51 protein-coding genes and 6 pseudogenes are annotated in these 57407 nt (G+C 55.3%); 28 read left to right on the top strand and 29 right to left on the bottom strand.

The window, feature by feature from the left end; translation table 11 throughout:
* Positions 1 to 119: 119 nt before the first annotated feature.
* The gene (locus tag HDF16_RS23840; protein ID WP_184222348.1) at positions 120 to 563 is read right to left on the bottom strand and encodes an HNH endonuclease; all 444 of its coding nucleotides are present in this window, start codon (positions 561 to 563) and stop codon (positions 120 to 122) included.
* Between the two features lie 449 nt (positions 564 to 1012).
* On the opposite strand from HDF16_RS23840, the gene HDF16_RS23835 reads away from it, so the two are divergent.
* Together HDF16_RS23835 and HDF16_RS23830 are read left to right on the top strand one after the other, a co-directional pair.
* On the top strand, positions 1013 to 1465 hold the full coding sequence (locus HDF16_RS23835) for a helix-turn-helix domain-containing protein (RefSeq protein WP_184222347.1): 453 nt from the start codon (positions 1013 to 1015) through the stop codon (positions 1463 to 1465).
* Positions 1466 to 1468: 3 nt separating this feature from the next.
* Complete coding sequence (locus HDF16_RS23830) at positions 1469 to 2038, top strand: PIN domain-containing protein (RefSeq protein ID WP_184222345.1); 570 nt, start codon at positions 1469 to 1471, stop codon at positions 2036 to 2038.
* Positions 2039 to 2362: 324 nt separating this feature from the next.
* Here the strand turns inward: HDF16_RS23830 and HDF16_RS23825 are convergent, their stop codons facing one another.
* The 8 genes from HDF16_RS23825 to HDF16_RS23790 all read right to left on the bottom strand — a co-directional run bounded on the left by HDF16_RS23825 (position 2363) and on the right by HDF16_RS23790 (position 9059).
* Positions 2363 to 3346 (bottom strand): DUF72 domain-containing protein, encoded by a 984-nt coding sequence (locus tag HDF16_RS23825; RefSeq protein WP_246409863.1) that lies wholly within the window; start codon positions 3344 to 3346, stop codon positions 2363 to 2365.
* A 316-nt stretch (positions 3347 to 3662) separates the two neighbouring features.
* The gene (locus HDF16_RS23820; protein WP_184222341.1) at positions 3663 to 5102 is read right to left on the bottom strand and encodes an MFS transporter; all 1440 of its coding nucleotides are present in this window, start codon (positions 5100 to 5102) and stop codon (positions 3663 to 3665) included.
* Entirely contained in the window at positions 5099 to 5551 is a 453-nt protein-coding gene (locus HDF16_RS23815) for a DUF421 domain-containing protein (protein ID WP_184222339.1), read from the bottom strand. The genes HDF16_RS23820 and HDF16_RS23815 overlap by 4 nt, the downstream gene beginning before the upstream one ends.
* A gap of 34 nt (positions 5552 to 5585) precedes the next feature.
* Entirely contained in the window at positions 5586 to 6119 is a 534-nt protein-coding gene (locus HDF16_RS23810) for a hypothetical protein (RefSeq protein WP_184222337.1), read from the bottom strand.
* Positions 6116 to 6559: a YetF domain-containing protein gene (locus HDF16_RS23805; RefSeq protein ID WP_184222335.1), complete on the bottom strand. Its 444-nt coding sequence runs from the start codon at positions 6557 to 6559 to the stop codon at positions 6116 to 6118. Before HDF16_RS23805 ends, HDF16_RS23810 begins: the two co-directional genes overlap by 4 nt.
* 415 nt (positions 6560 to 6974) lie before the next feature.
* Positions 6975 to 7937, bottom strand: coding sequence for a zinc-binding dehydrogenase (locus HDF16_RS32040; protein ID WP_432432274.1), 963 nt, complete (start codon positions 7935 to 7937; stop codon positions 6975 to 6977).
* A 200-nt stretch (positions 7938 to 8137) separates the two neighbouring features.
* Entirely contained in the window at positions 8138 to 8791 is a 654-nt protein-coding gene (locus HDF16_RS23795; protein ID WP_184222333.1) for an SRPBCC family protein, read from the bottom strand.
* Between the two features lie 49 nt (positions 8792 to 8840).
* Positions 8841 to 9059, bottom strand: a complete 219-nt coding sequence (locus HDF16_RS23790) for a hypothetical protein (RefSeq protein ID WP_184222331.1) — start codon at positions 9057 to 9059, stop codon at positions 8841 to 8843.
* Between the two features lie 169 nt (positions 9060 to 9228).
* Between HDF16_RS23790 and HDF16_RS23785 the strand changes: the two genes are divergently transcribed.
* On the top strand, positions 9229 to 9756 hold the full coding sequence (locus HDF16_RS23785; RefSeq protein ID WP_348641412.1) for a ferritin-like domain-containing protein: 528 nt from the start codon (positions 9229 to 9231) through the stop codon (positions 9754 to 9756).
* A gap of 101 nt (positions 9757 to 9857) precedes the next feature.
* Here HDF16_RS23785 and HDF16_RS23780 read toward each other — a convergent pair whose 3' ends face one another.
* From HDF16_RS23780 to glgX, 3 genes are all read right to left on the bottom strand, one after another.
* Positions 9858 to 10640, bottom strand: coding sequence for a BON domain-containing protein (locus tag HDF16_RS23780; RefSeq protein ID WP_184222327.1), 783 nt, complete (start codon positions 10638 to 10640; stop codon positions 9858 to 9860).
* Positions 10641 to 10765: 125 nt separating this feature from the next.
* Positions 10766 to 11281, bottom strand: coding sequence for a nucleoside deaminase (locus HDF16_RS23775; protein ID WP_184222325.1), 516 nt, complete (start codon positions 11279 to 11281; stop codon positions 10766 to 10768).
* Positions 11282 to 11298: 17 nt separating this feature from the next.
* A complete protein-coding gene (glgX, locus tag HDF16_RS23770) occupies positions 11299 to 13434 on the bottom strand; it encodes a glycogen debranching protein GlgX (RefSeq protein WP_184222323.1) in 2136 nt (711 codons plus the stop codon).
* Positions 13435 to 13655: 221 nt separating this feature from the next.
* Here glgX and treZ point away from each other — a divergent pair, with 221 nt between their 5' ends.
* The gene (gene treZ, locus HDF16_RS23765) at positions 13656 to 15503 is read left to right on the top strand and encodes a malto-oligosyltrehalose trehalohydrolase (RefSeq protein ID WP_348641415.1); all 1848 of its coding nucleotides are present in this window, start codon (positions 13656 to 13658) and stop codon (positions 15501 to 15503) included.
* A 72-nt stretch (positions 15504 to 15575) separates the two neighbouring features.
* Here the strand turns inward: treZ and HDF16_RS23760 are convergent, their stop codons facing one another.
* The 7 genes and pseudogenes from HDF16_RS23760 to HDF16_RS23730 all read right to left on the bottom strand — a co-directional run bounded on the left by HDF16_RS23760 (position 15576) and on the right by HDF16_RS23730 (position 23834).
* Positions 15576 to 16175, bottom strand: coding sequence for a ferritin-like domain-containing protein (locus HDF16_RS23760; protein WP_184222321.1), 600 nt, complete (start codon positions 16173 to 16175; stop codon positions 15576 to 15578).
* 105 nt (positions 16176 to 16280) lie between these two features.
* Positions 16281 to 16657 (bottom strand): annotated as a pseudogene (locus HDF16_RS23755) (response regulator).
* A 225-nt stretch (positions 16658 to 16882) separates the two neighbouring features.
* On the bottom strand, positions 16883 to 17122 hold the full coding sequence (locus HDF16_RS23750; protein ID WP_184222320.1) for a DUF4113 domain-containing protein: 240 nt from the start codon (positions 17120 to 17122) through the stop codon (positions 16883 to 16885).
* The gene (locus HDF16_RS23745; protein ID WP_184222318.1) at positions 17119 to 17502 is read right to left on the bottom strand and encodes a hypothetical protein; all 384 of its coding nucleotides are present in this window, start codon (positions 17500 to 17502) and stop codon (positions 17119 to 17121) included. Before HDF16_RS23745 ends, HDF16_RS23750 begins: the two co-directional genes overlap by 4 nt.
* Before the next feature lie 542 nt (positions 17503 to 18044).
* Positions 18045 to 21254 carry an error-prone DNA polymerase gene (locus HDF16_RS23740; protein WP_184222404.1) on the bottom strand — a complete coding sequence of 1070 codons (3210 nt, stop codon included), beginning with the start codon at positions 21252 to 21254 and terminating at the stop codon, positions 18045 to 18047.
* Complete coding sequence (locus HDF16_RS23735; RefSeq protein ID WP_184222316.1) at positions 21247 to 22755, bottom strand: DNA polymerase Y family protein; 1509 nt, start codon at positions 22753 to 22755, stop codon at positions 21247 to 21249. Before HDF16_RS23735 ends, HDF16_RS23740 begins: the two co-directional genes overlap by 8 nt.
* Positions 22756 to 22757: 2 nt before the next feature.
* The gene (locus HDF16_RS23730; RefSeq protein WP_221313066.1) at positions 22758 to 23834 is read right to left on the bottom strand and encodes a DNA recombination/repair protein RecA; all 1077 of its coding nucleotides are present in this window, start codon (positions 23832 to 23834) and stop codon (positions 22758 to 22760) included.
* Between the two features lie 237 nt (positions 23835 to 24071).
* On the opposite strand from HDF16_RS23730, the gene HDF16_RS23725 reads away from it, so the two are divergent.
* The 3 genes from HDF16_RS23725 to HDF16_RS23715 all read left to right on the top strand — a co-directional run bounded on the left by HDF16_RS23725 (position 24072) and on the right by HDF16_RS23715 (position 25414).
* A complete protein-coding gene (locus HDF16_RS23725; protein WP_184222312.1) occupies positions 24072 to 24353 on the top strand; it encodes a hypothetical protein in 282 nt (93 codons plus the stop codon).
* The gene (xth, locus tag HDF16_RS23720) at positions 24350 to 25162 is read left to right on the top strand and encodes an exodeoxyribonuclease III (RefSeq protein ID WP_221313063.1); all 813 of its coding nucleotides are present in this window, start codon (positions 24350 to 24352) and stop codon (positions 25160 to 25162) included. The genes HDF16_RS23725 and xth overlap by 4 nt, the downstream gene beginning before the upstream one ends.
* Positions 25163 to 25267: 105 nt before the next feature.
* On the top strand, positions 25268 to 25414 hold the full coding sequence (locus tag HDF16_RS23715; RefSeq protein ID WP_221313060.1) for a hypothetical protein: 147 nt from the start codon (positions 25268 to 25270) through the stop codon (positions 25412 to 25414).
* A 362-nt stretch (positions 25415 to 25776) separates the two neighbouring features.
* On the opposite strand, the gene HDF16_RS23710 is transcribed toward HDF16_RS23715, so the two are convergent.
* On the bottom strand, positions 25777 to 26064 hold the full coding sequence (locus tag HDF16_RS23710) for a hypothetical protein (RefSeq protein WP_184222311.1): 288 nt from the start codon (positions 26062 to 26064) through the stop codon (positions 25777 to 25779).
* Between the two features lie 57 nt (positions 26065 to 26121).
* Between HDF16_RS23710 and HDF16_RS23705 the strand changes: the two genes are divergently transcribed.
* Together HDF16_RS23705 and HDF16_RS23700 are read left to right on the top strand one after the other, a co-directional pair.
* On the top strand, positions 26122 to 26967 hold the full coding sequence (locus HDF16_RS23705; protein WP_184222310.1) for a response regulator: 846 nt from the start codon (positions 26122 to 26124) through the stop codon (positions 26965 to 26967).
* Between the two features lie 69 nt (positions 26968 to 27036).
* On the top strand, positions 27037 to 27204 hold the full coding sequence (locus HDF16_RS23700; RefSeq protein ID WP_184222308.1) for a hypothetical protein: 168 nt from the start codon (positions 27037 to 27039) through the stop codon (positions 27202 to 27204).
* A gap of 374 nt (positions 27205 to 27578) precedes the next feature.
* On the opposite strand, the pseudogene HDF16_RS23695 reads toward HDF16_RS23700, so the two are convergent.
* Positions 27579 to 28241, bottom strand: a pseudogene (locus tag HDF16_RS23695) (IS5 family transposase); the annotation flags it as partial.
* A 325-nt stretch (positions 28242 to 28566) separates the two neighbouring features.
* Positions 28567 to 29598, bottom strand: a complete 1032-nt coding sequence (locus HDF16_RS23690) for a sensor domain-containing diguanylate cyclase (RefSeq protein WP_184222306.1) — start codon at positions 29596 to 29598, stop codon at positions 28567 to 28569.
* A gap of 391 nt (positions 29599 to 29989) precedes the next feature.
* Between HDF16_RS23690 and HDF16_RS23685 the strand changes: the two genes are divergently transcribed.
* The 7 genes from HDF16_RS23685 to HDF16_RS23655 all read left to right on the top strand — a co-directional run bounded on the left by HDF16_RS23685 (position 29990) and on the right by HDF16_RS23655 (position 41196).
* The gene (locus tag HDF16_RS23685) at positions 29990 to 30502 is read left to right on the top strand and encodes an IS110 family transposase (protein ID WP_184222304.1); all 513 of its coding nucleotides are present in this window, start codon (positions 29990 to 29992) and stop codon (positions 30500 to 30502) included.
* A gap of 395 nt (positions 30503 to 30897) precedes the next feature.
* Positions 30898 to 33435, top strand: a complete 2538-nt coding sequence (locus tag HDF16_RS23680) for an alpha-galactosidase D (RefSeq protein WP_281383557.1) — start codon at positions 30898 to 30900, stop codon at positions 33433 to 33435.
* Between the two features lie 777 nt (positions 33436 to 34212).
* Positions 34213 to 34857 (top strand): outer membrane beta-barrel protein, encoded by a 645-nt coding sequence (locus HDF16_RS23675; RefSeq protein ID WP_184222300.1) that lies wholly within the window; start codon positions 34213 to 34215, stop codon positions 34855 to 34857.
* Positions 34858 to 34964: 107 nt separating this feature from the next.
* The gene (locus HDF16_RS23670; RefSeq protein ID WP_184222298.1) at positions 34965 to 35540 is read left to right on the top strand and encodes a hypothetical protein; all 576 of its coding nucleotides are present in this window, start codon (positions 34965 to 34967) and stop codon (positions 35538 to 35540) included.
* The gene (locus HDF16_RS23665) at positions 35537 to 36400 is read left to right on the top strand and encodes an HTTM domain-containing protein (protein WP_184222296.1); all 864 of its coding nucleotides are present in this window, start codon (positions 35537 to 35539) and stop codon (positions 36398 to 36400) included. Before HDF16_RS23670 ends, HDF16_RS23665 begins: the two co-directional genes overlap by 4 nt.
* Positions 36401 to 36542: 142 nt before the next feature.
* The gene (locus HDF16_RS23660) at positions 36543 to 37103 is read left to right on the top strand and encodes a hypothetical protein (RefSeq protein ID WP_184222294.1); all 561 of its coding nucleotides are present in this window, start codon (positions 36543 to 36545) and stop codon (positions 37101 to 37103) included.
* Positions 37104 to 38043: 940 nt separating this feature from the next.
* Positions 38044 to 41196, top strand: coding sequence for a TonB-dependent receptor (locus HDF16_RS23655; RefSeq protein ID WP_184222292.1), 3153 nt, complete (start codon positions 38044 to 38046; stop codon positions 41194 to 41196).
* A gap of 624 nt (positions 41197 to 41820) precedes the next feature.
* Here HDF16_RS23655 and HDF16_RS23650 read toward each other — a convergent pair.
* On the bottom strand, positions 41821 to 42342 hold the full coding sequence (locus HDF16_RS23650) for a DinB family protein (RefSeq protein WP_184222290.1): 522 nt from the start codon (positions 42340 to 42342) through the stop codon (positions 41821 to 41823).
* A 126-nt stretch (positions 42343 to 42468) separates the two neighbouring features.
* Between HDF16_RS23650 and HDF16_RS23645 the strand changes: the two genes are divergently transcribed.
* Entirely contained in the window at positions 42469 to 43377 is a 909-nt protein-coding gene (locus HDF16_RS23645; protein ID WP_184222288.1) for an RNA polymerase sigma factor, read from the top strand.
* A gap of 141 nt (positions 43378 to 43518) precedes the next feature.
* On the opposite strand, the gene HDF16_RS23640 is transcribed toward HDF16_RS23645, so the two are convergent.
* Entirely contained in the window at positions 43519 to 44460 is a 942-nt protein-coding gene (locus HDF16_RS23640; RefSeq protein ID WP_184222286.1) for a LysR family transcriptional regulator, read from the bottom strand.
* 127 nt (positions 44461 to 44587) lie between these two features.
* On the opposite strand from HDF16_RS23640, the gene HDF16_RS23635 reads away from it, so the two are divergent.
* The 6 genes and pseudogenes from HDF16_RS23635 (at position 44588) to HDF16_RS23615 (ending at position 49604) form a co-directional block, all read left to right on the top strand.
* On the top strand, positions 44588 to 45430 hold the full coding sequence (locus tag HDF16_RS23635) for an NAD(P)H-binding protein (RefSeq protein WP_184222284.1): 843 nt from the start codon (positions 44588 to 44590) through the stop codon (positions 45428 to 45430).
* A gap of 1087 nt (positions 45431 to 46517) precedes the next feature.
* Positions 46518 to 46766: pseudogene (locus HDF16_RS32035) on the top strand (winged helix-turn-helix domain-containing protein); the annotation flags it as partial.
* 168 nt (positions 46767 to 46934) lie between these two features.
* Positions 46935 to 47843, top strand: coding sequence for a hypothetical protein (locus HDF16_RS23630; protein WP_246409861.1), 909 nt, complete (start codon positions 46935 to 46937; stop codon positions 47841 to 47843).
* A 122-nt stretch (positions 47844 to 47965) separates the two neighbouring features.
* Positions 47966 to 48235: a TPR end-of-group domain-containing protein gene (locus HDF16_RS32030; protein WP_184222280.1), complete on the top strand. Its 270-nt coding sequence runs from the start codon at positions 47966 to 47968 to the stop codon at positions 48233 to 48235.
* 314 nt (positions 48236 to 48549) lie between these two features.
* Positions 48550 to 48966 carry a MarR family winged helix-turn-helix transcriptional regulator gene (locus HDF16_RS23620; RefSeq protein ID WP_184222278.1) on the top strand — a complete coding sequence of 139 codons (417 nt, stop codon included), beginning with the start codon at positions 48550 to 48552 and terminating at the stop codon, positions 48964 to 48966.
* Positions 48963 to 49604 (top strand): hypothetical protein, encoded by a 642-nt coding sequence (locus HDF16_RS23615; RefSeq protein ID WP_184222276.1) that lies wholly within the window; start codon positions 48963 to 48965, stop codon positions 49602 to 49604. Before HDF16_RS23620 ends, HDF16_RS23615 begins: the two co-directional genes overlap by 4 nt.
* Positions 49605 to 50121: 517 nt before the next feature.
* Here HDF16_RS23615 and HDF16_RS23610 read toward each other — a convergent pair.
* Positions 50122 to 50373, bottom strand: a complete 252-nt coding sequence (locus tag HDF16_RS23610) for an ArsR/SmtB family transcription factor (RefSeq protein ID WP_348641414.1) — start codon at positions 50371 to 50373, stop codon at positions 50122 to 50124.
* Positions 50374 to 50553: 180 nt separating this feature from the next.
* Between HDF16_RS23610 and HDF16_RS23605 the strand changes: the two genes are divergently transcribed.
* Positions 50554 to 51567, top strand: a complete 1014-nt coding sequence (locus tag HDF16_RS23605) for a zinc-dependent alcohol dehydrogenase family protein (RefSeq protein ID WP_184222272.1) — start codon at positions 50554 to 50556, stop codon at positions 51565 to 51567.
* A 414-nt stretch (positions 51568 to 51981) separates the two neighbouring features.
* Here HDF16_RS23605 and HDF16_RS23600 read toward each other — a convergent pair whose 3' ends face one another.
* Positions 51982 to 53199, bottom strand: a complete 1218-nt coding sequence (locus HDF16_RS23600) for an acyltransferase family protein (RefSeq protein ID WP_184222270.1) — start codon at positions 53197 to 53199, stop codon at positions 51982 to 51984.
* A gap of 375 nt (positions 53200 to 53574) precedes the next feature.
* Here HDF16_RS23600 and HDF16_RS23595 point away from each other — a divergent pair, with 375 nt between their 5' ends.
* The gene (locus HDF16_RS23595; RefSeq protein ID WP_184222268.1) at positions 53575 to 54363 is read left to right on the top strand and encodes a sensor histidine kinase; all 789 of its coding nucleotides are present in this window, start codon (positions 53575 to 53577) and stop codon (positions 54361 to 54363) included.
* Positions 54360 to 55073: a LytR/AlgR family response regulator transcription factor gene (locus HDF16_RS23590; protein ID WP_184222266.1), complete on the top strand. Its 714-nt coding sequence runs from the start codon at positions 54360 to 54362 to the stop codon at positions 55071 to 55073. Before HDF16_RS23595 ends, HDF16_RS23590 begins: the two co-directional genes overlap by 4 nt.
* A gap of 259 nt (positions 55074 to 55332) precedes the next feature.
* On the opposite strand, the gene HDF16_RS32025 is transcribed toward HDF16_RS23590, so the two are convergent.
* Both HDF16_RS32025 and HDF16_RS23580 read right to left on the bottom strand, forming a co-directional pair.
* The gene (locus HDF16_RS32025; protein ID WP_432432276.1) at positions 55333 to 55518 is read right to left on the bottom strand and encodes a DUF1272 domain-containing protein; all 186 of its coding nucleotides are present in this window, start codon (positions 55516 to 55518) and stop codon (positions 55333 to 55335) included.
* Between the two features lie 30 nt (positions 55519 to 55548).
* Positions 55549 to 56001, bottom strand: a complete 453-nt coding sequence (locus HDF16_RS23580; protein ID WP_348641411.1) for an OsmC family protein — start codon at positions 55999 to 56001, stop codon at positions 55549 to 55551.
* Positions 56002 to 56119: 118 nt separating this feature from the next.
* Here HDF16_RS23580 and HDF16_RS32020 point away from each other — a divergent pair.
* Positions 56120 to 56665 (top strand): annotated as a pseudogene (locus HDF16_RS32020) (GntR family transcriptional regulator); the annotation flags it as partial.
* Between the two features lie 275 nt (positions 56666 to 56940).
* On the opposite strand, the pseudogene HDF16_RS23570 reads toward HDF16_RS32020, so the two are convergent.
* A pseudogene (locus tag HDF16_RS23570) lies at positions 56941 to 57096 on the bottom strand (transposase); the annotation flags it as partial.
* Between the two features lie 99 nt (positions 57097 to 57195).
* Here HDF16_RS23570 and HDF16_RS23565 point away from each other — a divergent pair.
* A pseudogene (locus tag HDF16_RS23565) lies at positions 57196 to 57407 on the top strand (IS5/IS1182 family transposase); the annotation flags it as partial.

Raw genomic sequence — 57407 nt, 5'->3', positions numbered from 1 at the left:
GATCACCAACCAAATGTGGCCGCAAGAACAAGCATGCTCTTCAGGATAGCCATCGCTCAATCTATGCATATGCGTCCTCTAAGATCCTCTTTGCGATCGCCAAGGCCAATAGCGGGACTTCACTTCTGCGAAACCTTGATCTCAAACAAGGGAATGGCTGCGGCTGCGGGAGTTAGCACTTTGAAGTCGAGGGTGATCTGCTCGTGCGCTTCCGGGTGTTGCTCGCGCCAAAGGATACAGAGCAACTCCGGCCATTTGGTCTCAAGAAATTGTGTGCGGCTCACTTTAGCGTGACAAGGGAGGCAGAGCGTAATCATCAGCTTCGGATCGCTGTTGCCAGGCCTACGGTGATGGACTGCCACCGATCGCTTTCCCCGCTTTACCGTCGCGCAGTTGGGGATACGGCATCTGTAGCCATCACGGGCCAAGACTTCTTCGCGATGGCCACCGAAATACTCCTCATCTTGACGCTTCAGCGTGTAGCAAGTCGAGCAGAGGCCTAGGGCGAGGATCTTCTCATTCCCGCAGGGACAATACAACGAGCGTTGAAACGGACCCTTCATAGGACGCTCCCGAGTAAGACCGACCTCGCTGTGCCGATCTCGACTTCTTTGCAAGGGTAGCTGCTTCAGCGGCGGCCAGCATAAATAATGATAGACCGTTGCTCGATTGACACCGAACTCGCGGGCTAGACTTGCCTTCTTCTCGCCTTTGGCCAAACGGCGGCTCAGTTCCGCCGCTCCGGCGAGAACTAACGCTTGCTGCCTTTGTACGCACCGGCCCGCTTTGCAAGCTCAATTCACTCTCTCTGACGCTCACGGATCAGGTCACGTTCAAACTGAGCGACCGCACCCCATGACGCTCAGCATCAGGATTGCCATCGGAGCGCGTCTTCGCCGGTAACGTCAGCGCCTCCTTCACGAAGTGACCTATTCACTCGTCCGCATAGTTGCGTTTGTTTCGTTTGCTTTCGAATGCTTCGGATGCTAGCATGACACATGAGAGGTGAGCCATGTCTCCAATAGCTGTCTTAACGCCAGAGATTCCCACTGAAGCGGAGGCCCTCGTAGCCGGGGCGACTAAGGATATTTTTGCGCCGCGACTTGGGACCCTATCGACATTTGATCTGAAGGCAGTAAATTTCGCTTCTGAAGCCACAGTAAGGATTCCTGCATCCGCTGCTAGGCTCCTCGTCCAAATTTTGGACGAGATGAGTCGCGGTAACGCTGTCAAAATAGTCCCTGTTCATGCCGAGCTGACAACCCAGGAAGCCGCTGATCTTCTGAATGTCTCCCGGCCTACTTTGATTCAGATGTTGGAAGAAGGAAAGATTCCCTTTCGGAAAGTCGGAACACATCGGCGCATCCGCACAGAGAAGCTAATGGGGTACAAACGCCAGCTTGAAGCCGATCGCAGGGCCGCCTTGGCAGAACTCGTGGCGTATGACCAGGAACTCGGTCTCTGATTCATGCCTCCATTCATTGTCTTTCTCGATGCAAATGTTTTGTATCCCGCCGAGCTGCGAAGCTTTTTGATGTACCTAGCTGTATCGGGTGTGTACCGCGCCAGATGGTCAGCGGAGGTGCAAGACGAATGGATCTCAAATCTTCTTCTCAATCGATCGGATCTCACCCGAGAAAAACTCGAACGTACAAGGGAACTGATGGAGAGACATGCGCCCGACGCTCTTGTCACGGGATATCAGAATTTGATTCCCGGTCTGAGTCTTCCTGACCACAATGACCGGCACGTTCTCGCGGCCGCCATTCGAGGCAAGGCGACTGTCATCATCACAAACAACTTAAAAGACTTTCCGGCCGCTGAATTGCAGATATATGACATTGAAGCTCAAACGCCTGAGGACTTCATTAATCATCTGATCAATTTGTATCCCGCCGAAGTATTACAGGCTGCCGAAGAGCATCGGCACAGCCTCAGGAACCCTAAAAAGACAGTAGAGGAGTATCTAGACTCTCTGCGACGCCAAGGTCTCGTCGAAACTGTGACGACGTTGAGTCGCCTCTATAACCATGCATGATGATCGATGATTCGAGACTATTAGCTATCAGTTCGATAACGGCGTGGCGTCGGCAGAAGCGCCTAATAGCTGGCGTTCAGGGCGGGACCAAGAAGAAGGATCGCCGTCACTCCCCTCAGAACGCTGATAGAAGCCTCGCGGTTAACCGTATGAACGGTATCGACCTATTGCATTGAACGCACCAATCGCGTGTTCAGTTGCCACGAACACGGTTGGGTGAAATGCGATTATTAGCTTGTAACGTACGTTACAGCCGTACGGAGCTTTGGTGACTCGGAAAACCAGTTGCGTCACGAAGTGATTCCCCTCCGCCTCGGGCGGTTGTCAGGGCAACTGGAGCAATTCATTCACCCTACGCTGCAACGCCTGCGCGTCCACTGGCGCTCTGACCTTCGCATCGTTATCGAAGTAAACATAGACATCGCGTGGCATCCCATCCGCAACCGCCGTCCCGGCGTAGCGTCCTTCGGCGGCTTCTCCAGTAGCAAAAGCGACCACACGCCTCGCCCAAACTTCAATAGCATCTGGCTCATACCCGCTAAAGTACAGTTGCTCGGACCCATGAAGTCGTACGTAAACAAAATCCGAGGTGACGTCCATCAACAGCGGCCACTCTACAGTGTCGGCAACGACCAGCCCGACGTCATGCTTCCGTAGCAGGTCGACAAAGGCCGGCTGGACAAACGACTCATGTCGAACTTCAATCGCATGCCGCATTGGAGGATTGTCACCCTTCTTCAATACCGGCTTCATGTAGGCCCTGCTCAACATACGTTCGTCGCACTGCCTCGCCAGCCTCGCCGCCGAACGGACAGTCCGTGGCAGCTGCGTAAAGAAGCTCTCATAGCGCGCCGTTTCATAGGGCCCTTGGTTGAATTTCATCATCGGCGGGAGTTGCCAAAGAAATGGGCCTATCTTGGGTCCCAGGGCCAGCACGCCGGACGCGAAGAAGTTGGCTAGCGCAGTCTCCACTCCTGTCAGCTTTTTCATATGGGTGATGAACCGTCCACCCTTCACCGCAAAGACAAAGCCCTCCGGTGTCTCGCTCGACCACTGCTCAAATGAGCTTGGCCGCTGCAGCGAGTAGAAGGTCCCGTTGATTTCCACCGATGAGAAGGTCTTCGCGGCGAACTCCAACTCACGCCTTTGGGCCAGGCCCTCTGGATAGAACTTCCCCCGCCAAGCGGCATATCGCCATCCGGAAATGCCAATGTGAATTCGACCCCGCTGAGGTGCTTCGCTCATATCGGTTGAGATGCTATATCCGCGCTTACGCCCCGGCGGGTCCATCTCGTAACGAGACGGCATCCGAGACTAGTCGGCTCAGGCGAGATCTTCGAGGGATTCTGCTCCGCTGAAACGCTCCATATGGTTTGTGCCGGGCCAGCAACGACCATCAGAGACACACTGGGTGAAATAGGCAGTCGATCGCCGCGATTCAGCAAGGCTCCAGAGATTGCGGGCTTGAGGACACCAGTGAATAGCGTCCCAAACCCATAAAACACGGCGATCGCGGACTAAACACTAATGATCATCCACACGCCGCCAGCAATGCGGAATTCCGAGGCGAGATGCTGGTTGAATCCGATCCAGTCCTGCCACAGCTCAATCTCATTCCTCCAGCTCACCGACTCTGTAGGGGTTTCGACACTGATTCAAGTGATTGGCCAGCAGCTTCGACTCCGACCCAGCCTTCCATGGCCGCTGCGAACAGCATCAACGCGGCACCCAGCGCCCACCCTTCGGCAACGTGGACCTTTGATCCTGTTGAGATGAGTTCTCCAAACAGCAGAGGAGCGCCAACACCCCCAATGAGAGTTCCGATGGCATAGAAGACAGCGATGGCGAAGGCTCTCATCTCAAGCGGGAAGATCTCGCTGATAGTGAGATAGGCTGCGCTGGCTGCCGACGATGCGACGAAGAAGATCATTGCGAAACAGATGCCAAGTCCCCGAAGGCCAATTGTCCCGTGTGCGAAGGGATAGCAGACGCCAGCAAGCATCAGACCGGCAATTCCATATGTGGCAGTGATCATCGGCTTTCGGCCAATTGTGTCGAAGAGCCTGCCCAGGATCAGGGGCCCCAGAAAGCTGGCAATGGCGAACGGAAGGAGTTGAAGCGGCAGGCTTTGATCGCTGATGTGATAGAACTTCTTGCCGATCAGAGCATATGTAAAAAAGACCGCATTGAAGAAAAACGACTGGCCCACCATGAGCGCCAAGCCGAGAAGCGAACGGGTCCGATTCTCTCCCACCATGTTCTTGAATATGTCGCTGAACGGCGTGTGGTCCCTAGTGGTGAGCTCCAGCTTCTTGTCAGTTGGCGCGGTGATTTGCTTTCCAGTTCTTTTAACCTCCAGCTCAATCGCATCAACGACGCGATTCGCATCCTCCTCCTTCCCTCGCAACATCAGCCAGCGCGGACTCCCCGGGACCTTCAACCGGAGCAGCAGCACGCCCAGCCCCAGTGCGCCTCCGATTCCAAAGGCGTAGCGCCAGCTTTTGTCCAAGGGAAGGCCATGACCGCCCAGCAGTATAAAAGCAGCAATCGATCCGACCGTAGCCCCGATCCAAAACGTTGCATTTACGAAGAGATCGACGGTTCCACGGACCTTTCCCGGGATCAGCTCGTCGACGGCGGAGTTAATGGCGGCGTACTCACCGCCAATTCCCAGGCCCGTAAAGAAGCGGCAAAAGGCAAAGAAGAAGAAGTTCATCGATAGAGCCGTGCATATTGTCGCGACGGAATAGGTAGCCAACGTAACGAGGAAGAGCTTTTTCCGTCCCAGTCGGTCTGTCAAATGGCCGAAGAAGAGCGCACCGCAAACTGCTCCAGCTAAATAGATTGTTGCCGCCGCCGTCACTTGTGGATCGGTCAGCGATAACCCGTGTTTGCTCTCCAAAACTCCGGACAAAGAACCGACGAAGGTCACTTCAAGTCCGTCCAGAAGCCATGAAGTCCCAAGGGCTGTGATGATGCGGACATGCCACCTCGACCAGGGGAGCCGGTCCATGCGCTCGGGGATATGAGTTTCGATCTCTCGCTCTTGTTTCGACGCACTCATGCCGTTTCCTTCTTCGCTTTGATGATGCTGATCGTCCCGTTACGCTCGAGGATGGCGTATTTGATGTCGAAGATCGAATTGAGGCCATTCATCCTGGCGGCCGCCATGATGTCTTCGGGTGCCATCTTCATGCCTCGCATCACCTCATCGACCCACGCACCATCCTTCAATAAAACAAGTGGAGTTCCGTCGACGATTGCTCCAAAGCGAGGAGAGCGTGCTTTTATCCAGGCCACCATGTTGTGGAGGAGCCCCACAGTCAGAATGGCCATTCCACAATTAGTGATCGACCGGTCGCCACCCGTGACAGCCAGAATGATGACTCCGCCAACGAGGAAAACAATTACAAATTCAAACATGGTCATTTGGGCACCAGGCCGCCGTGTGAGCAGTCTGACCATCAGCATCAAGAAAAAGTATCCCGCGACTGCATAGAGGATTGTGAACATATTGCTCCTAACACTGCCTCATTCTGGAGGCCGACTACGGCATCACTACAACTCGCGCTGAGAGCGGCGGAGACCCCGGCACCTCAAGAGTGAAGTGGTAGATGCCAGGTCTCGAAGGCTGCAGTGCGAATTGCACTGAGCCAGGGGCCTCTTCTGCGGAGAAAGTATAGGTCAGTCCACCGCGTCCGACCGCTGTATCCAACGGCGATGGGATGACCCTTTGCGCCCCAAGCTCCTTGACGACGCTTTGGCTCACATGTAGCTTCACCTGTTGCTTGCCAAGAGTATTTGGTTGGAACTGAACCTCTAATATCGAAGGTGTACCAGTTCGCTCCACCCGCTCATACTTGACAAGCATGGCGTCGTTGCTGAGAGTCGCATGGGCAACTGGCCCACGTCCTAAGAAGCCCGCGAAGTTCAGTACAAGCACCAGGGCGATCACCCACCACATAAACGTTTCGAACTTCCACCACTTACGCTGGAAGCCGAGATCTTCCCCGACCGCCACTTCATCGTTAATCTTCGGGACCGAATCCTCTACCGGTTTGCTGAAAGCGACATCGCTCACTTGGTTCCTTCGATAATGCTGATCTGGCCGTTTCGTTCAAGGATTGCGATCTCAATTTTGTCTAACGTGGCGATCCCCTGGTCCCGCGCCTGCGCCATGACATCATCATCCTGGATTCGCATCTTGCTGAGGGTCTCAGACCGCCACTGTCCGTTCTCAAGGAGGATCAGCGGTGTTCCATCGAGCAGGCGGGCAAGCCATCTCGACTTGGTCCTTGCCATTGCGATGCAGAAGTGCGCCAGGGCAACGGTCAGAATTTGGATAAAAGCATTGGTAAGGGAAGCGTCATCACCTACCATCGCAGTTAGCGCGAGTCCCCCCATAAAGAAGACCAAGACAAATTCGAACGGAGTAATTTGCTTTCCGGGACGGCGGCCGACGATGCGGACGACAAATACCAGGAATACATAGAACAAAATTGCGCGGACAGAAGCTTCCACTTGTAAACCTCTCAACTTCCGTTCGACTCATTTGAATATGGAGCAGCACTCTATCTGCGACGCAGAACGAACGCGGCTATCAAAATGAGCAGCAAAAGCCCAATGCTGCCAGGCCAGATGAAGAATCCACCGCCACTTGAAACCCCAGCTATGACACACCCAGTGAGCGACAGCACACCGAAAGAGAGCAAGGTCAGCAGTACAGACGCCCGAATCGTAGATGCAGTTGAAATCATTCCAGAACGAGAATCAGATCTCATCTTTCCTCCATTGTTCAGAGACAGAAGAGCCCGCTTCACAGCGGGCCCCCTTTCAGCAGCACATGTAGTGCTATTCGACGAAGCCGGGATGAGCAACGACGATCTCGAAGCTCCGAACTGTAGCAGCTAGGCCCAAGGATCGATCACGATTTTGGTCACTTTCTCTTTTTTGTCACGCCAGATTTTGTACATCTCCGGGGCTTGTTCCAGGGTGATGTGGTGAGAAATGATGTAGCTGGGATCGATCTGACCCTTCTCAACGCGCTCCAACAGCGGCTGCATGTAGTTGTGCATGTTGGTCTGGCCATCTTCATCGTGATGCCCTTCCCGAACGCGGCTCCGAACGGTACCTTGTCTAACAAACCACCATAAACGCCAGGGATCGACAGTGTTCCGCCTTTCCGTACCGCCTGGATCGCTTGCCGCAGCACGCTGGGCCGATCGGTCTCCATGAAGAGCGCCGTCTTCACCACGTCGTAGATGCCCTGCAGCTCATTCGAATGCGCCTCAAGACCAACCGCGTCGATGCAGCTATCGGGACCAACTCCGCCTGTGAGATCCTTCAGCGCGGTGAGAACACTCACGTCTTCCTCTGAGTAGTCGACAGTAATCGCTCCGAGGGAACGCGCCAGATCGAGACGCTCCTGAAAGCGATCAATCGCGATGACGCGAGCCGCCCCGAGCATGAACGCACTCGCAATCGCGAACTGCCCAACAGGCCCGCATCCCCAGACAGCTACGGTGTCACCAGGCTGGATCTGAGCATTTTCGGCCGCCATGTAGCCGGTTGGGAAAATGTCGGACAGGAACAGGACTTTCTCGTCCGGAAGGTCGTTTTCGATCTTCAGAGGCCCAACATTCGCGAACGGGACCCGCACGTACTGCGCCTGGCCCCCGGAATAGCCACCCATCATATGCGAATATCCGAAGAGCCCTGCGCCTGAGTAGCCATAAGCCTTTTCCATCAAGTGGGCATTGGGATTTGTGTTGTCGCACGCAGCCCAATATTTCTTTTTGCAGAAGATGCAGTTCCCGCAAGCGATCGTGAACGGAACGACTACACGATCTCCGCGCTTGAGGTTGGTGACCTCAGGGCCGACCTCTTCCACGAGTCCCATGAACTCAGTCCCATAATGTCGCCAGACTCCATCGTGGGGATAAAGCCGTCATATAGGTGGAGATCTGAACCGCAAATCGCAGTCCGGGTCACCTTGATGATCGCGTCATGCGGATTGATCAGTTCAGGGTCGGGAACTGTGCGAGTTTCCATGCTGCTCTTTCCCATCCAACAAACTGCTTTCATAGTTCTCTCCTGCGGCTAGTTGCCGCCCGTTGGGGTTGGGACAGTCTCACCGTAGCTTGACCGCTTGAAATTGCCAATGACACCGCGATCGCCGTGCGGATCGAGCTGGGTCCGAGGAATTTCTCCAGTTTCGGCCAGCGCCTTGAAGTGGCGAAGGTTCTCTACTACTGCCTGCTTCGGGTGGCGTCCGACGAGGGTTTCCCAGGTGCTTGCGAGTTTGCCCATCCGGAATTCCTGGAGGACGGTGACGACCGTGCCGACGCCGTTGGGTGCCTCTTCGAAGATGACCTCACCGGCATTGTCGGATTCCCCACCGATTGAGCGCCAGGCGATCCGGACGCCGGGTTCGTCAGCAAGAACTTCCGATTCCCAACTGATCACTTTCGCGTCGTCTTCATTCGAAGTCTTCATCGACCAACGGGAAGTTGTCGCGCCGGTCTCGACAACGTTGACGATGTGCTCCTGCCATCGAGGTGCAGCCTCTACATTTCTCCACATTTCGTAGAGAGTCTGCGCATCTTTCAGAACGAGCGCTGAGGTCCGCACCCAAAGTTTCCCATCTTCGTCCTCAGGAGGAGGAAGGTAACGACCATTCACAACCACGGACGCGCCTATGGATGGTGGAAGGTCTTCTGCGCAGTGCTTTTCAGTCAATGGTGAAGTCGACATAATGTTTTCTACTCCTTAGTGATATTTGGGAAGGACGGTCTGCGGGCCCTCAGGCCGATCGCCAGTGATCAGGCTTCTTTTTGTCGTTTAGATGACGGACACGAGCCACGACGGGGGAGTGATTGTTCCCTTTAGCCCAGGCAATAGCTTTCTCTTGCGTACTGAAAGAGCCGAGCACATTGTCGGCGTGGTCCTCAACGACGTACCCTTCGATAGCCGATCCCTCCGGACGCCCTTTGGGACGCGCTTCCACGAACACATTGGCCATATCAATTCTCCATGTTGTGAATTCCTCGGAGTTCGATGCAACGGACGTTCCCTGAGGTGTCCTCGACCCCGGCGGCTCACCGGTCCGCGACGCCATTGGCACTTTTCATATACAACCTAGCCCTGTTTTGTCACTTCTCATGAGCAGGCACAAGATTGCCAAAACTTGAATGAGGAGAAAGCAAATGGGACTCATTACACCGAACGATTTTCAAAGCCTTCGCGAGCTATACACGGCCCAGCTCCGCTACCTTCTGTCGACTGAAAAGCAGATCGTTGAAGGCCTGCCCGACATGATCGAGCACGCTGACGATCTGCAGCTCAAGCAAGCATTTAAGTCTCATCTTCAGGAATCAGAAATTCACGTTTCACGACTCGAAGACCTCATCGGGGATGTGAACGAGGGCGATGTGGATGACAAAAAAGACCCCATCCTGACCGCAATCGTCGGTTCCGGCGAGAACATCACGAAGGAAAGCGATCCGGGTGCTGTTCGCGACGCTGGTTTGATCGCCACCGCTCAGAAAATCGAACACTATGAGATCGCCTCTTACGGCAGTGCCCGCGACTGGGCTATCCAGCTTGGTCTTTCCGACCACGCGGCGACCCTGCAGAAGACTCTGGCAGAGGAAAAGCACGCGGACCATCTCCTTTCAGAGATTTCCCAACGGGCCAACGCGGTCGCGGCTACCGTTTAGGCGGGCCATCCGCCAGAAAAGAAGAGGCAGCTTGTCTGACTCAAACAAAATGCCTCCCCACCCTGTTCGGGCCGGGAGGCATTCTACGTATAAGAAAAACTTCAGTCCTGCTGGACTCGTTCGTTAGCGACCTGCAGATCGTTTGTGACCTTGAACACGCCGGGAACGCTGTTCGCACGAAGACCGGCAATCTCCTTGTCAGCCTTATTAATGACAACGCCGACCAGGGTCACGTTCCCATTTTGAACGACGATGCGAATCGGCTTTGCCGGATCGATCGCGTACTTGTTGAGCATGGGATAACCATAGATTGAACGGGCCGTCGCTATTCGAATCCTGTCATCAAACATGGAGACCGGATCAACCTGAATGTTGTCTACGACTCCCTTCACTCCCGCCGTGTAACTGGCATCTCCAAGGGCGAAGTTCTTGTCCACAGGACCATAGGCAGTTCCGCCCAGCGTCACAATTCCGTGATCCACATTCAGCGAAATGGCGTTGAAGGCAGTCGTCCCGTAGCCAATTCTGTCCGACTGAATCTTCCCAAGGAGCTTTTGCTGCAAAATTTCGTCGGGAATCACAGGTCCGCCGACCTGAAGGCCGTCCTTTACTGCGGTGACCGCTTTGATCTTATGAGCCCGCATTATTGCATCTTCCTTGACACCGTAGACGTCGACGGTTCCGGCCAAGGACACCACCCCGTTTTGAACGCTCGCTTGAACGTCTTTGAACCTGGCGTTGCTCAGAGATTTCGTTAGTTCAGCTTGTATGCGGCTGTCGCTCTGCGTGCCTTCGGCCCACGCGCGCGGAGTAATCTGTGTAGCAGATATTGCGAAAGCAATCGCCGCTATTGATACCTTCCAACCCGTTGTCTTCGTCAGCATTTTGCCCTCCTGGGCTCTTTTACCTCTATCCAGTCAGACCCAGAACTGGGAGTTTAGTTGTGTTTCGCGCGGAGGACAAATGGGTCATGCACCCTGATATTTGCCTAAGAACTATCCCTCGGCTGTCAGCTGAGGGACGGCGAAGAAGTGACATCATGGGCGGGATCATTAGGGGCCGTGTCCTCTGGTTTCAAGTAGAAGCTCGTACATTCCTTTGACAAAACCCCTCCTTTTACATCCAGATCGTCCCGGAACGCTTGATGGATAAAATCAGCCGTGTCGAAATGCCTCGACTCAAAGTAGACAGAATTGACATCGTTCCTCGCCGCTCCGTAAACGATTCGGCTTACTCCCGCCCAAAGACACGCCATCGTGCACATGCCGCAGGGCTGCAGCGTGCAGTAGACGGTGATCCCTTTTAAGCTGGTCGATTTCCTTTCCTTACAAAGCCGCCGTATGCCCACCATTTCTGCATGAGCAGTAGGATCGCATTGGAGATCGCCTTCGTTGAAGCTGGAGCAGACAACTGCTCCGTTCTCGACCAAGACACAGCCGACCTGAGCTCCGCCGGGTGTCTCCTGCCCTGCCCTCGCCTGCTCTAAAGCCGCAGCCATGAATTCCAGATCTTTAGCGTCCTTCAAGCATTCCCCCCACATGGCTAGTAGCGCCCCGTCTGAGCGTTTTGTGACTTGAGAGCGAAGAGAAGCAGCGAGCGGCTAGTCACTCCATAGGTGTCGCCAGTCTTGTGGCTACCCTCCGCTTTGTTGTCTTCGATGTTCGTGTCTATAAGAAGTGCCCATTCATCTCCTCCGAAAGACTCAGGGAGGGTGAACTTTACGAGATCATGATGGGCGTTGATGACGATCAGAAGTGTGGCGTCATCTCCGGGCTTCTGGATTCCGGTACGTTGGGCCCGTCCATCCATCAACATCCCGAAGCACTTCATGGAGTTGTCGCCCCAGTGCTCAGCGGACATCTCTTGTCCATTCGCATTGATCCACGTCAGATCCTTGACGCCCAACACTTCGTTGTAAGCTCCTGTGTAGAAGCGCGCACGTCGAAGAATCGGAAACTTGTGGCGAAGTTCGTTGAGCTTACGCACGAACTCAAGCAGATGCTTTCCCTTCTCCTGCAGCTCCCAGTTCAACCAAGAGATTTCGTTGTCCTGGCAGTAGGCGTTGTTATTGCCCTGCTGAGTGCGACCGAATTCGTCACCGGCCACGAGCATCGGGGTGCCTTGAGAGAGCAATAGGGTAGAGAGAAGATTCTTGATCTGCCGGGAGCGGAGAGCGTTGACCTCGGGATCGTCCGTCGGACCCTCAGCCCCGCAGTTCCAGGAACGATTGTCCGAAGCGCCATCCTTGTTGTCCTCGCCGTTCGCCTCATTGTGTTTGTCGTTGTAGGTCACTAGATCGTTGGTGGTGAACCCGTCATGAGCCGCGATGAAATTGACCGACGCCCAAGGCTTTCTGCCTGAACGATTGAAGACGGAACCTGAAGCGGTGAGTCGCTCCGTGAGTGCTGATACCGGTGCCTCGTCTCGCCAAAAGTCCCTTACAGTGTCCCGAAACGTGTCATTCCACTCTGCCCAGCCGGGAGGAAATCCGCCCACTTGATAGCCACCGGGACCGCAGTCCCAAGGTTCGGCGATGAGTTTGACCGTAGAGAGGAGAGGGTCCTGGGAACATGCCTTCATGAATCCGCTTCCAGTATTGAACCCGTCAGATTCGCGAGCGAGAATGGTTCCCAGATCGAAACGAAACCCATCCACACTTGTGGACTCCACCCAGTACCTTAGCGAATCCATGACCATCTGGAGGACCCGCGGATGGCTGACGTTCACCGTATTTCCCGTGCCAGTTTCGTTGACGTAGTAGCGAGGTTGGTCAGGCAGGAGACGGTAATAGCTGGCGTTGTCGATCCCCTTGAACGAAATCGTTGGCCCCTTCTCGTTTCCTTCAGCCGTATGGTTGTAGACCACATCCAGAATGATCTCGAGCCCGGCTTCGTGATAGCGAGCGACCATCTCCTTGAATTCTTTGAGAGTTTCAGGCCGGTTAGAAGCATATCGAGGATCGGGCGCAAAGAATCCGATCGTGTTGTAGCCCCAGTAGTTGACGAGCCCCTTCTCAAGAAGATTGCTGTCGTTGACGAAGGTGTGTATGGGCAGCAGTTCAACCGAAGTCACACCCAAGGTTTTGATGTAGTCAATGACTGGTCTTTCAGCGAGGCCGGCGTAGGTTCCGCGCAAATGCTCGGGAATGTCCTGTCTCAACTTCGTGAAGCCTTTGACGTGCGTCTCGTAAAAGATCGTCTCGTCCCAGTGGACATTGCGCCGTCCCCGCTCCCCGCTGAAGTCAAAGTTCGGGTCAACGACGATACATTTGGGAACAAACGGAGCCGAATCACGCTCATCGAACGTGAGATCGTCCATGCTTTCCATGATGTAACCGAAGATGGCCGGGTCCCATATTACCTCGCCAATGTGGGCGTGGGCGTAGGGATCGAGCAGCAGCTTGTTCGGATTGAAACGATGGCCCTTTTCCGGCTCGTAGGGTCCGTGAACGCGATATCCGTAGCGTTGGCCTGGACCGATTCCCTTCAGGTAGCCATGCCAAATCTCATTGGTGTGCTCCGGCAAGACGACCCGTTCCAGTTCTGTCTCACCGTCTTCGGAGAACAGGCAAAGTTCCACCTTCGTTGCGTTCGCTGAGAACAACGCGAAGTTGACGCCCTGCCCATCCCAATTCGCACCACGATGGGCAGAATTACCTTCAAATAGCTCGAATTGCATACTTCCCCCTATGACCGGAGATCATTGACCAGCAGCTTTGGACATCTCTATTGCGGGCAACCATTGGATGCAAAAACGCGACTATTGACTAGGGATCTGCAGGGGCCAAATGAACGTTTTCGTTAAGCCCTCCGCTCCCGCTAGAGAAATATTCTCCCGCAGCAGTAACGGGACTGCCACATTTGAGCGACAAAAGAATCTTGAGGAGATCTGTGAGATCAATGACAATGGAACGCCATTCGACACTTGAGGGCTCGGCGCAATTCGGTCCTCACCTGCCCGAAGGCGGCGGTGTAGCGTTCAGCCTCTGGGCTCCCTCGGCAGAGACAGTCGCTTTGAAACTGGTGGGTGAGGATTCTATACGCCCTATGGAACGTACAGAAGACGGCTGGCACTGTTTGACGGTCCCTGAGGCAGCCGTCGGCAGTCGATACCAGTTTGTACTTCCCGACGGAACGCAGGTTCCTGACCCGGTGTCCCGCTACCAGCCCTTTGACGTCAAGGGGCCGAGCGAAGTCGTCGATCCACATTCATTCCAGTGGGACGATACCGAGTGGACTGGGAGGCCGTGGCACGAGGCCATCTTGTACGAACTTCATCTCGGAACCTTCACGGACGAAGGCACCTTCTTGGCCGCAATCAACAAGCTGGATCACCTGGTGGAACTCGGCGTGACCGGTATCGAAATCATGCCGATCGCTGATTTTCCCGGCAAGCGCAATTGGGGATATGACGGCGTGCTGCTCTATGCAACGGAGTCCAGCTACGGACGCCCTGAGGACTTCAAGCTTCTGGTCTGTGAGGCTCATAAACGGGGACTCATGGTCATTCTGGATGTGGTCTACAACCACTTTGGCCCAGATGGGAATTACCTTCCGCTGTATGCGCCACAGATCTTCACGAAGCACCATAAGACCCCATGGGGCGATGCCGTCAATTATGACGACCAGGACAGCGAGACAGTTCGCGAGTTCGTCATTCAGAACGCCTTATATTGGCTACAGGATTTTAGGCTTGATGGCTTACGGCTCGATGCCGTGCACGAGATCAAGGACGATGGCCCCAAGCACCTCTTGGAGGAGCTCTCCGAACGCGTCAAGGCATCCATCGAGGGCCGTCCAATTCACCTGATCCTCGAGAATGAAAAGAACCAGGCTCGCCGACTTACGCGAGACTCCTCAAGCCAGCCCGTCGCGTTTACTGCGCAATGGAACGACGACATGCACCACGTCCTGCACACGGCGGCGACCCTCGAGGCGCAGGGCTACTACGGAGACTACAAAGACGACGATGACAAACTCGGAAAGGCGCTAGCGGAGGGTTTTGCGTTTCAGGGCGAGACGATGCCATCAATCGGCGAACCGAGAGGCGAGCCATCTGCTCATCTACCACCCACAGCCTTCGTCGCCTTTATGCAGAACCACGATCAGATCGGCAACCGGGCTTTCGGAGAGCGGATCAGTGACATTGCGTCATCGGGTGCCGTCCGTGCGATTGCGGCAACGTACCTTTTGCTGCCTCAAATCCCCATGCTGTTCATGGGTGAGGAGTGGTGCACATCCAAGCCATTCCCCTTCTTTTGTGACTTTGAGGGAGAACTTGGGGATCTTGTTCGTAAGGGCCGCCGGGATGAGTTCAAGAACTTCGCAGCCTTTCAGGACCCTTCGCAACGTGATCGTATTCCCGATCCGCAAGCCCTCGATACCTTTCTTCTCGGAAAGCTCGATTGGGAACAAAAAGATTATGGAATCCATAACGACTGGCTGAATTGGTACAAGCGGATCATCACGGTTAGAAAGAAATTTGTTATTCCGGTGCTGCCGCTTATTGGCGGAAATGCAGCGCATTACGATGTCAAAGGTAGGGGTGCGGTCTTCGTCACTTGGAGCTTTAAAGGCGGTCAACTTCAACTCGCGGCAAACCTCTCTGGCGATCACGCCGAAGGCTTCCCGGAACCGGTGGGAGAAACATTATGGCAGGAAGGGCCGGATCATCTAGGGGCCAAGAATCGACCTTGGTCAGTCCGGTGGTCCATTGTTCTCGAACCAGAGAAGCGCCATGCCCTGTAGCAAAACGGCTGAAGAGGACACCTAAACAGCGAAAGGCCCCGCCGAAGCGGGGCCTCTCTACGATCTGAGGGCCTATACCGCAACGGGTTCAGGTTCAGCGGCGAGATCGGGTGCAGCTTTCGCCTCGTCTCCTTTGCTCTTCTTGGCGGAATACTTTTCTTTGCCAGACTTCGGCTCCTTCGGAGTCTCAGGCTCTTTCGCGCTCAGCTTCATGATCGGAGCGCCAGCGGCAGTGATCTTCTTGGCTGCGGCCAGTTCTTCTTTCAGGTTCGAGTTCAAGAGTTTGACGATCTTCGGCAATCCCAGAGCGGTCGCCATCGAGATGCAGGCCTCATAACCAGCGATCTCGTAGTGCTCGGTGCGGAGCGCGGCTCCGATGAGCCCAGCTTCGAAAGAGGAGCCCTCTTCGTCACTCTCCAGGGCGTCCTTGCCCTCTTCGATCACGCCTTCCATGCCGTTGCAGTGTTGGCCGGTCGGCTTCTCACCCAGTTCAGCGAACACCTTTTTCAAACGCTCGACCTGGCCCTTGGTCTCGGCGAGGTGGGCGGTGAAGATGGACTTGAGCTTCGGGTTCTTCGAGCCCTTCGCAAGCTTTGGGAGAGCCTTCACCAGTTGGTTTTCAGCGCTGTACATATCGCGCAATTCGTCGATCAAAACTGTCTTCAATGCCATTGGTCTATCTCCATGATGTTGTAAAGCCTTCTCATCATATGCTGACCACAAACGACGGGTTGTCTCTCGCAAGAACCGCCCGGGAAAGCGGTCAATCGGACCGAGCTAGCTTTTCAGCGGTCGAATGGCATTTAGGAGGTCAGTGGGGTGGACGGGCTTGGAGAGGAGTGCGAAATCAAGTCCTCCTTTGCGGGCGGAGGCAAGCAGGTCGGCAGTTGATGCTTGCCCGGAAAAGAGAAGAACCTTGCAGGCGGGAGCTTTCTTTTTGAGCTGAATTGCAAGATCGATGCCGGAAAGTTGAGGCATACGACATCCGAAATGAGGAGATCTGGACTCTTCTCATCGGCGGCGGCCAGCGCTTTGAGAGGGTTCGTAAAGCCAACCGCGTCAAACCCGCTCTGTTTAAGAATCGCGGTGAGTGTCGTTGCAATCACCGTCTCATCGTCGACCACGAAAACCCTCACCTCTTTCTGGTCGTTCATCGTTCTCCTCGGATCAATCGTAAGTATATTGGTGGATTCTAAGGCTGTTTGGGGCCAGTTTTCGAGCCTCTACTCATGCACCCGGCCTTGATCTTTTCGTATTTTGCCTGAAGTTCATCGAGTTCGAGGTCGCTCAGATTCTAGTCTCAATGAACGAACGCTACACCGCCGCCTGTTGGGACGGACAACCTCATCCGCATAAACGGATATCAGGATATCGTTTTATCAGTTTGAACGAACCCTCGGCAGTTCATCCCATCGCGTTGTCCATCGTGGCGACCGATCCTCCGCCCTGAGCTTCCAGGCGGCATTCTTAGGACCGGCACCGAGAGTACGGACGGTGTCGCGCCCGAGGGTCGCGTTGAGCTTGTCCATCGCCTTCCAGGCCCGTTCCCTTCTCTCTCGGTCGAGATCGCCGCAGAGGGCCGGTTGCCGGATGGTTTCGGGCAGCAACTCGGTAATCATGATCCCTGTCTTTGAGTAGCGGAAGCCGTCTCGCCACAGCCTTCGCCCAGGCGCACGGCCAGGGCGACCACTTCCCCGGTGTCGATGTTCGTCCCTGCGAACCGGGCTGAGGCTCCATTGGAGTAGAACGGGGCATTGTTGAAGTTGTTCGTGTGCATGAAGACGAAGATGATTTCGGCGGCGACCCTGTAGCGCCGCATCTTATCTGCTGCTCGTGTGGCGTAGCTTGCGATGGCCTCGCGCATCTCCCGCCAGGTTGTGACCAGGCCCCGAAGCTGCGGGTGACGGCAATTCCCTTCCTTGTCGGCTCCATCAACTGCCAGAGGCAGACAAGAGATAGCGCGAAGCTCATAGACGGTACGGCGACCCGTCACGGTCATCAGCGCCCGCGCATTGTCTGGATCGAGTGCGGCGAGATCGGCGGCCGTTGTCTCCGCGATTTTTTATAAGTTTAAACGGATAAGCTGATAACCGTTTACACGGATGATCAGCTTTCGGGGCTCATCGCAACACAGTGTAGGATGCCTTCTCCGGCCAGAGTCGTCCACGATTTTGCCGATTCCATGGGAACGGCTTCGAGCATTCAGTCCGCGGACAGACGATGCATCCAGGACAATCAGCCGATAAGCGGAAGCGATTGACCAGGATCTCTTCGTTGCAGTGGGGGCAGATCCAACTCGCCTTGAGACGGTTGTTTCGGCTCGACTTGATCATGGGTCTTCCTCCCGTAACGATTGCTCGATCGCTTCCCACACTAAGCGCACAAATTCAACGCTGTCTTTTAGCTGAGCTCGGATCGGTATGGTGTTGGCGCTCAAATAGGGCGAGTTCCGGAGCCGGTGCGCAGCGATCCGGCAGGCGTTCTCCAGCCACCAATCCTTCGGGGGCTCGCGTTCGGGCGGCGATGTCATGTGCTCGCTCATCAGTGCCAGTCGTGCGACTGCATGGGAGCCGCAGTCACATCCAGTTGCTCGATGTGTTTTGCACGGATATGGATTACCTTGTCGACGTTCTGGAGCGCACCTTCAATCAACAAGAACTTGGCATAGGTCACGAGGGAACGGTTTTTCTCGTATAAATCCGGGTCGATGATCGCATTCGAGATACCTGTCTCGTCTTCGATCGAAAGGAATATGAAGCCGTGAGCGGTGCCTGGCCGCTGGCGGGCAATGACACACCCTGCAATCCGCGCCTTAACACCGTGACGGAGTAAACGGAGGTCCTTTGCCGGAATGATCTCCATCTCCCGAAGCTTAGGCCTGCAATGGGCCATCGGATGACGTCCGACGGTAACGCCCGTCGAAGTGTAGTCGGCAACCATCCTCTCGTGCGGCTCCATGGCTCGGAGGGGCGACTCCGCATCTTCGTCACGGTCCAACGCTTCAAGGAGTGGCCCAGGCTTGCGGCCGGCTCGTTCGACCTGCCAGAGTGCCTCTCGACGATGAATCCCCTCTCCGATCGAATTCAAGGCACCCACTTCAGCCAGCGTCGTCAAATCCGTGCGGGTCAGGGACGGAACGCGCCGAGCGAGTTCCTCAATTGACGCGAACGGCCGCATCTCACGCGCAGCTTCAAGTTCGACAGCGCTCCCCTCCCGCATTCCGCGCACGTAGCGGAAACCAAGCCGTAGCGATAGCTTGCCGTTGTCTTCTTTCTCAAGCGTGCAGGACCAGCTGGACCGGAGGATATCGACGGGTTTGATCCGGAGCCCATGCCGCTGGGCATCCTTGACCAGCACCGCCGCTGAGTAAAAGCCCATTGGTTGGTTGTTCAGAATGGCCGCGGTGAATGCACCGAGGAAATGAAACTTGAGCCACGCGCTGGCATAGGCGATCAAGGCAAAGCTGGCTGCGTGAGATTCAGGAAAGCCATACAGAGCGAAGGAACTGATCGACTGGACGATCTCTTCCTGAGCTGCGGCTCCGACACCATTCGCGTCCATGCCGGCCCTGAGCTTCAGCTCGAGAGCTTTCATCTTGTCTGCCGAACGTCTGCTCCCCAACGCGCGGCGCAGCTCCTCAGCTTCCCCACCCGTGAAGTTCGCGATGGTCATGGCAGTGCGCAGGAGCTGCTCTTGGAAGAGCGGAACCCCAAGGGTCCGGTGAAGCACAGGCTCAAGCAGCGGATGGGGGTAGCGGACCTCCTGTCTCCCTTGACGACGTTCCATATAGGGATTCATCATCTTGCCAACGATCGGTCCCGGACGGATGATTGCTACCTGAACGACGAGGTCGTAGAACTTGTCAGGGTTGTTGCGCGGCAGAGATGCCATCTGAGCCCTGGACTCAACTTGAAAGAGGCCGACTGTATCGGCCCTCCGCAGCGACTCGTAAACCTGAGGGTCGTCGTGCGGAATCTGCGCGATGTCTACCTTCTTGCCGTAGTACCGAGGGATCAGTTCCACACAGTCCTTGAGGACTGCCATCATGCCGAGTCCGAGCAGGTCGACCTTGATCAGCCCCATGTCGCTGACATCTTCCTTGTCCCACTGGATGACGTTGCGTCCCACCATGCTGGCAGGCTCGATGGGGACAACCGATGCGAGCTGGCCCTGTGCAATGATCATGCCGCCCGAGTGCTGACCGAGGTGACGCGGCAGGTCGAGCATACGAATCGAGAGTTCGAGGTACTTGGCGATCCGAGGATGATGAAGATCGAACCCGGCATTCTTGAACTGCGCTTCCATCGTGTCGGTCGGGCCCTTCCACTCCCACGAACCGACCAACTGCGTCAGGCGCTTCGTCGTCTCAACGTCGAAGCCAAGTGCTTTGCCTGTCTCGCCGGCTGCGGACTTGCCGCGATAGGTGATGACGTTCGCGCACATGGCCGCACCAAGCTGACCGTAGCGTTGGTAGACGTACTGAATCGTCCGCTCCCGATGTTCGCCCGACGGTAGATCAAGATCGATGTCCGGCCATTCGCCACGCACCTCTGAAAGGAAGCGTTCGAATAATAGATCCATGCCCACTGGGTCGACAGCAGTGATGCCAAGCGAGTAGCAGACGGCCGAGTTCGCGGCCGAGCCTCTTCCCTGTACCAGCATCCCGTTCTTCCGGCAAAACTCCACGATGTCCCAGACGATCAGGAAATAACCAGCGAGTCCGAGCTTGGCTATGAGTGACAGTTCTCGTTCGACCTGCCTTTCAGCCTTCTTCCGCAGCTTCGCACTTCCCTTGCAGCCGTAGCGGTTGGCAACACCTTCCATCGTGCGCTTGTGAAGGAAGGTGTCCATGGTCTCGTCTTGAGGGATCGGATAGAGCGGAAACTGGTACCCCATGTCCTTCATGACGAACTGCAGCCGCGACGATAGTTCCACTGTTTCAGCGACAGCACAAGGCAGATCGCGGAACAAGCCTGTCATGCCAGTTGCGCCAAGCATCTGACGGTTGCTGTTCTGCTGGAGTAAGAGGCCAGCTTCATCAAGTGTGCAGCCGTGGCGAATTGAGCTCATGAGATCAAGCACCTCGCGCTCGAAGGCCGTCGCCATGTTCGGTCCGTTCGTCGCAAGCAGCGGAAGATGGAACTCACGGGCAAGCGCGATCGCGGCTTGATTGCGAGCCTCCTCTTCACGGATACGGTGACGCTGAAGTTCCACGTAGACGCTTGCCTGCCCAAAGGTTCGGACCAGGCACTGCAACGTTCGACGTCCCTCCTCAATGCCGCCGCGTGTAAGGGCTGCGGCAAGTGGACCCTCATCACCCCCGGTGAGACAGACCAAGCCTTCCGCTCGCTCCTCGATCATTCGATAGGACGCGATGCCTTCTCCCTTGTTCTTTTGCTGGAGCTTGTAGCCGGTAATGAGCTGCGAAAGGTTTTTGTAGCCGGTCTGCGACTCACAGAGAACGGAGATCCTCACCGGACGTTCAGGAATCGTGTGGGGCTGCCAGCTCTCGGGGAGCATTTGGTTTCCGAACTCCACAGTCGAGATCTCGGCTCCGATGTGCGATCGAAGACCAAGCTTCTTCGCGGTCATGTAAAGACGCGGAGCTCCATAGAGTCCATCCCTATCCAAGATTCCGAGAGCTGGCATGCCCAGGCTGGCTGCCTGCTCCACCATCGCCTCCGGCATGGAGGCTCCCTCAAGGAAGGAGAAGGCGGAGCGGCCGTGAAATTCGACGTAGCCATCAGTCATACTGACCTGCCACATACCAAATGCCACGTTCGGGCTCGTGCCGGAGTCGGAGTGTCTGGGGAGGCTGCGAGACCACGGCGTCCCATTCATCTGCTTCCCACCGTCGTCCATCCCACCAATAGCCGCTTGATTGCCAGGGTCCAGTCACAGGCCCAAGCTCTAGCCGTTCGCCTCTCCAGAACAGGATCGAGGGAATGGCGTCGCGATAGACCACCCTTGCCTGTTGTGCTGGGCGGAAACGGCGTAGTGCAACTCGGGATCCGATCGCTGCTGTGTGTCTCCTGCGGCCCGCAGTCGGCTGGAACGGAGCCATAACGAACTCATCATCACAGAAGCTGTTCGAAAGGACTGGCGAGCCGACGTTGTCTTCGCCTACGATTGCCTTCAGACGTGCAACGAGGAGGTCTAGCTTGTCTGGCTCCGGAAACTGGGCCTGGAAGAGGCCACGCTGCGCAACCTGTGGGATCGCCGGCTCCGCATTGAGAGTGACCCCGAGAATTCCGGCCTGAGGTGGCTCAGCCTGTAGTTTGAGGTTGAGCAACTTGAGCAGGAGATCCTTACTTTGAACCGGAACGGCCGGGCGAACCTCCAACCGATGATGAGCTGCCTTCTCCAAGTCCAGCGTGATGGTCAAGCTTCGTAGTGCGTAAGTGTGATTGATCGCCTGTCGCAGCAGTGTTTCAAGCATGGGCGACAGGATGAAGAGCAGCGGTTCGAGCGATTCAAGAGGACCATCGAGTTCTACATGCTCCGACAGTACGAAGGATGGATCTTGCGGCACGAGCAGATGATCTTCACGGCCGACTGCGAGACGTTGAAGACGCTTGCCCTGCTGACCTATACGACTGACCAAAGCGGTTTCTGGAAGAGCGGCCAACTCTCCAAGATTGCGAATACCCCATCTTCTCAGGGGAGCGAGCGTAGCAGGCTCTACGCTGAGCATAGACAAAGGCAATGAGGCGAGCTTCGCTTGTACTCCTTTCTCGTCTACTCGCGTTACACCGTTATAGCTCCGAGCCAACAGGAGGCTTGCCTCAGCGTTGGGAGCTACGGCGACATTCGCCGGGAACTCAAGCTCCTGAAGTGCTTTCCGTATTCCTTCGGCGTAGCTTCTTCCATCGCCGAACAATGTTTCGGTTCCCGACTGGTCGACCAACAGTACAGCAGCAGGCTGATTTCCGTTGGCATAGCCGTTCACGGGAGAAGCGATAATTTGCACGCGTGGAGAGAAACGCTCGACGGCTTCAAATAGGACATCCAGAGCAGCCTTTTCCTCCGAGATGGACCGTAGATGAAAGAGGACCTGCCCGGACGTGTCCGCCTGTACCTTGCTCATGCCGTGAGCCAGACCCAGCCTCTTCGCTGCCTGGTTGAACGAGATGACTCGCTCCAATGGAGCTTTTCCCTCAATGACGGCTCCGGCCTGGCCTCTTGCACTCTTCTCCAGACGCAGCCATGCCAATGTCGGAAACTCCGGGATGTAGATCGCCGCGTATTCCATGGCTATCGTCCTGCCGCCCGCATCCACGCGGGCGTCGCTTCCCAGCTTGTTGCGCGACCTGGGGCCTTCTTTGCAAACGGACTGCTCAGGCGTTGGCGAGCTACCTCAGCCGTGTGTGAAAGGCCATTGAGCAAGTTTCCCGACAGCTTGGCTGCTCCTACGGAACAGTCGAGTACGCAGAGAGCACTCGAACGTGCGCAGGCCACCTGCGTCAGAAGGAGGAAGATCGCATCACTCTCCTGAGCGGCCCGCCGGAAACGAAACCAAGTAGCCGAGGGAATGCGTAGCGCTTGCTCCGGCGGCACCGAAGCAAGGTCGAGGACGACAACGTGGAAGCCGCCAGATTGGAGGACCTGATCGGTAGCCCTAATCGCCTTATCCACCCGGCTCCAGGGCTTCTCAGACCTCTTGCCGGATAAACCCATAACGACCGGAGCCTGTGCCCGCTGACGGGCCTCACTCGCAGCGCGTCGATCTGCTTGACGAAGAGGATCCGATTCATCCGCATGGCGTGCGTTGTAGTGCTCATACGCTACGTGCTCTTCTGGCGCCGCAGCGAGACTGAGCTTTCGATTCGGGTAGCCTGGAGTACCCTCCATCTTTTCAAGCCGGGCCTCTGATTTCTGCGTCAGCATCCTGCCCAAGGCGGCATCGAGCCCTTTGGTCTCGGTTCGCGGATGATTGCTTCCGCAGTGGCCGCCGACCATCCGCCCCACTTGTAAGGGTGGCACTTGCGAGACTGGAGCCCGTGAGAAGGATTCACATGTTGTTTGTAGATGAACACTCGCTACTCGGACCCACAGAAGATTCGTATGATTGACCCCAGCAGCAGCACTGCTCTTTGGATCCATGGTGTCGTCTACGTCGATGTAGGCGCAGGCAGACTCGGAAGTGGCACCTCGTAGTAAAGCGAGCGCCAGTGAAGTCCGGCCGGAGCTTGCGAGACCGGTAAGCTCAGTGATCCCTCCGATCGGCAGTCCTCCGCCCAGCAAGTTGTCGATTTCGGGCACACCAGACGTGACTAGTCGCGGGGCTTGGATCGCTTGGGGGGACAAGGCGGCGGGAATGCGAGAAGCCAATTTGGCCTCTATCTCACGTTTCAGAACCGCGCTTTATGAGGTGTAGCCCATCTACCATTTCGCCTTTTGTTCGCTTCTCCTCGCCTAAGAATAGCGCCCTCCCCCTGTGTAAAGTCAACGTGCATCGTTTTTGGTGCATGGCCTTTCAGAGGCAAGTCGTGCATCCTAAAGGAAGTTTCGAATGCAGGATCCTCGGTGACGCAAAACGGACGGAACAGTTAAGTGAGAGGAGCGCGTATGACGGTTGCAGAATTCGAAGCAAGCGACGGTCGATTCGATCAGCCCGCGGTTCATGCCCTGTGGCTGGCTGGGCGAGGAGAGTGGGAGCACGCACATGAGATAGCCCAGTCCGAAGAGAGTCGCGAGGGAGCCTGGGTCCACGCGTATCTGCACAGGGCCGAAGGTGACACGAGCAATGCCAGCTATTGGTACAGGCGTGCCGGCCGCCCTGCAGGAACAGGAGATCTGCGCGCCGAATGGGAGGCCATCGTGACGGAACTCTTGAATCAAGATAGTTGAGATCACTTCTCGGAACATCGACCGCCACTCAGGAAAAGGGGGCCACCATCGTAATCGCCAGCTGGAACGTCAATTCGATCAGAGCGCGTTTGGAGCATGTAACGACATGGCTGAAGTCTCGAAGCCCGGATGTCCTGCTCTTACAGGAACTCAAAGGAACCGAGTTCCCTTCTGAAGTGTTCAAGAGTCTGGGATATGAAAGCGTCGCAGTGACTCAGAAGGCATATAACGGCGTTGCTATCCTTTCAAGACTGCCAATTGAGCATGTCAGCAACGTGCTCTCAGGAGACGAATCAGACACGCATGCCCGTTACCTTGAGGTGATCATTTCTGGCGCCCGCATCGTTGATATCTACCTGCCCAACGGCAATCCGATTGGCACGGAAAAGTTCGACTACAAGCTGGCGTGGATGGAACGGCTCATTACGAAGATGAGCCAATGGAAGGCTGACGGCGTTCCTACTGTCATTGGCGGCGATTTCAATGTCATTCCTGAAGACATCGACTGTCATAAGCCGGCGTCGTGGCTCCACGATGCCCTCTTCCAACCCGAGCCGCGAGCACTCTACCGGGCGATGCTCACCCTCGGATACACCGACGCTTTCCGATCGTTGCATTCAGAAGGCGGGCAGTTCACCTTTTGGGACTACTTCAGACAAGCCTTCCAGAACAATCGCGGAATCCGGATTGACCACTTCCTCGTGTCGCCATCGCTTCAATTAGGGGTTGCAGCATGTGAGATCGATAAAGGACCACGCGCGCTGTCTAAACCCTCAGACCACACACCAATTGTGCTGACCTTGCGGTGAGTGCTTGGGAGTTGACAATCCCGTTGAGCAAGGAAAAGTGGAATTAATCTCTCTCGCCGCGGAAATTGCATCTGAGTTGGACAGATGTCAATTAGGAGGTCACGGATGGCAGAACTTACCAAATCGAAAAAGAAGGCTGAGCCGAAAAGCGACTTCGGTCCTCGGGAGGAACGCAAGTATCCGATGCCAGATGCCGCGCACGCCGGAACGCCAAAGCCCGCGCATCGCAGGCCGAACACGCGGGAAAACTGAGCGCGGCTGACAAGGAGAAAGTGGACAATAAAGCGGACAAGGTTCTTAACAAAAGGTGAACCCATTTCGGCGGGTGGGATCTCCAAAAAGAAAGTGGCCCCTTCCCTAAGGAGGAGGCCCAAGTGGGGGGCTTATCCCAGCTTCACAAAGTAGGGTTACGAGCCAAAGGCATACGAGCCAAAGAGCTGCAGTCATTGTCCGTCACGCCGACTGCAAACACATGTCTATCCTCGCCTCTCCACTTGGATCCCACCATCACCCCTTTGCCTTTGAAAGAGAACGGAAGATCTCTTAGATCCCCCCTATTTGTCGAGCAGCTTCTGGGCACTATTGCATCGTTGCCTCTCAACGAACACTTGCTGTCACGCTGCACTCAAAGCCCGGGATTTCCCCCTTTTGTAATCATCATCTTCCGGTATTTGAGTGCCGCCCGACAGCCGCTGACACCCATCGATATCCGAGGAATCGTTGTCCATCCCACCTCGAACGACGCACGGGCCTTCTATCTCAAACTCGGCTTCGCCGAGAGTTCCGGAGATCCACGGCTCATAGTCGTTACGCTCAAGGACGCAAGATAGGTTTTGAACGGAATAAGTGCTTAGTTGATTAGCTCTGATCGCATCAATCTTCAAGAGTTCAAAAAGGATCATATTTCTCCGTCGTGTTCATGACATAATCATCCCGCCAGTTGAGCAAGAGGGCAGCCAATGACCGAAACCGTTGTACCGAAAGTCTTAGTCGTTGATGACGACGACAACCTCCGCGAAGTAATGACCCTGATTCTTGAAAGCGGAGGATTTGATGTCAGATCCGCGTCGAACGTCAATGATGCTCTTCAATTGATCGGCTGTCAGTCTTTCGATGTCCTCGTTAGCGATCTTCACATGCCTTCGGCTGGAGATGGCTTGACGGTCGTAAGTGCCATGCGCCATTCCAATCCCAAGGCCGTCACGATCATCTTTAGCGCTTACCCGGAGATGAAGGAAGCGGTGGCAGCGATCTTGGCCCAGACCGACGATATCATCGTGAAGCCCGGTGCAATAGGAGACTTGGTGGGGTTAATCCGTGAAAAATTAGAGAAAGAGAAAAGCCCACCAAGAGTTCTCGCCAGCGTAGCGACGATTCTCGAAGAGGGATCAAAGAGCACGATAGATGATTGGCTTTCTCGTGTGCGTCGAGATGACCAGGTGCTTACAGTGTGGTTGGACGACCCTGTGCGTACTGCACATTTGCCCCAACTCCTTCGCGATCTTGTGTTCCGGCTCAGGCATCCTCAACCTCTAGGCAGTCGTGCATTGGTTTCGGCGTCTGCTGCCGAACACGGACTGGCGCGAAGGGTACAGGGATACACCGCAGCTATGATGGTCGAGGAGTCGCGGATGTTACAGGTCAGCATCTTCCAAACCCTACAGAACAACCTTAACCGGGTGAACTTCAGCTTAGTTTTGGTGGGTGTCATGGAGATAGCCGACGAAGTCGATTCGCAACTAGCCCAAGCGATGACAAGCTATGTGGCTCAGTCAAAGATGGACGCCATACCGATCACTGCCTAACGACCCGATATTCGGCCACAAACGACTTTGACGTTCCCAAGCGGTTCATAGAGTTTAAGCGGGGCGGAAGTGACGACATTGCGGATCGTGCAGGTGGATAAACTAGCTGAAGCAAGCCTCTCCGTCTACCTTTCGGATGGCTCGACGGTGGAAGTAGCGCTCGATGATCTTCTGTGGATTCGCTCCCAGAGCCAAGACGTTGCGCAGGCTGAATTGAACTCGTCAAAGTGGGATTAGTAGAAAACGTTTGTGAGCCACTCCCTGAAAAGGAAACTGCTGGTTCTTCGTCAAAAGCGGACTAGCATGACGCCGTTCTCTGAACGGCTGTCGTTTTTCCTTTACCTGTAGAACGGTTTTGTTGACGACAGGAGACTTGCGCGATTCCTAAAGGTGTAGAAATATTCCGTAGCCTCTAGAAAAATGCCCTTACCTGTAGAACGATTGCGGGAATGTTTCCATGTGTAAATGGCAGGTCTAGCAGTCCGTATTTTGCGATTGCCGCATAGAATCAGATCCTTTACTCATCGAGACCCGTTCTATAGGTTAAGGAATTTCTACAGGTAAGCGAATAAAACTCAGCCGCAAAGCCCGTTTTCTAGAGGTAAAGGAAAAACGACAGCGGCGGCGATCAGGCCATTGCGGTTCTCCACCAGCGCATGGCCAAGATAGGCCAGATGCGACTCTTTGCCATAGCTCTTCTTGTAGAGCCTGGCATCGGGATCGGTCGTCGACTCATGCGTCTCATTCGAGCGCTTCTGTCCGTGGAACTTCGCGCCATCGTCATCCGAGCCGTCCTTCTTACAGAAGCTCTTCTGCGACGCCCACGCCTGGATCAGCGTCCCGTCGACCGTGAAGTGCTCATCGCTCATGAACCGCCTGGCCTGCTTGTTGACCTCGGCGAAGAACTGCTGCGCCACCTCGCTGGTGAGCAACCGGTCACGGTTCTTCGAGAACACAGCGTGGTTCCACATTGCGTCATCCATGCCGAGGCCGACGGACCAGCGAAACAACAGGCTATAGTCCAGTTGCTCGACGAGTTGGCGCTCCGAGCGCACTGAGTAAGACGCCTGCAGCAACAGCGCCCGCAGCACATACTCAGGAGCGATCGACGGACGGCCCGACGCCGAGTACAGCTCATCGAACGCCGCGCTCAGGGAGCCCAGAACCACGTCCGTAAGACGGCGTATCTCACGCAGCGGGTGATCTTGAGGCACACGCTGCTCTAACGTCACATAGCTGAACATCCCACCCTGTAACCGCTCGTCTCCACGCATAACTCCATAGACGAGAGCAAACGACTATCGGACGAAGAGTGGAACCTATTTCAACAAGCTCCTAGGCCTTTCCTCGCAAGTCGTTCTAATGGAAACTTATCATCGCTAGGATGAGCGATTCAGTTCTCCGGGGATCATCTTGTACTCTCTGAAACCACCGTTTCAGTGAGTACAAGGTTGGCCGATATCAAACAGTTCGCAATGGAGGAGTAGGTGCCTCAACCTTGCCTGGAACGCAGCCATAAATTCAGATGTAGAAGCACTGACCCGATTGGAAAGGCGATGGTGAATGTGTGGAAGTCTCTAATCAACGGCCCGGATAAGATCATTCGTCCGATAGAACGACCTGATTTCGACCTGCCTGCTTAGCAAGATACAGAGCTGCGTCAGCGCGGGCCATAAGTAAATTACTCGATGTGTGAGCAGCCGGCAGAGCCGTGGATGCGCCAATACTTACAGTAACCTCGATACCTGCGTGAAGGGACGACTCCAGAGCACAACGCGCACGTTCTGCGACAACCTTTGCGGCTTCCAAGTCACAATCGGTCAGAACGCAGCAGAATTCTTCCCCGCCATATCGAAAGAGGCTGTCGCTCGGCCTGAGGTTTGACGAAAGCGTCTTTGCGACTTCCTGAAGAACGGCATCGCCGCGAGGGTGTCCGTAAGAGTCATTGATACTTTTGAAATGATCTATGTCGACCATGAGAATGGCAATGCGTTGTCCAGAACGCGAATGTCGAGCCCATTCGTTGCGCAAAAGTCTAAAAAGCGCTCTCCTGTTCCAAACACCGGTCAAAGGATCGCTCATACTCTCTTTCTCTAATTCGGCGAGGCCAAGACGCAGCTCAAGCTGCGTTACAACTTGTCTTGCCAATGACTCGAGAGCGCGGCTTTGGACGCGCGTCAGCATGCGAGGTCGTCGATCGAGGACGCATATGGTCCCAAGCGCAGCTCCCTCCTTTGTGACGAGGGGGACTCCCGCATAGAAACGAACTCCCGTTTTGCCCGTCACGAGCTCGTTGTTCATAAAACGCGAGTCATCGGTCGCATCTGGAACTTCCATTATCTGGCCGGGACGAAGGATCGCGTGTGCACAAAAGGAGGCGTCACGCGGATCCTGCCGTCGTTCCCAATTGACTCGGGACTTGACCCATTGCCGATCACGGTCGATGAGGGTCACGAGGGCCGTCGGGGCATTGCACAGCACCGTTGCGAGATGTGTCAGATCGTCATAGGCTTGCTCATCATCCGTGTCGAGAATCCCATATGAATCCAGAACCTGGAGCCGCTTCTCTTCATTGTCGGGAAGCAAATCTGCCGGAAAGGCATCCAGGAGCGGGTTCATCGTCGCAGACATGTCAAACTCCGTGGGCCAAAGGAACATCCTCGTCTCAAATGGTAAAGAGCCTTTTTATTTATCGACAGAGTGGACCCATTCGTTCAATCTAAAGCAAAGAAGAGAAGCCCGTTTCTGCGACAGCCTTCGTCGGAGTTTCGCGCATGATAATCAGCGATGGCCGCGAAGCGGCCGCACCTGAGGATGAGAAGGGTTTCCGTTGACCTTAGGCGTGGGGTGGTGGAGACTTCAGGGGCGAACAGGTAAAGGGTCGCGGACTTATTGGAGGTTCGACCCCGAATGATAATCTGACCCGCCGGCGGCTCACGTACACCTGACTGGTGCCTCTTCTGAGCCCGTAGAACAATATGCCCAAGCCGCCGCCGGCTGCTTGTCCGCCCTGGAGAAGTAGATGATCGAAGCTATCCTTGAACGATGCGCCGGCATCGATGTTGGCAAGAAGTTCGTCGTGGTCTGCGTTATGACTGGTGGCGCAAGAGACGAACCCCACACGCAGATCAAGAAGTTCGGCACGATTGTGAGCGAGCTTCAACGGCTTTCCGAATGGCTGGTCGCCGAAGGCTGCACTCACGCCGTGATGGAGAGCACCGGCAGCTACTGGAAGCCGGTCTTCAACCTGCTTGAGGCGCACGTCCGTGTGATCCTGGCGAACGCTGCGGACGTGCAGAACAGGCGCGGACACAAGACCGACCCAAACGATAGCCGCTGGCTGGCTCATCTCCTTCGCCACGGCATGATCCGGCCAAGCTTCATCCCTCCGTTGGCGATTCGTGAACTACGAGACCTCACGCGTCGTCGCAGGCAGCTCATCGGGGAGAACTCGAGGGAACGGAACCGGGTTCAGAAGGTGCTTGAAGACGCGAACATTAAGCTCGTTTCCTCCGGAACACGGAAGTCTTCTTGAGGTTTGAGGGACATGGTTGAATCTTCAGCGGACAGACGCTCATCGCACGCAGAGAATCATCTCCCGCACCACGGTTGATTCCTCGTCCGCTGAATTCGCCACCAGTGTCAATGTTAGGTTCACCCCAAAATGGGCCATATCCGGATTGGGAAAGAAGAGCAAGTGGGACTTCGGACGGTCCCACTTTGGTTGTAAATATTGCGAAATCGCAGAGCCCTGTCGAAATGATCGCTTACGCTCAACAGAGGAGCACGTCTAAACTTCGCCCTTACTCTTAAAGCGAATCCCAACCTTTGTATACATAAACTTCAGCATGGCTATGTCGGCGTATTGGTAAATTCCTACAAGTAGCAAGTTGCTCAAAACACCACTCAGAGAAGCATTTAGAGGCAACGATGCGTCAAGATATTTTGCATTTCCTAAGACCATACCGCGTTAGGCCAGTAGTCACAGAGACATCTAAAAGAATCGGCACACTCGGATCTCTTTCCGCGTTGGCGGTTTTGCAGCTCGCCGTATCCATTTCATTTGCTCGCGCTCAATCGGTTGGCGTCGCGGAGAAACCGTACTTAGGGTGGAGCAGTTTCAGCCAGCAGACGGTGTCGAGCGGCTTCTTGACTCAAGCGAACATAGCGGCCCAATCCGATTTGCTTGAGTCTTCCGGCTTGCAGTCGCATGGATACAACTATGTCAACATCGATGCCGGATGGCAGGCAAGTTTCGATGGGTACGGTCGCCCGACCGCGAACACAGGGTTGTTTCCCGACATTGCTTCACTGATCTCTCACATACATCAGAACGGACAAAAGGCCGGTATCTATTGGACACCGGGAGTACCGAAGGAAGCTGCAAAGACCAACTATCAAATTCTTGATACGGCTTATCACATCAAAGACATACTGGCTGTTCCGTACACTTCAGGAGACAGCGCGGCTTCTTCAAGCTCTGACGGCTCCCTGAGCAACTACAAAATCGACTTCACGAAAGCGGGTTCTCAAGAGTACGTTGATTCGATCGTCGCTTTGTTTGCATCCTGGGGCGTGGACTTCATCCGGCTCGATGCAGTGGGCCCCTCGGTCTCAAATGTCTCTCTCGATAACCGGCTTGAGGTTGCGGCCTGGGGTAAAGCCGCGGCGAAGAACGGTCACCCTATGTGGCTGACGTTGTCATCGTCGCTGGATCAGGATTACGTGGGCACCTGGGAGCAATATTCGAACGCTCGCCGAATTGGTGCCGATATCGAATGCAAGGGAACCTGCTCTTCGATCACCAATTGGGCGTTGACATCTCAGCGATTCTACGACCTCCTCCCTTGGCAAAACCATGCAAATTATCTGGCTGGTTGGAATGACCTTGGGCCGCTGGTCGTAGGGAACTCAGTCGTAAGTGGATTGACGTCAACCGAGCAACAATCGGCAATCACATTGTGGGCAATGGCAAACGCCCCGATGTATCTGGGTGGCGATCTCACAACCATTGATAGCATCGGAATGGATCTCGTCACGAACGACGAAGTTATCGCCGTCGATCAAGCAGGACACCCGGCAAATCAAGTGGCCGGTGGGATGACCCCGGTGTGGGTTAGCGATGCGGGGGACGGAGGTTTCTATGTTGCCCTCTTCAACCTGAACGCCTCTCCTGCTCCCGTCACCATAAAGTGGAGCAATCTAGGATTTGAGCAGGCACCGAGTGTGCGGGACGTGTGGGCCCATAAGGATCTAGGCCCGCTGGTTGAGAAGTTCACCGCTGACGTCCTGGGTCATGGGGTTCGGCTTTTGAAGGTCACAACGAAGGGCCAAGTCGAGCGCGAGTTGGCCCAAAGCTACGAGGCGGAAGCAGCTGTCTCTAATGGCCGTACAGTCTTCTCGACCTGTCAATCGTGCTCAGGTGCTAACAAGGCAATGAGGCTTGGACTGGATGCTAACAATACGCTGACTTTCAACAACGTCTACGTCGATCAGCCCGGCACCTATCGCATGGAGATCGCTCCCGCTACAAGCGGTCCAAGGGACCTTTTCTTCCAAGTGAACGGTGAGCCCCTAACGCCTTTGAAATTTGGGGGCTCAAGTTTCAACCAACCATCCAGCACAACGGTACCGGTCAAACTCCAGGCCGGTTACAACCGGATTCAGTTTGGCAATCCTTTCAACGCTGCACCGGATCTCGATCGAATTTCCGTCATCGGGCAGGGTTTCGCTCTCCCGCCAAGTATTAAAGCGTATGAAGCTGAGACCGCTGAACTGGGCGGTACAGAATACACAACCCTTTGCCAATACTGCTCAGGTGGCTCGAAGGTCGCTAGCCTCGATCAGAGCGCAGACAATACCGTGACTTTTACGGATGTCTCCGCAGCCGGCGCAGGATCGTACGAGCTGGAAGTGGATTACATCACCACCGGCCAACACTCTTTGTTCATGCAGATCAATGACGGAAAAGAGATAGTGTTGAACCTCACCGGGTCTACTTCGAGTCTGCCTACCAGCACCGTGATTCCGGTTGTCCTCAAGGGCGGCAAGAACAAAATCCAATTTGGGAGCCGTGACGCAGAGGCTCCGGCACTTGACCGCATAGCTCTAGAGTCGCCACTGGGGCCAACTTCGCTCACAACTTCGCTCGTATCGACCTATGGAGAGGGTAGTAAGCGAGTTTGGAAGCTGGATATCGTGAATACCGGGGAAGAGATAGCGCACGGGGCTCAAATCAACCTTCTGTCACTCACCCAGGCGAGCGGCCAGGAGGCTTGCCAGCCGAAAGTCATTGAAAACTTGCCGCTAAACGTCGGAGATATACCTCGGCACGAGCATCGTTCTGTGTCCGTTCCGCTCGACTTCTCGGACTGCTCTTCAGATGCTCGTTTCAACGCAATGATCGTGTTCTCGTCCGATAAGGGCGCGGTCGTGGGAAACGCTATCGGGCCTGTTTCGGCAAAATGAATATGGGCCAACTCAACCGTCAAAGAGGCAGACCAACAACGCTGTCACGAGGACAACCTGTGAGGAGTTGCGTGTTGTTGTGAAAGCTATTTGTCGTAGATTTCAGGCGATATCTGTCGTAGCGAGGGGGTTTCTGGTTACGCTTGTCCGATGACGAGACTCTCGTGAGCAGCGTCCGCGATGCCGGTGAGATGGTCTGAGCGTCATTGAGCCTCAGCACACTTACATCTGAGTGAGCAGCCTGTTAGGTGGCCGGAAGTTTCCGCCGGTCGGGCGAATGATCGCCGCACGACGTCGGCTTTGAGAGGCTTTCCGGAAGATTGACTCCCGATGGGGTCCATCCTGCTTCGAGCAAATATTGCATTTCGCTCCTGGCAAGGGGTCGAAATTCGTGCCCAACCGATCCGTCTGGCGGATGTTTGGGGTGCGCTAGCCACTGAGGTAGGTTTTGCTCTGATGGCGGAACGGCCGTGGCTGGCGGAGTCTTTGACCATGCACGAGATGCGGCTCTACCAGGTGGAACTTCGCCATGGCCTGCTGGCGCGCGGTTCCTCCGAAGCTCGGTTAGTTCCAACATGAAGTGAGCTCACGGCAAATAGCTCTGAAAGCCTACGACAGGTAACTTTGAAAACTACACCCTAGGACCCAAACCATTCGACCGTCACGATTTAGAGTGTTCAAAAAGGTTCACGGTGGATAACGGATGTGGCTGATCGCCGTCCGACAAGTACAACGCTATATGGGCTGCGAGCGCAGCGACTTTTGGAGAGCGGTGACATGCGCAAAGGGTTGATGTTGTTAGTTCTTGGTGCCGTAGTATCTACGGCGGGTGTAGCGCGGGCGCAGACAGATGTGACCGCCAGTGTCTATGGAGCATTCACCGCAAAGAGCGACGGCAATGGAGTAACTCAGAGCCCTTCGAACGCTGCGGGCGCATTGTTTGAGGTGCGGCATATCAAAAACCCATTGGTGGGGTTTGAAGCAACGTATGCCTTCAACCGGGCGAACCAAAGTTACACCTCCGACTCGCTTGTAACGTGCGGAGCGCCTTGTGGGAACATTGGTTACAGGTTCTCCACTCACGTACCCGGGAATGCGCATGAGATTACGGCAGACTGGCTGGCGTCATTCAAACTGCTGAATCTTCGCCCGTTTGTGCTGGCGGGTGGCGGGGTACTTCTGAACGTGCCGAGCGCCTCTGTATCAACGGGTGGCAATGAAACGACATCAACTCAAACGCAAGCCAAGGGCGTGTTGGTGTACGGAGGCGGCTTGGATTATGGGGTACTACCGCATCTTGGATTGAGATTCCAGTATCGCGGGAATGTGTATAAAGCTGCCCAGTTGGCGAAAGGATTTTCCTCTTCAGGGCAGTTTGTACATACAGCCGAGCCCGTGATTGGCGCCTATTTCAGGTTCTGACAGGCCTTTCCGAGTCACTAATAAAGTTCTAAATCCGCCGTTGGGCAATCGCGGCGGCAACCCTAATCGCCTTGTTCCTGGTGCATTACAGGGTTGCGCGAGACAGAATGTTCATCAAGCAGATATGCGGAAAACAGGGCCGCGATGAGAGATCCGGAAACAGCTCTCTCCGCACGAAGATCATCGCTGCATTTATCACTTTTCACATCACTGTCCTTCTTCTCTTCGCCATACCTATCGACATCGCGCCTTTACGTGCGGCGCGTTCTCTGGTCGCACCTTACATGCGGTGTATCGGTATGACTGAGACGTGGGATATGTTTGCCCCAGACCCGAAGTCAGCTGAACAATTCTTCCAAGCTATCGTCGTCACTAAAAGTGGCCAGTACAAGCTCTATTCCTTTCCTCGCATGGAGCAGCTGCCACTTACGGAGCGTTACCGCAAAGAGCGCTATCGGAAGTTCGGCGAGAGTCTCCTCTGCAGCGATTGTTCAGGCCTCTGGCCGGACGTAGAGAGAGCTGTGGCACGCCTATATGCAGATCCAGTAGATCCGCCAGAAAGGGTCATCTTAATTAAATACGAGTCACCAATCGATCCGAAGAAAGGTGCGGTCGGAGACGATCTCGCGGCCAAGTCGACCATACTCGGCGGGGTACGCGTTCAACCCGAGGATCTGCAATGACGGCCACGACCCTAGGGACTTCATTGAGAGAGTTCTTTTTTAAGCCCGTCTCGCCTTGGCCGGCCGCTGTATTTCGAGTGCTGTTTGGCCTTTGCGTCTGTGCGACGCTTCTGCTGCTCCATGCCGATTGGTTGAATTGGTTCGGCGTTCACGGATGGATCAGCATGGCGACCATCGATCAAGCGGAGAGCGGATTCCGTCTCGACCTGTTCGCAATCTTCCCGCAGGACAATTGGGTTGCAGGTCTCTATTGGCTCTTCCTCACAGCCTCCGCGACGCTTGTGCTAGGTCTCGGCACGCGGATCAGTAGCATCATTGTGTTCCTCGGGCTCAACACTCTTAATCAACGAATACCGCTGATCCTCCATGGTGGGGATACGTTCCTGCGCAGTGCGGGCTTCTTTATGGTTTTTGCCTCGTCCGGTGCCGTTTTTTCCGTGGACAATTGGCTGCGATCAATTCGAACGCCATCGGGGCGTCAGTCGACGCGCCTTATCTCTCCTTGGCCGCTCCGCCTCATTCAGTGCCAACTCGCCATACTGTATCTGGCTTCGTTTTGGTGGAAGGCAAAGGGCAGCACGTGGTGGGATGGATCTGCCCTCTTCTACGTGCTGCACCTTAGAGAAGTCCGCCAGTTTCCAATTCCGCAGCTTTTTTATAACGTGTGGCTGTTACGGTTCGGTAGTTGGGGCGCTCTGGCCTTTGAGCTTCTCTTTCCATGTCTCGTTTGGTTTAGAAGGTTTCGAAAACCTGTTCTGGTCTGTGGCCTACTGTTCCATCTCACCCTGGAATACGCTCTCAACATTCCAATGTTTCAGTGGGATGTTCTCTCGGCCTACGTCCCCTTCCTCGAGTTTTAATGTGTATCACATGGCTTTGGGCGGTTGGGAGGCAATATGGGCAGCTCGAAAGGAGCACTTCTGGATTCATATCTCAAAGAGCCGGAGCAGCGTTCTCGTCTGAAACGGGTTTCAGTGAGTACAGGTTTGCGGCACGTTTGGGATGGCCCGTCAGAAGCAAGCAAATTTTCAGGCCATCGGTGCGAGACGTACACTGAGCGAGCGAAACAATCACCTAGGAAGGAGCGGGCTCTGCGAACGTAAACACCGGGTAGCTGTGTTGTTTTCTTGCTTCGCTTTAGCTTGTTGCTGCTGTGTTGAGCTGTCCGGCCAACCTCAAAAGAACGCGCAACGACAGTCCTCTGAAAGTAAAGCTGGTCTTCATGCAACTCTGAAGGCGGAGCATGGCTGGTACGGGGATGATCGTTTAGAGACGCTTACATTTCGGTTGATGAATGACTCTGATGAGACCCTAGACTCGGCGACCAGTTCATGGGTGCTGGTCATTGATGATAAGCAAGCGCCCGATCCCGGGGGACAGTTATGGATGGGTGGAAAACCTACAGGCGGATACGACATCGTCCGTCCGGGCACTACCTACCAATTCGGAAAAGGTCTCTCTTTGCGCCAATACTTCCCCGAGGCACGCGACTACAACGTTTATTGGAAAGCGGCCGGATTCAGAAGCAACGTCGTTGTGGTCAGGGGACAGGCAGCCCGATAATTGCAAGCCAGCATCGAGCAAGGATCACCCACGACAACTCCGGTTGTCAGGGGTGATGGGACTAATCCGGGTCGTTGAGATCAAATCAGACCAAGAATCCAGGATCGCGCCCGTCAAAAACTAAGCTTGCCGCAAACAAAGGGCGGTCTCAATGGATCGAGGCAACACAGGCGAAGAGGTCGAGAGGTCGATCGCGTGGTGCAGGCGCATAACGGTCCAAGACTGCATTTGTTGACCGAGGAGTTGTGTCATGCGGTGGACTGCTACTCGGGGGGCGAAGCAGTATGACGATTGTTGCGGTGAGGATTTTGTAGTCTCCTACAAGTTCGTAACAGGCTCTCGAAAGAGGCCTTTAAGGAGAAGTAATCCGCTTGTTACGGCTATAGTGAAATCGAAGAGCAAGCTATGGCCCGGTCCGTGGAGATTATCGTTTCCACCCATCGCAGAAGACGCGATGGGATGAGACACCCGAACGTTAAGGTAGGTTTGACTAAGTCCGGCGCCCTGGGTGCGGCGACGGACGCAATGCAAGGCGAACGGCATACCCCAGGGGCTAAAGCCCGCGTCTGTGGCCGGTTTTGTTGCCGAGGTTAAGCCTTGGCCTACCTAAAAGGACCGCCTGTGACGAGTAAAGCTGGCCATTTGCAAGACGAGTGGGACCCGATCAGAGGTTCCTTAAGGGTACAGCAAGTATGAGCCGGCCGCGTCTTGTCCTTTCCCGCCGGGGTCATGCCATCGACGGATGGCGCGCCTACAAAAAACGGCGTGCCGCAATAGGAAAATCTGTTTTCGCGATATACCGGACTATCTCAAAGTGATTGACACGGAAATTCGGTTATGACATGGTCGATGTTACACAGCCATTAACTAATCGCAAGGCGTAGCTGATCGCAACACATGTTCAGACTGCGCAAACACTGTACTTCCTTCCGGAGGCGTCATGCGCTTTAGCTCGACCTTGGCACTTATCTTCACATTTCTGACCGTGACCAGCCTGGCAATGGGGCAAGCTACATCTAGCGGTAACATCGCCGGTGTTGTAACGGATACTTCGGGGGCTGCGATCGCCAATGCCACGGTGACCGCAACAAACAAGGCCAACAACGCGCAGCGCGTCACTTCGACCGGCACCGCCGGCGAGTACCGCTTCGATCTGCTTCCCGCAGCCCAGTACACGGTCGGCGTCATGGCGACGGGTTTCAGCCCTTCGACGACACAGGTGCTGGATCTGCAGGTTGGAGCCTCGGTCCAGGCCAATATCGTGATCAAGCCGGGTTCAGTCAGTACCGTGGTTGAGGTCGCTATGACGAACCAGCTGGTCGACTCTGAAAAGACGGACAGCAGCACGAACGTTACGCCGCAAGAGATCCAGGACTTGCCACTGAACGGGCGCGACTTCGCAAACCTCGCGATCCTGGCACCGGGCGTAAAGCTGGTCGACAGCTACGACCCCACCAAGAATCGGTATGCAGTCTACGCGGTGAATGGATCAAGCGGCCGCAACACAAACACGACCGTCAATGGCGTCGACAACAAGGACAACACGGTGGGTGGCGCCGTGATGCAGTTGCCGCTTGAGGCCGTGGAGGAGTTCAAGATCAGCGCCGCTCGCTTTTCCGCCGAGAACGGACGAAGCGAGGGCGCAGCAATCAACGTCATTACAAAGTCCGGTACGAACAAGTTTCACGGTTCGCTCTACGGATTCTTCCGCAACGATATCTTCGAGAAGAAGAACGCGCTCGACATTGCGGCAAACAATCCCAAGCCTTCGTACAGCCGGCAGCAGTACGGCGGCTCCTTCGGCGGTCCGATCCTGCGGGACAAAGCATTCGGCTTCTTCGCGTACGAAGGGCTGCGGGAGCGGTCGAGTTTGAGCGTCGACGCGGAAACCCAGGCTGAACTAGCGTTGGCGGTTCCGCTCGGTGCTGTGCCGGTTGCGAGTATTGCAACGCCGTTCGACGAGAAGCGCTACAACGGCCGCATCGACTATCAAGTGAACGAGAAGAACCATGTCTACGGAAGCTACACCGCTCAGGACAACAAGAGCCTGAACGACCAGTCGACGAACCAAGTTGACTCGACCGAAGGCAACTTCACGATCAACGACCTGATTCTGGCGAACCTTACGCTCAGCACAGTACTGAGCAACAAATCGATGAATAACTTTACGGCTGGCTTTCAGTACTGGAACAACCTGATCGACTCGAAGACGCGCACACCTTATTTCACGTTTCCCGATGGCACCAGCTTTGGAACCAATCCGAATGTGCCGCAGAAGTCCAGCCAGCACAAGTTTCAGTTCCGCGACGACTTCTCCTACTCCGTTGGCAAACACACGCTGAAGACCGGTGTGGATTATCTTTATGAACCGCAAGTCGGCGGGTTCTTCGAGAACAATCCAACACCTGAGTTCGACTTCTTCGATACCGCGGCAAATCTGCTGGACACGTCGAAGTACCCGAACGGCTTTTCGAGTCCGGGTGTCATCCAGGGTTCCACAGGTACGGCTGGCGATCCATCGTTCAACCTGTCGCCGAGCATGATCGGCGTCTACTTCCAGGATGATTGGCACGCAAGCCGGCGTCTGCTGCTGAATCTTGGCATTCGCTACGACAAGGACATCGACACCTACGGCATCGGCAAGCAGGCAAACAGCCGGACCCACCAGGAGTTGATCGCGGCGGCGGCTACCGGGATCGCGACGGTGCCGGCAGACCGGTCTAACGAGGCAGGCTTTAGCTACATTCCGAGTACCGGGTATATCGGGGGTACGTACACTGGCTTGCCCCACAACGACAACAAAGACATCAGCCCCCGCATTGGACTTTCATATGATGTCTTCGGAAACAGCCGCCTGGTGTTGCGTGGCGGCTATGGACTGTACTTCGGCCAGACGTTTGAAAATATTCCACTCTTCATGATCCAGCAGTCGAACGCTCTGGTCTTCGCAAATACCTACAGCATCTCGTGCGCTGGTCCGACGGCTACAGGATGCGACCCGGTTCCGGGTACCGGGATACCTCTCAACGAATATCGCTACGGCATCGATCCGCTGCCGGTGATTCCGCCCGCGTCCGCGCAACTCACACCGGGATCGACGGGACGTTTGATGGATCCGCACTTCAGGAACCCCTACACCCAGCAGATCAATGTAGGTCTGCAATACGCCTTGACGAAGAGCTCGGTGCTCGAGGTGGAATATGTGCAGGCGCGGGGGCTGCATGAAGACAAGACGGTCAATTCGAACCCGAAAGAGTATTTCCTTGCAGGCGCGCCACGGCCGTTCAGCGCTGCATTCGCTGCGGCAGGCGTTCCAGTATTGGGGCGTATCGGTTTGGAAGCGTCGATAGGCCGCTCCTACTACGACGGGCTGAACGTCAGCTATCGCGCCAATGTCGCCAAGCGGTTCAGCATCAACACGAATTACACCTATAGCAAGGCACTCGCTTTCGAAGGCAATCCCGCAGCGTTCCGCAATACAGCGACCAACCCATTTCTTGGGCAGCTCCGACGGCCGGACTTTGGCCGCGCTCCAAACGACGAGACGCACCACATCACGGCCGGGGGAACGGTGACGTTGCCGTTCAAGATCGATATATCTCCAATTTTTCAGGCGGGTACTGCCCGCTCGGTAGACATCGTCGAGTCCTCGAGCGACCTGTGGGGCGTAGGGAGCGGTCGCAGTAACCCCCATGCCGCCCTGTTCGCAGGCCAGACGAAGAGTGTGGCCAACTTTACGAACTTTTATCAGGCAGCAAAGGCAAGTGGCAGCGTAAGCACCTTCTACCAGACCTGCCTAGCCGCGGGCGCATGCTACGAGACCAGCTACGATACGCTGAGTGGAGATGCCTTCATTGAGTTGGACGCTCGTATCAGCAAGACTGTAACGATCAAGGACCGGTATAACGTCAACGTGTTCTTTCAGGGATTCAACCTGACGAATCGAGCCAACTACGGGGGTAATTACGATGGCAACATCTCGGACTACACCGCCGGGAGTACAAAACTGACTCCGCTCGGCTTCGTCAACCCAGGAAGCACTCTACTGCCGCGGGCGTTCACAGGCGAATTTGGCGCACGGTTCTCGTTCTAGGGGAGATTCGGGCGTCCCAGCTCGATCTCGCGGCTCAGGCCACAGCCTTTCGGCTCTTTGGACGCCGACTCGGCAGGGCAATGCCCTTCTGGTATATTGCGAGCCTCCTGTTGCTTGTCTCGGAGACAATCACCCATCGACATGAGTCCCATGTTGGGCTGCTCGGTGTCGCTACCGCTTTATGGGGAGCAGCGATCGCGCTTCTCTACTATCCTTGGTCCCAATCAACAACCGCATGGTCCAAATGGATGCCGATGGATGGACGGAAAGTACACAACGGCACATCCGCAAGTGGGACGGAATCCATCGGGTGCGAGCTGTCGTTCTCGCAGTCGCCATGATCTTTTTCCTAGCCGGATTAGGGATTTAAGAATGCGTTGCCCGGCCACACCGGACGCGGACTCGGGTCGCACATTGTGATGAGCACGGTGTGGGCCTTGGTCGCCCAGGTTTTTTCGACCGAAGACGACTTTGAAGCCGGCTTTCACGAGCTAATAAAATGGCTGGTTGTTAACCGCCCAGACAAACGATCAAAGCGAATAATTTCGAAGAAGAGAAATTAAGGCTCGGAGCGTTTGCGGATCAACAGGCGTTCGCACTGGAACCCAAAGGTCTCGGCGAATTTCAATTTGCGTTGGATGCAATTAACGCCGTAGGCATCTGAGATTGGAGTTTGTGTTGGGCGCGGACGAGGTCGGCGACTTCCGCGAGGCCGAAGAGCTTGCGGGTCACTCCTATTGCGCCAAAGTGATAGACCTCGTGCCAGCCGAGGAAGAAGTTGATGTAGCCAAAGATGTTGGGTTCGCCATGAGGGACGCCTTTTTGCGGAGACTCGAGAACTGCGGGCGTACAGGTTTCGAGGGCCTGCTGCATGTTGGCTGCGAGGATGGTCCAGTCTCCGATGAGATGCGCAAGGTCGACTGGCGTGTTGCTGTTTTCTTGCTGTGCCGGCGTGGATGGCCGAAGTACTTGCAGTACCTTGTGGCGGATCGTCATCATGTGCTCAATCTGCCAGAGGATGGATGGACCTTCGCCATTGCGAGTGGGACGGGTAACGAGATCCGGAGTGAGGTCGGAGAGCGAGAGTACGAGGAGATCGTCGATGGTCTTGAGGCTGGAGCTGACGGTGTGGAGGCGGTCGAGCATGAATGGTTCTCCTTTATGGTTCTATCCTGAGAACGATCTTGGAGGAGGAAACGATCCGCGGACGGTTTCGGCAACTTCGGCGGATCGTTTGTCTGTGCTCAATCGTTTTGTCAGTGGGAGTATCGTATGAACCAACTGCAGCAGGAAGCCGCGATGGAGAGCGACGGCACAGCAACGGAGTTCGAGGCACTGGTCCTGGCGATTCGTCCCCAGCTGCATCGTTACTGCGCTCGGATGACGGGATCGGTGATAGACGGCGAGGACGTGGTGCAAGAGACGCTGACAAAGGCGTTTGCAGCGCTCAAGCAGAACGTGCCGATCCCGAATCTGCGTGCGTGGCTGTTCCGCATCGCTCACAATGCGTCGATCGACTATACGAGGAACTATGCTCGGCGCTTTAGCGATCCGCTAGAAGACTATCCAGAACTTTCGTCGCCGACCTCAGAACTGGATGCGCGTGTCGCGGCTGAGGCGGGTTTGCGGCTGTTTGTCGGACTGCCTCCAGCGCAGAGGGCGGCAGTAATTCTGAAAGACGTTCTTGGATACACGGTCGAAGAGATTGCAGAGATCCTGGGTAAGAGCGTGGCAATGGTAAAGGGTGTGTTGCACCGGGGACGGGCTGCGCTTCGGTTGGCTATCGAAGATCCCGCACGGGAAACAGCGCGGATGGACGGATTACAGGCGGCGCGGCTTGAAGAGTATGTGCGGCACTTCAACGCGCGCGAGTTTGACAGTCTTAGGGATATGCTGGCAAGGGATGTGACTCTGGATGTGGTCGGAGTGACGAAGACGAATGGGGCGGTCGATACGGGCCAATATTTCGGACGTTACTCGAACATCTACGACTGGAGCGCCAGAACGGGTGTGGTGGATGGGCGGCCTGCAGTGATGATCTTTTCTGCGAAGGCGGGGCATCCGGAGTTGGAGCCGGTGCCAAGGTATTTCGTCGTTGTGGAATGGGAAAAATCGAAGATCGCTCGTATCAAGGACTTTCGCTATGTGCCATATATTATGGCGAGCTGCGATTGGAGGTGATAAAAGGGCCGACGAAAAATGCCTTCTGGGGTGCAGCTGACGATGGATTGCCAAAGAATCCTCTTGTGTGCGCCTCATTCGAATGAGTCACGGATTTCTTCGATCGATCCCGCTTGCTCTCAGAAGTGCGACATCAGCCGCTCACCCAAATTTCTTCCCCATCCGGATGCGCAGAAAATCCAGAAACGCTCGTACCTTCGGCGATGAACTTAGCCTTGTGGGATAGAGCGCATGCAGCGGCATGGGCTCCGGCTCCCACTCCGGCAGCAGCCTCACCAGCCTGCCTGCCTTCACATCTGCCCTAGCCATCGAGTGGCCTAGCATCCCTATCCCCACTCCTGCGACCGCCAACTGGTGCGTGATCGAAGGATCGGGCACAGCGATGCGCACCTCCACCCGCACCTCCTTCACATCGGCTCCACGCCTCAGCCTCCACACTGCATTGTCCATGGGCTCGCCATGAGTTCCGCAACCCGACGCGATGCAGCTATGCCCAAGCAGGTCTGCAGGTACTGTAATCGGTAAGACTCCAGCGGCCGCAACTCTCTCTAAATAGAGCGGACTCGCATACGCTCCCAGCCTTATCTCCGCCAGCGGTTTCATCAGCAGTCCTGAATCTTGTAGCGACCCGGGCCATATCATCACGTCGGGCGTTCCCTCGCGTGAGACCTTCTCGACAGAAAGCGCCTCCACGCTCACGCACAGATCCGGGTACTCGGCCAGAAACTCTCCCAGCAGCGGAACAAGCTCGAAGCGTATAAATGGCAACGGGGCGGCGACCCAGAGCCGCCCCCGCGGCTTCGCCAGCAGAGCGCCCATCGCCAGGTCTGCCTGTTCGGCCTCCTCCATCACCCTCTGACAGTGGTTCAGATACAGCGCTCCTGCCTCCGTGAGCGCCATACTTCGCGTCGTCCGCTCCACCAGCCGGACTCCCAGCCGCGTCTCCAATCGCCCGATCGCACGGCTCACGCTCGACTTCGGAACTCCCATCTTTCGCGCCGCGCGCGTGAAGCTCTGCGCCTTCGAGAGCTGCACAAAGACCTGAAGCTCATTGAGGTCCGTCATAGGCGGTCTGGACGTCATTGCCAACTTCATCATTGTTCCCATACAGCAACAGTGTATTGCCTTCCGGTGCATTGTTCGATGCATCTATTAGCTGCAATCAAAATTGCCGTCGCAAGAAAGCCGCAACTGGAAAAGGAGCAACACCATGAATCTCGTAACCGGAGCAACAGGCAATGTAGGCAGCAATGTCGTCGATCAACTACTCGCAGAAGGCGAACAGGTCCGTGTTTTTACCCGCGACAAAGCCAAGGTCGCACACTGGGGCGGCCGCGTTCAAGTCGCACTCGGCGACTTCACCAAGCCCGAGACCTACGCGGAAGCCGTCAGCGGAGTCGACGGCATCTTTGTTATGAATATCGTCACCCCCATCGACTCCTTCCGGCAGTTCCTTGAAACTGCCAAGGCCAACGGAACCCCGCGCATCGTCTTCCTTTCGTCTCTCTCCGCTGCCGATCCCGTCAATCTCGTGGGCAAACTCCATCTCGAAAAAGAGGAAGCCATCCGTGCTTCCGGCCTTCCTTACGCCCTTCTCCGCTGTGGTGGCTTCATGTCCAACGCCTTCGGCTGGCTGCAGACCATCAAGTCCGAGTCGACCGTCTACAACCCCATGGGCTCCGGGCAGTACGCCCCCATCGCTCCCGAGGACATCGCAGCCGTCGCCGTCCGTTCCCTGCGCTCGCCCCACCTCTCCGCTGAGACCTACAACCTCACCGGAAGCCAGCTCATCGACGCACCGCAACAGGTTGAGATACTCTCGCGGCTCATTCATCGGCCGCTGCGTGTGGTCGACATCACCACCGAGACCGCAGTCGAAAATATGGTCCGCTACGGCATCCCCGCACCCATTGCGACAGGCGTAGCCAAGTCGTTCGAGAGTATTCGTGAAGGCAAAGCCGCGATGGCCACCAATACCGTGGCCCAACTCACCGGCCGGCCACCACTGACCTTCGAAGGCTGGGCCGCAAGACACGTCGACAAGTTCGCATGACGCCGAAGCAACAAGCTGCAATGCCGTTCGAACCTTAATAGGACGAGAAGACTCGGAGCAGGGAAGGATCCGCTTCCGTGCATGGAATGAAGCCGCTATCCCTCCGACGAGAAGATGCTTTCTCGCTTCCTCGTCGAGGTAGGGTTTGAGCTTACGAAGAAGCTCAGAGAGAGACCAGAGCGCGTTAGCGCTCGAGGTCATCTGCTTCACCAAGTACCGAAGGTCCGCCCGTTTGCTGGTCGGTATCTCGATCCTTGGCATATAACCGAATCGCGGATGCCGCTTATAGCGCACCCGCTGACTCAGGAGGTGGAATTCCACAGTCAGATCGGAGACCCGTGTCTTTTCGATGAATAGCTCCAGCTTGATCGACTCCCGCAGGTAATTCGCAAGGTAAGAGCTGAAGGGTTCCGTCGGTCCCGTATCGCTTTCCGCTTGCGACGGCGCACGCGGAGACCAGGGGGGCTGCTATCCGGACCATAGAATTTGACCGAAGCCGACGGAGTCTGAAAGGTGTCGTCTCCGGTCATCTGGATTGTTGTCTGCGTAATGGTCTGAGTTTTTGCCAAGACGCCGTTTAGTGTGATGTAGGCGACTGTGGATGCTGTGTAGAGCCGATCGCCGGTCGCACTCCAGTTTCCATGACCAGGGCTCCGCACTGCGGGGAAGAAGCCCGGATTTGAAGTGGTTTCTGTCATAGTCCCTCCTTGAGCGAAGCTCAGCAAGGATTGAAAGGGTTGGCCCAGTGGCGCAGAGGCAACGCAGTCCTTGAGGCTGATTTGCACTTGCCATGTGCCGACGAGTGAGGGAGCTTCTGCTGCTTTGGCCGTCTGCATGGAGGAGCAACCAGCCAGTTGCACTACACTTCCAACAGATATAGCCGCCAGAATGAACTTGAATTTGAGCTGAGACATAGATATCCCCTTTGACGCCTTCGGGTTTAAGGTGTGCGAGGCGTTAGAAACACTTTGGCTCATGCCGCCCCTACAAGTCCTTGGAATAAACTGAAGAAATATGAAAACTTATGTTTAGAGGCTCCGGTGACAGGTGAGACACCAAGGAGCGCTTCGAGTTTGGCGACTTCTGTGTGGATGCCGGAAAACGCTGCCTGAGCCGCAGTGGACAGCCTATTCCTCTGACATCAAGGGCGTTCGACACGCTGCTACTGCTCGTCATGCATCGAGGCCAAGTTCTGGAGAAAGCGGCAATCCTAGGCGCTGTCTGGCCGGGTACCGTTGTCGAGGAGAATAACCTCACCCAACATATTTCGAAGCTGCGGCAGGTGCTGGGTGAGACGCGCGGAGAGAACCGCTATATAGCGACAGTTCCGGGAAAAGGCTACTGTTTTACGGCAGAGCTTCGAGAGCGCGACCGCGACGAGATGCCCGGGAAGACTCAGCCTTCGCAGCATATCGGCATTGGGGTACTACCTTTCGTCAACCTGAGTAGGGATGCGGAGCGGAATTACTTGACGGACGGGCTGACCGAAGAGTCGATAGCGACTTTGGGCCAGATCGATCCGGAGCACTTCAGTGTGATCGGGCGCACGACGATGATGGCCTACCGAGAGACAAAACGAACACTGACCGAGATAGGCCGAGAGCTCAAAGCTGCTTACCCGATCGAGGGTTCGTTGCGCACCGAGGGAGAACATCTGCGAATAACGACACGGCTCATCCGCGCCCGCGATCAGGCTCTGATGTGGTCCGCCACCTATGACGGCAAACCCAGAAGCATGTTGGCGCTTCAGCGAGAGCTCGCGGATGCCTTGGCCGAACAAGTTCATTTGAGTCTTTCGCCGGTGCGGCTAGGTGCGTTGGGAAATCGTCATACACAGAATGCCGAGGCGTACGATCTCTACTTGCGCGGACGTTTTTTTTGGGACCAGTTCACGCCGCTCACCACGCCCAAGGCTATTGAATACTTCACCAGTGCGACCGCACTCGATCCAGACTATGCATTGGCGTGGTCCGGCGTTGCGGATGCTCTTTGCTCAAGCCCCGTCACCGGCGACGTTCCGGCGGAGAGTCTACTTGAGAGAGCCAAGACGGCTGCGGCACATGCCATACGCTGCGATGCAAGTCTTGCGGAGTCGCAGACGTCGTTCGGTTTTTTCTCATTCTGGCTCGGCTGGGACTGGGTGGAGTCCGAGAAAGCCTACCGCAAGGCCTTGGCACAGGACGGCAGCTACGCATTTGCTCATCGCATGTTAGGGATTCTGCTCTCACATCAATGCAGGCACCAAGAGACAGCGGCAGCAATTCTTCGCGCACGTGAAGTGGACCCTTTGAACGCGATGAACCGTGCGCTTTCGGCACAGATCGCCTTTGCTGGTCGCGATCCGGAGGCGGCAATACAATTTGCACGGGAGGCGATTGTGATCGATCCTGAGTTCTGGATCGGGCATTTTTAGCTGGCTCAAGCACGGCTGGATACGGGCGCAAATGACGCTGCGATGGAGTCACTGAATCAATCGGCAAGACTGAGCAGCGGCAACTCGAAACACTTTCCCTGCGCGGGTACATTGCTGCCCGAATGAACCGAGCCTGGGAAGCGCGACCGATTCTCGATACTCTACATGCAATTGCCGAAGCCCGTTTTGTGCCGCCATACGCAATGGCGCTGGTCTATGCTGGGCTTCGCGAAACAGATCTAGTGTTTGAGTGGCTAAGGCGTGCAGAAAAACAGCACGATGTTCATCTAGTTTTTTTGACGGTCGATCCCAAATGGGATTTTCTGCGCTCGGACCCTCGATTTTCTAGCCTTCTTGAAGACGGCGGTTCCAGTACGGGCCCTCATTCGTAGCAAGGCGTCTACGAGCAAGAGCGGAAGAATTTTCTCTGTAACGGAAGTAGTGACACCTACGGTAGCTGAGTAGTGCAGCAAGTCCTCTGCCGACAGCGGATGCGAAGTCGTTGCCGACCACGTCAGAAAAGTTGTCGCAGGTCGCCTATCAGGCGAGAAACATTGCCCTTCGGCGTCTCGCAACCCATCCCCCTTTCAATCGCTTTCTGCTGGTTGCAGGAGCCGGTTCTCTTGAGAGTCGCAAAACTCTTCTGAATCGTATTATATGCATATACATCTATCCGAGTATGAGCCCGTTAATCAGACTCCCTTGCTTGTGTGCCACCGTCCGTCGAGCCGCCCGCACGGTGACGGCGGCGTATGACAACGTTCTGCGAAAGCACAGCATGACGATCACTCAATTCACGATTCTGCAGGCCCTGCAGCTCGCCTCGCCGGTGACTCAAGGCCAACTGGGCGACATTCTCGCGATCGACAGCACGACGCTGACACGCAGCCTGCGTTTGCTGATGAAGTCGGGGTGGATACACCGTACTGAGGGTGCGGACCGCAGAGCCTGGAGTTTCTCTCTGACGAAACGGGGAGAAGGCGTTTTTAGTGGAGTGCTCCCCGATTGGGGCGAGGTCCAGCAGCAACTCCGGAAGCAGCTTGGTCAGGACGCATGGCTGAACGCCTTCCAGGCTTTCGACGAACTCACAACCGCAGTACAGAGCATAGGAGAAGGCAAATGACAGCACAGGCATACTCGACGTTCACCTCACGGCTCATCGCGCTCTGGTTCGTAATCGCCTTTTCCGCTTCGGCCCTCCACTGGATCAAGACGCCCCCGACCGTTCCACCTCTTCCTCTCGGCATTGCCGCAGGGCTACCGCTAATCGTTTTCGGCGTTTGGTACGCGTCTTCCAGAACGTTCCGAGATTTCTGCATGGGGCTTGATCGCAGCGTCCTCACGATGATCCAGTCTTGGCGTGTGGCGGGTTTCGTCTTCCTTGTGCTTTACACGCATCAGATTCTCCCTGGGATGTTCGCACTTCCAGCGGGCTGGGGCGACATTTCGATAGGCGCAACGGCACCGTTCGTAGCGCGCAACTGGGGGCGTCGGGCGCACAAGGTCGGCTTTGTGTTGTGGCAGGCTCTCGGGGCGATTGACCTCTTCACCGCGGTGGGGCTGGGCAGCACCGTTAGTCTCATGCATTCCGAAGGCGTGCCCACGAGCGCCATGACCGTATTGCCGATGAGCTTGATACCTACATTTGCTGTGCCGTTGCTCCTCATCTTCCACTTCATCTGCATTGCTCAGGTGTACACACAGCCGGTAAGTGAGCGCCTTCTTTTTGATCGTGCTACTGAGTCGATGCGTTCGTGTTAGCGAATGTTCTGCCTCGGCAATGTGAAACATGCAGAAGATCATGAAGCACAAATAACCTGATTCGCGCGGTCACTCCACTTCACGCCTGCAAGTTCCCAGATTGGATCGACGGGCGCCTACAGGGCGACACGTTGTCAAACCGATCCTGGATCAGTTCAAAGTCGTGGAGTCGATAACCATTCAGTTGTCGTTTTCCCCGCGATTCGCGGTCAAGAAAGCTAGCGGATATATTGCAATCGAATCACAGCGGGCAGCGATCATTGAAGGCTTTATCTGCCGAATGCGGCGCAAATATGAAGGCAATTAAACGACCCTTGGGGTAAGGAGCGGACTCCCAATTATCCCGGGGATGTATCGGTTCTTAAACAGAAAAGAACAGTGACCCTCTTTGGTGCACCGCGAGCGTTTTGGTCACTCGTTTTACCGTGTCTGGGATTTGTCCGTCATGGAGCTAATTCGTCCTCCCGTTGACTCCCGCTTGCTGAATCACTAGGCGACGAAAAGATCGACAAATAGGCTAGCGCTGCTTTGGCCCTCTCTTCGGCATTTCTCCCAATACCGCGCCGATCAAACCAGGGAATCGCCGTTCGATCTCTTCTCGGCGCAGCGTGTTAAGAAGAACAGTGCCACTCTTGCGAGTTGAGACTAGCCCGGACTCTCTTAGCACTCGAAAGTGGTGAGACAGCGAGGACTTTGGTCTGTCAGTTTCGAAGACACCGCAGGGAGATTCCCCACGTTCAGCGAGCTGCCGCACAATTCCGAGGCGCACTTCATCGCTAAGCGCGTACAGAAGCGCGGTGAGCAGGATGTCTTTCGAACTGGGCTCTTTGGGCAAGAACAAAGTAACGGCCGCCTTCCGGGTTGGTCTCTTGACACTATCCTACCGATCAAGTTATTTTCATCATACTATAGTTCGAATACACTCGAACTACCAGAGGAGATTCGGTCAATGAAGGCATGGCAACTTGAAGGATTCACGCTAAATCAGCTTGTGTGTAACGAAATTCCTCAGCCGACGCCCGGAGACGGCGAGGTACTCGTTCGCATCTCTGCCGTGTCACTCAACTATCGCGACAAGCTTTTGCTCGATGGCCTCTACAATCCGGATCTTGCGTTCCCAATGACGCAGGTTGCCGATGCAGTTGGTGAGGTCATGGCGATCGGCCCCAAGACTACGAGATTCAGTGCGGGTGAGCGAGTGCTCACCAACTACTGCACGCGCTGGATCGATGGACGCCCCAACTATTCGGAGTCAACACATTCATTAGGCAACACAATTCCGGGGGCACTTGCAGAATATCTGGTCTTGCCGGAGAAGGCTCTCGTGTCGGTCCCATCCTACCTGACGGATGAAGAGGCGGCAGCGATTCCTTGCGCGGCACTCACCGCTTGGTATTCGCTGGTAGAAAAGGGTGGGCTCAAAGCTGGCGACACCGTGCTGGTTCAAGGTACAGGTGGAGTCTCGCTCTTTGCCTTGCAGATAGCAAAGGCTCTCGGGGCTGAGGTATTTGTCACCTCAAGCAGCGACGAAAAGCTTGACCGAGTGAAGAAGATGGGAGCATCTCATCTGATCAATTACTCCAGGACCCCTGAATGGCATAAGGAGGTTTTGGCCGCGACCGCAGACCAAGGTGTCGACCATATCATCGAAGTCGTGGGTGGACCGAATATAGAAAAGTCGCTCACGGCTCTCCGCGCGGGAGGGCAAATCTCCATTATTGGTATTCTCGACGGGTTTTCCTCGGAACTGCCGCTCTTCGCTGCTATTCAGAAGCAGGCTGTGCTTCGGGGAATCAGCGTCGGACCCCGTCGCGCTCTGGAAGATCTGCTGCGTGCCTTTGCGCAGTTGGAGGTGCATCCAATCATCGATTCGGTTTATGAATTCAATGACGTTCACAGCGCCTACAAGCAATTGGAGAGCGGGCCTTTCGGAAAAGTAGCGATTCGAGTTGGGATTCAGTAATGGGAATCATGAGGAACAGCCGCTCCATGAGTTACTCGGAGTCAATACTTCGGATTCAGCGGTCACGACTCCTGCATTTCGCGTGAGTATCGCCTCTCTTGTGGAACTTCATCTGCATATGTGCTGGCGCGGCAACTATGGGCACCGCTGCGAGAACTTACTGTCCTCTGCTGGCAAATCCTAAAGGCATTTGCGGGGCAAGACGAATCCCAGGATGTTTCAAAAACGCTGCTTCGTAACGTGCATTCGGTTTATGAATTGGACCCTGATCCTGTCCTTCGCAGCGAAAGGATGGTTAGCATCGGATGCGAGTGCCCGGCGGCGTCCGTGCTGGTCCTTGCAACGAGAGTGACATCAAATCTACAGTTCCTTCGAAAAGGTTCAAGCTATGCCAGCGGTCGCCAGGGGGGCACGTCAAAGAACCCTGTCCAACGTTGGGATTTGTAGGAGGCATTGAGCCGTTAACCAACTGAGAAGGGTCGCGACGAGGAATACAAGCAAGAACTTCATGGCAGCAGGGATGGGACGGTAGAGCAGCAGTCTTTGCATCCATGTGATGTAGACGTAATGTACGAGGTACATCGCGTACGCACTCCTATTCAATGAAATCATCCAAGACCTTGGACGTAACGTCACGCCGCGAAACAGTGCGAGAAAGCCAAGCGAACTCATCACACAACTTGCCACCCAGAGCGAAGCTTCGACTGTCCCTTTGGTCAATGGGGAGAGATTGTGTAGGACAGACCACTTTGGGATGAACCACAACGCGTTGTAGGCAACCACGCAGGCCCCGAACCAAAGCGGCCAATTTCGCGCTAGACGACCTTCGCGCGACAGAAGTCCGTTGTTGATCCCAGCCCCTCCTACAAGAAATCCAAAGAGAAACCAGAGAGCATAGAGGCCAATGCGCGAGATCTGAAAAGAGAAGGGAGATGTGTAAAGATTGGCCCAGGTTCCGAAACCGTATTTGAAGAGTAGCGGTAGGTACACCAGCGCTGACAGGACAAGTGCAGCGCTCGTTGCAGAAAGTGCATCTGTTTTCAGGCTCCTCATTACACGTTCGGCCAACGGGTGATCCAGCTTGAACGGGCCTACAATCAACGCGAGGACAAGGTCAAAGAGAAGTAATACCCATATGAACCACGGAGGCCCGACGGTAAAACGACTCATCGCAAGACGCTCATAGAATTCCCAGAACCCCGCGTAGTGGGCCGAAAGTTGCCATGAAGCGTAGTACGCAATGGGAATCAGAACGGTCACTGCGAAGGCAAACGGAACACCCAACCGCAGGAACCGGTCACGGATGAACCGAATCGCTCCGTGTTTTTGCAAGGCTGGGTAAACAAAGAGTCCTGAAACGAAAAACATCAGTGCCATGAAGAACACATCGTTGAAATTTTCCGCGTAGTCAAAGAAAACCCACCGCGCCGTATCGACGATAGGAGCCGTCGAATGGAAGATGTGCTCTCTATCGAAATGACCCCAAGTTGTATAGGCAAGCGAACTGTGATGAGCCAAGACCATCAAGGTGAGCGTTGTTCGCAGATAGTCGATGGAGTAGTCTCGACTGCCTTCAACGGGAGGGATCGACCCGGCCCTCAGGCCTTCTTGCAACTCCGGAGCAGATGTCATGAGCTGATTCTGCCTGTTAATTTGCCGTAAACCTGCCGCCTTGGGACGAACACCCCAATTTCAGGGACCAGACAGCCGGCTCCGATAGAGAACATTGGTCTCATGCGACTATGCTGGAACTTGGATCACGTCCTACACATGCCCATGAAACGAATACGGCTCTACTTGTTCCTTTATTTCACTGGCACAGTCTTGCTTCAGTTTGCCTACCGATGCCTCGACCGACTCGCTAGAGGTTCCGCGAGCGATTGGGGGATCATTCTCCTTGAACAGGCAAGCGGAGTTTACGGTACAGCCGTTCTGCTTCCGTTCATGCTGTGGGCATTTCGGCGTTATCCGATTCGACGTTCTATAACTCCGTGGATACAACACTCCTTGTTGCTAGCAGCGTTTTCCGTTCTCCATACCTCATGGAATTGGGGAACGCGCATTCTGGTTTTCCGCATCATTGCAGTCGGCGGATACGACTACGGGAAGATGCCGCTGCGTTACTTTATGGAGTTCCCCGCAGACGTAATTACCTATGTCTTGGCGGCCGGCGCCTATGCCGTCTACTGGGACTGGATGCGCAGTCGCGATATGGAATCAGAGCTCGCTATGGCGCGACTGGATGGTCTGACACGTCAGTTGCAGCCCCACTTTCTCTTTAATGCACTCAATGCTGTCTCCGGCCTTATGTATGAAGACGTGGATCGCGCCGACCTGATGTTGGAACGCATCTGCACGTTTCTGCGTTCGACCATGCGCTCACCGGACTCGCCACTGGATTCAATTGCAAATGAAGTTTTACTAGCAAGGCAATATTTGGAAATCATGCAAGCACGTTTCGAAAATAAGCTCGTCTACACCATTCATTGTGATTCCAGCGCTGAAGCCATCCAGATTCCCACGCTTCTACTCCAGCCACTGATCGAAAACGCAGTCAAGTATGGACAGGACCCTGAGTCCGGAAACCTGGACATCCAGATCGACATTCTGCTCTCCAATCGCACAGTTGCGGTCAGGATTCGAGATCACGGGCCCGGGTTTCAGGCGATATATGAGGGCCAGGGTCTCACGAATACGAAGCGGCGCTTGGAGAGCCGTTACGGAGTCGCAGCGGTATTAAGGCTCAGCGCCCATCCCATGGGTGGTGCAATCTCTGAGTTGGAGATACCGGTATGATTCGGGTCTTTGTGGTGGAAGATGAGCCGCCGGCGCTCCGCAAGGCGAAGCGGCTCCTCGGGGCGGAGGGCGATCTCGTGCTATGCGGCGTGGCTGGTTCCTGTGAGGAAGCAATCATCGGAATTCGCAACACCTTGCCCGACCTGTTGCTTCTGGATATTCATCTGCCGGACGGATCCGGTTTCGAGGTTCTGCAAGGTATCAGCGACCTGCAGAAATTCCAGACGATCTTCCTGACGGCACTGGTCGATCAGGCGCTTGAGGCATTTGAGGCCGCAGCGATCGACTACCTCGTTAAGCCAGTAGCAAAAGAAAGGTTTTCACAAGCGATTCAACGTGCACGCGAGCGCTTGCGGAGTTCACCAGCCGCAATTGTGCCCACCTTCACCAAGCGTTTCCTCGTAGAACGTCTCCGTGTGGCGTACATGCTCCCGGTAAACTGCATTGAATGGATCGATGCTGATCGCAACTACGCCCGCCTTTTCAGCACCGAGGGAGAGTTCGCGCTTCGCGTTACCATGGATCGCTTACACAGCCAACTAGATCCCGCGGTGTTCGCCCGCGTCAGCAGAAGCTCGATTGTGCGACTAGATTCGATAGTGAAACTGTTGCTGCAAGAGGATGGAAGTTATATCGCATGTCTCAATAGTGGCGCGGAGGTGCCATGCTCCAAGACGTTTTGGGACCCCACTCGGTCTTGTCACACGTAGCTGCTCCCTGGACGCACCGTGTCACCTAAGAGGAGGACTCGTGGATCGAGTGTGTAGGCCATCCCGGACTCGAGTACTAGCTGGGTCTGGTGCCCTCAATTTTGTCGGGGCGCGTACGAGAGTTTCTGTCGGCCGAGCGGAAGAGGTCGTGACCACCGCCGGGTCGCAGACGCTCCGACGTTGGACCGCCTCCAAAATGACGGACTCTCTTGGAGGCTTGGGACTGGAGTGAAATGCCGCAGACCAGCCGATCGAGCGCTTATTTCGTCTCGCTTGGCAGCTTGCGTGTTGGCCTAGTTCGAAGATCACCACCGCAATTAGGGCATACCTGTTTATGTCGTTCTGTGGCGCAATTCGCACAAAAAGTACATTCGAAAGAACAGATGAAGACGGCTTGACCGTCCCAATCGAGCGTCGTCTGGCATGTCTCACACGCTGTTCTCATCTCAAGCATTGGTCCCTCGCTCTTCACGGATCACCTAACTTCGTTTTCCCAGTGCACTACCGGGTCATGGGTGACAGGAAAGTTTACTGAATTGGCAATAAAGCATTTCGAGTGGGCATCCCTGTGAAGCCTTAGTGCGGTGTCTCGATCCTCGCCTGTGCAGATGGTCACGTGCGGGCGGAGGATTACGTGTACGAAGTGTCCTCCTCCCGTTTCGTTCTCCTCCATCACACCTTCAGCCACATCGGTGTAGTTCAAGACGGTCACCCCGCTTGCTGAGCACAGGTGTAAGTACCAGAGTTTGTGGCATGCTGAAATCGAGGCGACCAGAAGTTCTTCTGGATTCCACCGTTTAACATCTCCTCGAAAAGCAGGATCTGAAGATCCTTCAATCGGTCGTTTAAGTCCGGAGGTGATCACATGATCTCTTGTGTAGCTCGTATAGCCGGAGGTACCAGACCCCTCGTTGCCCGTCCACTTCACGCGGACCTCATATCGATGTTCTTTGCGTGATGGCGGCATCGTTCCTCGCACTGTAAATGAAAAACAAGATTGGATACATGTTGCCATAGCGCCGCTGCTATGACAATCTGTCGTTCGGGTGATTATCTTGCTGAAGAGCGAAAATACCGGGGACCTAATCGCGGCTTCGCTGCGTCTCGACATTTCTGTGGGAAAGATCCGTCCTGGTGACGCACTGCGTCAAGAGGAGCTAGCGGACCGATTTGCGGTCAGCCGCATCCCCATCCGGGAGGCATTGCGGACCCTCGAACGTGATGGCTTGGTGGAAGTCTTTCCCAACCGGGGAGCCTTTGTTATACAACTCACGACGGCAGAATTGAACGAGATCACAGACCTTAGGGTGCTCATCGAAGGAGACCTAATCCTTCGCGCGGTTCCGTTACTTACTCGATCGGATTTGTCCGAAATCCAAATGGCAGCCTACGAAGCAAAACGTCAATCGACCACCTCGTCGTGGATAGTAGCCGACCTCGCCTTTCATGAAGCCCTGTATCGTCCGGCAAAACGGGCTAGGCAATTAGAACTTTTCCGCTCGCTACGTCGGTCGGTCCAGCAATACGAAGCGGGTTACCGTCGGCTCCCGGAACAGAGGAAGGCATGGCTTGAAGATCACAGTTGTCTCGTAAGTGCGTGTTCAAAGCGCGATGTCGAACACGCGCATCGCATTTTGACCGGCCACATTCGGCGTGCCGGAGCGTTTCTGGTCGGATGCGTCGAGAAAATACAAGTCCGAAAGAACACCGGCGAGCTTCATACTTAGGGAGCCTCTGCGTAGGCGGCTGATTTGGAGATGTCTGCGAGTAGCTTGAGTCGGGCGCCTGTTTTGCTGCGAGGGTGGCGGTGCTTTGCTTGTTCTGGCAGGCTTTGTGCTGAGTTGAAGATTCATAGCCCGTTTTCCTGCTATGTGGCGAGCCATGCCAGGCGCTTGCGGCGCAGGTAGAGGTTGATGAGGGCGAAGTTGGCGCATAACCGGTGATGGTTTTTGGCGATGCCTCGGTAGCGCACCTTGTCGAAGCCGAAGACGCGCTTCAGGATATGGAAGACGTGTTCTACTTGGGGTCCCTACACCAAACGTCAAAAATCGTACGCTAAGGAAACTCTGCACAAGTTCTGCGTCGCCTCATGGATTAATCTGATGGTCAGGGGTGGATGGCGATGAAGCAGCAGACGTTTGCGTCTCAGTCGAGCTTTGAGAAGTATGGCCGGAAGTCTCGCCGGGAGCTGTTTCTGGATGAGATGGAAGTGGTTGTTCCGTGGTCCGAGTTACAGTCTCTGGTCGAGCCCCACTACCCGAAGGCCGGCAACGGCCGTCGTCCTGTCGGTCTTGCGATCATGCTGCGGACCTACTTCATGCAACAGTGGTTCAA

This window comes from Granulicella aggregans, assembly GCF_014203275.1.
Taxonomy (GTDB): domain Bacteria; phylum Acidobacteriota; class Terriglobia; order Terriglobales; family Acidobacteriaceae; genus Edaphobacter.
The sequence above is the reverse complement of the archived record's forward strand: the minus strand, read 5'-3'. Positions and strand labels throughout refer to the sequence as shown.

Bases quoted from the DNA above. Each gene is read 5' to 3' on its own strand.
- HDF16_RS23840 (WP_184222348.1), bottom strand. From the start codon at position 563: ATGAAGGGTCCGTTTCAACGCTCGTTGTATTGTCCCTGCGGGAATGAG.
- HDF16_RS23835 (WP_184222347.1), top strand. From the start codon at position 1,013: ATGTCTCCAATAGCTGTCTTAACGCCAGAGATTCCCACTGAAGCGGAG.
- HDF16_RS23830 (WP_184222345.1), top strand. From the start codon at position 1,469: ATGCCTCCATTCATTGTCTTTCTCGATGCAAATGTTTTGTATCCCGCC.
- HDF16_RS23825 (WP_246409863.1), bottom strand. From the start codon at position 3,346: ATGCCGTCTCGTTACGAGATGGACCCGCCGGGGCGTAAGCGCGGATAT.
- HDF16_RS23820 (WP_184222341.1), bottom strand. From the start codon at position 5,102: ATGAGTGCGTCGAAACAAGAGCGAGAGATCGAAACTCATATCCCCGAG.
- HDF16_RS23815 (WP_184222339.1), bottom strand. From the start codon at position 5,551: ATGTTCACAATCCTCTATGCAGTCGCGGGATACTTTTTCTTGATGCTG.
- HDF16_RS32040 (WP_432432274.1), bottom strand. From the start codon at position 7,937: ATGGGACTCGTGGAAGAGGTCGGCCCTGAGGTCACCAACCTCAAGCGC.
- HDF16_RS23795 (WP_184222333.1), bottom strand. From the start codon at position 8,791: ATGTCGACTTCACCATTGACTGAAAAGCACTGCGCAGAAGACCTTCCA.
- HDF16_RS23790 (WP_184222331.1), bottom strand. From the start codon at position 9,059: ATGGCCAATGTGTTCGTGGAAGCGCGTCCCAAAGGGCGTCCGGAGGGA.
- HDF16_RS23785 (WP_348641412.1), top strand. From the start codon at position 9,229: ATGAGGAGAAAGCAAATGGGACTCATTACACCGAACGATTTTCAAAGC.
- HDF16_RS23780 (WP_184222327.1), bottom strand. From the start codon at position 10,640: ATGCTGACGAAGACAACGGGTTGGAAGGTATCAATAGCGGCGATTGCT.
- glgX (WP_184222323.1), bottom strand. From the start codon at position 13,434: ATGCAATTCGAGCTATTTGAAGGTAATTCTGCCCATCGTGGTGCGAAT.
- treZ (WP_348641415.1), top strand. From the start codon at position 13,656: ATGACAATGGAACGCCATTCGACACTTGAGGGCTCGGCGCAATTCGGT.
- HDF16_RS23760 (WP_184222321.1), bottom strand. From the start codon at position 16,175: ATGGCATTGAAGACAGTTTTGATCGACGAATTGCGCGATATGTACAGC.
- HDF16_RS23750 (WP_184222320.1), bottom strand. From the start codon at position 17,122: ATGATTACCGAGTTGCTGCCCGAAACCATCCGGCAACCGGCCCTCTGC.
- HDF16_RS23745 (WP_184222318.1), bottom strand. From the start codon at position 17,502: ATGACCGTGACGGGTCGCCGTACCGTCTATGAGCTTCGCGCTATCTCT.
- HDF16_RS23740 (WP_184222404.1), bottom strand. From the start codon at position 21,254: ATGACTGATGGCTACGTCGAATTTCACGGCCGCTCCGCCTTCTCCTTC.
- HDF16_RS23735 (WP_184222316.1), bottom strand. From the start codon at position 22,755: ATGGAATACGCGGCGATCTACATCCCGGAGTTTCCGACATTGGCATGG.
- HDF16_RS23725 (WP_184222312.1), top strand. From the start codon at position 24,072: ATGACGGTTGCAGAATTCGAAGCAAGCGACGGTCGATTCGATCAGCCC.
- HDF16_RS23715 (WP_221313060.1), top strand. From the start codon at position 25,268: ATGGCAGAACTTACCAAATCGAAAAAGAAGGCTGAGCCGAAAAGCGAC.
- HDF16_RS23710 (WP_184222311.1), bottom strand. From the start codon at position 26,064: ATGATCCTTTTTGAACTCTTGAAGATTGATGCGATCAGAGCTAATCAA.
- HDF16_RS23705 (WP_184222310.1), top strand. From the start codon at position 26,122: ATGACCGAAACCGTTGTACCGAAAGTCTTAGTCGTTGATGACGACGAC.
- HDF16_RS23690 (WP_184222306.1), bottom strand. From the start codon at position 29,598: ATGTCTGCGACGATGAACCCGCTCCTGGATGCCTTTCCGGCAGATTTG.
- HDF16_RS23685 (WP_184222304.1), top strand. From the start codon at position 29,990: ATGATCGAAGCTATCCTTGAACGATGCGCCGGCATCGATGTTGGCAAG.
- HDF16_RS23680 (WP_281383557.1), top strand. From the start codon at position 30,898: ATGCGTCAAGATATTTTGCATTTCCTAAGACCATACCGCGTTAGGCCA.
- HDF16_RS23675 (WP_184222300.1), top strand. From the start codon at position 34,213: ATGCGCAAAGGGTTGATGTTGTTAGTTCTTGGTGCCGTAGTATCTACG.
- HDF16_RS23670 (WP_184222298.1), top strand. From the start codon at position 34,965: ATGTTCATCAAGCAGATATGCGGAAAACAGGGCCGCGATGAGAGATCC.
- HDF16_RS23665 (WP_184222296.1), top strand. From the start codon at position 35,537: ATGACGGCCACGACCCTAGGGACTTCATTGAGAGAGTTCTTTTTTAAG.
- HDF16_RS23660 (WP_184222294.1), top strand. From the start codon at position 36,543: ATGGCCCGTCAGAAGCAAGCAAATTTTCAGGCCATCGGTGCGAGACGT.
- HDF16_RS23655 (WP_184222292.1), top strand. From the start codon at position 38,044: ATGCGCTTTAGCTCGACCTTGGCACTTATCTTCACATTTCTGACCGTG.
- HDF16_RS23650 (WP_184222290.1), bottom strand. From the start codon at position 42,342: ATGCTCGACCGCCTCCACACCGTCAGCTCCAGCCTCAAGACCATCGAC.
- HDF16_RS23645 (WP_184222288.1), top strand. From the start codon at position 42,469: ATGAACCAACTGCAGCAGGAAGCCGCGATGGAGAGCGACGGCACAGCA.
- HDF16_RS23640 (WP_184222286.1), bottom strand. From the start codon at position 44,460: ATGACGTCCAGACCGCCTATGACGGACCTCAATGAGCTTCAGGTCTTT.
- HDF16_RS23635 (WP_184222284.1), top strand. From the start codon at position 44,588: ATGAATCTCGTAACCGGAGCAACAGGCAATGTAGGCAGCAATGTCGTC.
- HDF16_RS32030 (WP_184222280.1), top strand. From the start codon at position 47,966: ATGAACCGAGCCTGGGAAGCGCGACCGATTCTCGATACTCTACATGCA.
- HDF16_RS23615 (WP_184222276.1), top strand. From the start codon at position 48,963: ATGACAGCACAGGCATACTCGACGTTCACCTCACGGCTCATCGCGCTC.
- HDF16_RS23605 (WP_184222272.1), top strand. From the start codon at position 50,554: ATGAAGGCATGGCAACTTGAAGGATTCACGCTAAATCAGCTTGTGTGT.
- HDF16_RS23600 (WP_184222270.1), bottom strand. From the start codon at position 53,199: ATGACATCTGCTCCGGAGTTGCAAGAAGGCCTGAGGGCCGGGTCGATC.
- HDF16_RS23590 (WP_184222266.1), top strand. From the start codon at position 54,360: ATGATTCGGGTCTTTGTGGTGGAAGATGAGCCGCCGGCGCTCCGCAAG.
- HDF16_RS32025 (WP_432432276.1), bottom strand. From the start codon at position 55,518: ATGAGAACAGCGTGTGAGACATGCCAGACGACGCTCGATTGGGACGGT.